General features: G+C 37.6%; 50 protein-coding genes and 1 pseudogene (2 of these 51 cut by a window edge). 34 read left to right on the top strand and 17 right to left on the bottom strand.

The features are described from left to right. The 4 genes from rimO to BW964_RS13965 all read left to right on the top strand — a co-directional run. Positions 1-285: the 3' portion of a 30S ribosomal protein S12 methylthiotransferase RimO gene (rimO, locus tag BW964_RS13980; RefSeq protein ID WP_076508103.1), read on the top strand. Its footprint begins 1017 nt before the window's first position; the window shows 285 of its 1302 coding nt (coding positions 1018-1302); its start codon lies beyond the left edge, outside the window; its stop codon occupies positions 283-285. Positions 286-640: 355 nt separating this feature from the next. Continuing rightward, on the top strand, positions 641-1291 hold the full coding sequence (locus BW964_RS13975) for a hypothetical protein (RefSeq protein ID WP_076508101.1): 651 nt from the start codon (positions 641-643) through the stop codon (positions 1289-1291). 17 nt (positions 1292-1308) lie between these two features. Next, the gene (locus BW964_RS13970) at positions 1309-2046 is read left to right on the top strand and encodes a hypothetical protein (protein ID WP_076508100.1); all 738 of its coding nucleotides are present in this window, start codon (positions 1309-1311) and stop codon (positions 2044-2046) included. 629 nt (positions 2047-2675) lie between these two features. Further along, positions 2676-3047, top strand: a complete 372-nt coding sequence (locus BW964_RS13965) for a septal ring lytic transglycosylase RlpA family protein (RefSeq protein WP_073336540.1) — start codon at positions 2676-2678, stop codon at positions 3045-3047. 71 nt (positions 3048-3118) lie between these two features. Here BW964_RS13965 and BW964_RS13960 read toward each other — a convergent pair whose 3' ends face one another. From BW964_RS13960 to BW964_RS13940, 5 genes are all read right to left on the bottom strand, one after another. Then, positions 3119-3883 (bottom strand): exodeoxyribonuclease III, encoded by a 765-nt coding sequence (locus BW964_RS13960; protein ID WP_076508098.1) that lies wholly within the window; start codon positions 3881-3883, stop codon positions 3119-3121. Then, positions 3880-4173, bottom strand: a complete 294-nt coding sequence (locus BW964_RS13955; protein WP_076508097.1) for a YciI family protein — start codon at positions 4171-4173, stop codon at positions 3880-3882. Before BW964_RS13955 ends, BW964_RS13960 begins: the two co-directional genes overlap by 4 nt. A gap of 120 nt (positions 4174-4293) precedes the next feature. Then, positions 4294-5838, bottom strand: coding sequence for a T9SS response regulator signal transducer PorX (porX, locus tag BW964_RS13950; protein WP_076508095.1), 1545 nt, complete (start codon positions 5836-5838; stop codon positions 4294-4296). Between the two features lie 133 nt (positions 5839-5971). Beyond that, positions 5972-7615, bottom strand: a complete 1644-nt coding sequence (locus BW964_RS13945; protein ID WP_076508093.1) for a S41 family peptidase — start codon at positions 7613-7615, stop codon at positions 5972-5974. Positions 7616-7759: 144 nt separating this feature from the next. After that, complete coding sequence (locus BW964_RS13940) at positions 7760-8533, bottom strand: NYN domain-containing protein (RefSeq protein ID WP_076508092.1); 774 nt, start codon at positions 8531-8533, stop codon at positions 7760-7762. A gap of 213 nt (positions 8534-8746) precedes the next feature. On the opposite strand from BW964_RS13940, the gene BW964_RS13935 reads away from it, so the two are divergent. The 8 genes from BW964_RS13935 to BW964_RS13900 all read left to right on the top strand — a co-directional run bounded on the left by BW964_RS13935 (position 8747) and on the right by BW964_RS13900 (position 16520). Further along, entirely contained in the window at positions 8747-9973 is a 1227-nt protein-coding gene (locus tag BW964_RS13935; RefSeq protein ID WP_076508090.1) for an HD domain-containing protein, read from the top strand. Positions 9974-10045: 72 nt separating this feature from the next. Next, positions 10046-11077 (top strand): UDP-3-O-(3-hydroxymyristoyl)glucosamine N-acyltransferase, encoded by a 1032-nt coding sequence (gene lpxD / locus BW964_RS13930; RefSeq protein WP_076508088.1) that lies wholly within the window; start codon positions 10046-10048, stop codon positions 11075-11077. Then, positions 11070-12467 carry a bifunctional UDP-3-O-[3-hydroxymyristoyl] N-acetylglucosamine deacetylase/3-hydroxyacyl-ACP dehydratase gene (locus tag BW964_RS13925; protein WP_076508087.1) on the top strand — a complete coding sequence of 466 codons (1398 nt, stop codon included), beginning with the start codon at positions 11070-11072 and terminating at the stop codon, positions 12465-12467. Before lpxD ends, BW964_RS13925 begins: the two co-directional genes overlap by 8 nt. Further along, complete coding sequence (gene lpxA, locus BW964_RS13920) at positions 12468-13262, top strand: acyl-ACP--UDP-N-acetylglucosamine O-acyltransferase (protein WP_076508085.1); 795 nt, start codon at positions 12468-12470, stop codon at positions 13260-13262. It abuts the gene before it with no gap. Between the two features lie 64 nt (positions 13263-13326). Then, positions 13327-13890 carry an elongation factor P gene (gene efp, locus BW964_RS13915; protein WP_034748009.1) on the top strand — a complete coding sequence of 188 codons (564 nt, stop codon included), beginning with the start codon at positions 13327-13329 and terminating at the stop codon, positions 13888-13890. A 72-nt stretch (positions 13891-13962) separates the two neighbouring features. Continuing rightward, the gene (locus BW964_RS13910) at positions 13963-14865 is read left to right on the top strand and encodes an LpxD N-terminal domain-containing protein (protein WP_076508084.1); all 903 of its coding nucleotides are present in this window, start codon (positions 13963-13965) and stop codon (positions 14863-14865) included. Between the two features lie 91 nt (positions 14866-14956). Further along, positions 14957-15829, top strand: a complete 873-nt coding sequence (gene sucD / locus BW964_RS13905; RefSeq protein WP_073336560.1) for a succinate--CoA ligase subunit alpha — start codon at positions 14957-14959, stop codon at positions 15827-15829. A gap of 22 nt (positions 15830-15851) precedes the next feature. Then, positions 15852-16520 (top strand): porin family protein, encoded by a 669-nt coding sequence (locus tag BW964_RS13900; protein ID WP_076508082.1) that lies wholly within the window; start codon positions 15852-15854, stop codon positions 16518-16520. A 305-nt stretch (positions 16521-16825) separates the two neighbouring features. Here the strand turns inward: BW964_RS13900 and BW964_RS13895 are convergent, their stop codons facing one another. From BW964_RS13895 to BW964_RS13885, 3 genes are all read right to left on the bottom strand, one after another. Beyond that, positions 16826-18136: an ABC transporter permease gene (locus tag BW964_RS13895; protein WP_076508081.1), complete on the bottom strand. Its 1311-nt coding sequence runs from the start codon at positions 18134-18136 to the stop codon at positions 16826-16828. Between the two features lie 4 nt (positions 18137-18140). After that, a complete protein-coding gene (locus tag BW964_RS13890; protein ID WP_076508079.1) occupies positions 18141-19052 on the bottom strand; it encodes an ABC transporter ATP-binding protein in 912 nt (303 codons plus the stop codon). Positions 19053-19157: 105 nt separating this feature from the next. Next, positions 19158-19508: a T9SS type A sorting domain-containing protein gene (locus BW964_RS13885; RefSeq protein ID WP_076508077.1), complete on the bottom strand. Its 351-nt coding sequence runs from the start codon at positions 19506-19508 to the stop codon at positions 19158-19160. A gap of 118 nt (positions 19509-19626) precedes the next feature. On the opposite strand from BW964_RS13885, the gene hemB reads away from it, so the two are divergent. Next, entirely contained in the window at positions 19627-20616 is a 990-nt protein-coding gene (gene hemB / locus BW964_RS13880) for a porphobilinogen synthase (protein WP_076508076.1), read from the top strand. Positions 20617-20723: 107 nt separating this feature from the next. Here the strand turns inward: hemB and BW964_RS13875 are convergent, their stop codons facing one another. Beyond that, positions 20724-21452, bottom strand: a complete 729-nt coding sequence (locus BW964_RS13875) for a hypothetical protein (protein WP_076508074.1) — start codon at positions 21450-21452, stop codon at positions 20724-20726. 56 nt (positions 21453-21508) lie between these two features. Beyond that, positions 21509-21802, bottom strand: a complete 294-nt coding sequence (locus BW964_RS13870; protein ID WP_076508073.1) for a TM2 domain-containing protein — start codon at positions 21800-21802, stop codon at positions 21509-21511. Between the two features lie 235 nt (positions 21803-22037). On the opposite strand from BW964_RS13870, the pseudogene lptB reads away from it, so the two are divergent. From lptB to BW964_RS13845, 5 genes and pseudogenes are all read left to right on the top strand, one after another. Continuing rightward, positions 22038-22763: pseudogene (gene lptB, locus BW964_RS13865) on the top strand (LPS export ABC transporter ATP-binding protein); the annotation flags it as partial. A 564-nt stretch (positions 22764-23327) separates the two neighbouring features. Further along, a complete protein-coding gene (locus tag BW964_RS13860) occupies positions 23328-24407 on the top strand; it encodes a baeRF3 domain-containing protein (protein WP_076508069.1) in 1080 nt (359 codons plus the stop codon). 167 nt (positions 24408-24574) lie between these two features. After that, the gene (locus BW964_RS13855) at positions 24575-26302 is read left to right on the top strand and encodes an ABC transporter ATP-binding protein (protein WP_076508950.1); all 1728 of its coding nucleotides are present in this window, start codon (positions 24575-24577) and stop codon (positions 26300-26302) included. Next, positions 26302-27252: a helix-turn-helix transcriptional regulator gene (locus BW964_RS13850; protein WP_076508068.1), complete on the top strand. Its 951-nt coding sequence runs from the start codon at positions 26302-26304 to the stop codon at positions 27250-27252. Before BW964_RS13855 ends, BW964_RS13850 begins: the two co-directional genes overlap by 1 nt. Positions 27253-27265: 13 nt before the next feature. Continuing rightward, the gene (locus tag BW964_RS13845) at positions 27266-28366 is read left to right on the top strand and encodes a linear amide C-N hydrolase (RefSeq protein ID WP_084175879.1); all 1101 of its coding nucleotides are present in this window, start codon (positions 27266-27268) and stop codon (positions 28364-28366) included. 221 nt (positions 28367-28587) lie between these two features. Here BW964_RS13845 and BW964_RS13840 read toward each other — a convergent pair whose 3' ends face one another. Beyond that, positions 28588-29079 carry a DinB family protein gene (locus tag BW964_RS13840; protein ID WP_076508064.1) on the bottom strand — a complete coding sequence of 164 codons (492 nt, stop codon included), beginning with the start codon at positions 29077-29079 and terminating at the stop codon, positions 28588-28590. A gap of 185 nt (positions 29080-29264) precedes the next feature. On the opposite strand from BW964_RS13840, the gene BW964_RS13835 reads away from it, so the two are divergent. The 6 genes from BW964_RS13835 to BW964_RS13810 all read left to right on the top strand — a co-directional run bounded on the left by BW964_RS13835 (position 29265) and on the right by BW964_RS13810 (position 36386). Next, positions 29265-29849, top strand: a complete 585-nt coding sequence (locus tag BW964_RS13835; protein WP_123911939.1) for a hypothetical protein — start codon at positions 29265-29267, stop codon at positions 29847-29849. Positions 29850-30185: 336 nt separating this feature from the next. Next, positions 30186-32606, top strand: coding sequence for a TonB-dependent receptor plug domain-containing protein (locus BW964_RS13830; RefSeq protein WP_076508061.1), 2421 nt, complete (start codon positions 30186-30188; stop codon positions 32604-32606). 196 nt (positions 32607-32802) lie between these two features. Then, positions 32803-33372, top strand: coding sequence for a cob(I)yrinic acid a,c-diamide adenosyltransferase (locus tag BW964_RS13825; protein WP_076508060.1), 570 nt, complete (start codon positions 32803-32805; stop codon positions 33370-33372). Continuing rightward, positions 33362-34009, top strand: a complete 648-nt coding sequence (locus BW964_RS13820) for a thiamine diphosphokinase (protein WP_076508058.1) — start codon at positions 33362-33364, stop codon at positions 34007-34009. Before BW964_RS13825 ends, BW964_RS13820 begins: the two co-directional genes overlap by 11 nt. Then, entirely contained in the window at positions 34006-34884 is an 879-nt protein-coding gene (locus BW964_RS13815) for a tyrosine-protein phosphatase (protein WP_076508057.1), read from the top strand. Before BW964_RS13820 ends, BW964_RS13815 begins: the two co-directional genes overlap by 4 nt. A gap of 107 nt (positions 34885-34991) precedes the next feature. After that, complete coding sequence (locus BW964_RS13810; RefSeq protein ID WP_034731926.1) at positions 34992-36386, top strand: type III PLP-dependent enzyme domain-containing protein; 1395 nt, start codon at positions 34992-34994, stop codon at positions 36384-36386. Between the two features lie 203 nt (positions 36387-36589). Here BW964_RS13810 and BW964_RS13805 read toward each other — a convergent pair whose 3' ends face one another. Then, the gene (locus tag BW964_RS13805) at positions 36590-37249 is read right to left on the bottom strand and encodes an HAD family hydrolase (RefSeq protein ID WP_076508055.1); all 660 of its coding nucleotides are present in this window, start codon (positions 37247-37249) and stop codon (positions 36590-36592) included. Positions 37250-37644: 395 nt separating this feature from the next. Between BW964_RS13805 and speB the strand changes: the two genes are divergently transcribed. The 3 genes from speB to BW964_RS13790 all read left to right on the top strand — a co-directional run bounded on the left by speB (position 37645) and on the right by BW964_RS13790 (position 40320). Further along, on the top strand, positions 37645-38502 hold the full coding sequence (speB, locus tag BW964_RS13800; RefSeq protein WP_034731916.1) for an agmatinase: 858 nt from the start codon (positions 37645-37647) through the stop codon (positions 38500-38502). A 69-nt stretch (positions 38503-38571) separates the two neighbouring features. Next, positions 38572-39432 carry a bifunctional helix-turn-helix domain-containing protein/methylated-DNA--[protein]-cysteine S-methyltransferase gene (locus BW964_RS13795; protein WP_076508054.1) on the top strand — a complete coding sequence of 287 codons (861 nt, stop codon included), beginning with the start codon at positions 38572-38574 and terminating at the stop codon, positions 39430-39432. A gap of 276 nt (positions 39433-39708) precedes the next feature. Further along, entirely contained in the window at positions 39709-40320 is a 612-nt protein-coding gene (locus tag BW964_RS13790) for an alpha-ketoglutarate-dependent dioxygenase AlkB family protein (RefSeq protein WP_076508052.1), read from the top strand. A gap of 129 nt (positions 40321-40449) precedes the next feature. On the opposite strand, the gene BW964_RS13785 is transcribed toward BW964_RS13790, so the two are convergent. The 4 genes from BW964_RS13785 to BW964_RS13770 all read right to left on the bottom strand — a co-directional run bounded on the left by BW964_RS13785 (position 40450) and on the right by BW964_RS13770 (position 46231). After that, entirely contained in the window at positions 40450-42309 is a 1860-nt protein-coding gene (locus BW964_RS13785) for a CocE/NonD family hydrolase (RefSeq protein ID WP_076508051.1), read from the bottom strand. A 178-nt stretch (positions 42310-42487) separates the two neighbouring features. After that, complete coding sequence (locus BW964_RS13780) at positions 42488-45223, bottom strand: TonB-dependent receptor (protein ID WP_076508049.1); 2736 nt, start codon at positions 45221-45223, stop codon at positions 42488-42490. A gap of 94 nt (positions 45224-45317) precedes the next feature. After that, positions 45318-45737 carry an SH3 domain-containing protein gene (locus tag BW964_RS13775; protein WP_076508048.1) on the bottom strand — a complete coding sequence of 140 codons (420 nt, stop codon included), beginning with the start codon at positions 45735-45737 and terminating at the stop codon, positions 45318-45320. Positions 45738-45745: 8 nt separating this feature from the next. Further along, positions 45746-46231 (bottom strand): BON domain-containing protein, encoded by a 486-nt coding sequence (locus tag BW964_RS13770; protein ID WP_076508046.1) that lies wholly within the window; start codon positions 46229-46231, stop codon positions 45746-45748. A gap of 221 nt (positions 46232-46452) precedes the next feature. On the opposite strand from BW964_RS13770, the gene BW964_RS13765 reads away from it, so the two are divergent. Together BW964_RS13765 and BW964_RS13760 are read left to right on the top strand one after the other, a co-directional pair. Then, positions 46453-47703: a dicarboxylate/amino acid:cation symporter gene (locus tag BW964_RS13765; protein WP_076508045.1), complete on the top strand. Its 1251-nt coding sequence runs from the start codon at positions 46453-46455 to the stop codon at positions 47701-47703. A gap of 7 nt (positions 47704-47710) precedes the next feature. Further along, positions 47711-48433, top strand: a complete 723-nt coding sequence (locus BW964_RS13760) for a phytanoyl-CoA dioxygenase family protein (protein ID WP_076508043.1) — start codon at positions 47711-47713, stop codon at positions 48431-48433. Positions 48434-48494: 61 nt separating this feature from the next. Here BW964_RS13760 and BW964_RS13755 read toward each other — a convergent pair whose 3' ends face one another. Then, on the bottom strand, positions 48495-51296 hold the full coding sequence (locus BW964_RS13755; protein ID WP_076508042.1) for a GH92 family glycosyl hydrolase: 2802 nt from the start codon (positions 51294-51296) through the stop codon (positions 48495-48497). Between the two features lie 102 nt (positions 51297-51398). Between BW964_RS13755 and BW964_RS13750 the strand changes: the two genes are divergently transcribed. The 5 genes from BW964_RS13750 to BW964_RS13730 all read left to right on the top strand — a co-directional run. Beyond that, positions 51399-53741 carry a TonB-dependent receptor domain-containing protein gene (locus BW964_RS13750; protein ID WP_084175876.1) on the top strand — a complete coding sequence of 781 codons (2343 nt, stop codon included), beginning with the start codon at positions 51399-51401 and terminating at the stop codon, positions 53739-53741. Positions 53742-53974: 233 nt separating this feature from the next. After that, a complete protein-coding gene (locus BW964_RS13745) occupies positions 53975-55084 on the top strand; it encodes an Mrp/NBP35 family ATP-binding protein (RefSeq protein WP_073336117.1) in 1110 nt (369 codons plus the stop codon). Between the two features lie 47 nt (positions 55085-55131). Next, the gene (locus BW964_RS13740) at positions 55132-55380 is read left to right on the top strand and encodes a NifU family protein (protein WP_076508040.1); all 249 of its coding nucleotides are present in this window, start codon (positions 55132-55134) and stop codon (positions 55378-55380) included. A gap of 220 nt (positions 55381-55600) precedes the next feature. Continuing rightward, positions 55601-56167, top strand: coding sequence for an NfeD family protein (locus tag BW964_RS13735; RefSeq protein ID WP_076508039.1), 567 nt, complete (start codon positions 55601-55603; stop codon positions 56165-56167). A 31-nt stretch (positions 56168-56198) separates the two neighbouring features. Continuing rightward, a protein-coding gene (locus BW964_RS13730; RefSeq protein ID WP_076508037.1) for a flotillin family protein crosses the window boundary here: on the top strand, positions 56199-57671 show its 5' portion. Its footprint extends 96 nt past the window's final position; 1473 of the gene's 1569 nt are visible here — the first part of the coding sequence; it begins with the start codon at positions 56199-56201; its stop codon lies beyond the right edge, outside the window.

Genomic DNA, 57671 nt, shown 5'->3' with positions numbered 1-57671 from the left:
GATGATGTTCCTCAGGAAGTGAAGGAAGCAAGAGTAGAAGAGATCATGGAGCTGCAATCGCAGATTTCCTGGGAGAAGAACCAAGCGAAGATCGGTAAAACATTTAAATGTGTATTTGACAGAAAAGAAGGCAATTATTTTATCGGAAGAACAGAGTATGATTCTCCGGATGTAGACAATACAGTTCTGGTTTCTGCTGAGGAAACTTACATCTCTATAGGAGAGTTTGCAGAAGTGAAAATAACCTCTGCTGAAGAGTTTGATTTGTATGGTGAACTTGTCTGATAATGTGTCTTTTATCTAATTGCATTATTTCCATGCTTTTAATGGATAATTAAAAAGATTAATAAAATTTAACACAATTGGTACAGTCGTTAAATTCTTGATAGATCTGGTTTACAGTGCGTTATTGTTTATATAGATAAAACTCTATTATTTTTTTTTCATAAAATGAATAAATTCAAAAATTATGTCTTAAATTTGCGCAATAAGCAATGTTTTAAAATCAAACACTTCAAGCAGTTGCCAATTTAAAAGACTTAAAATTTTCTTAGTCTTTAAGATAAGCACAAGTTGAGATGCGTTTTCTATTTTGGAAAATATTGATGGAAAATAATGTAATTTAAATCTTTAAAAACTTATGAAAAAATTTTTATTAACAGCGACAATGCTCGTTGGCCTTTCGGCAGTTTCCAAGGCTCAGCAGGGACGTGTGGGTATTAATACCATGACACCTTCCGCAACTTTAGACGTAGTAGCTAATACTGCCGATAATACAAGACCTGACGCCTTATTAGTCCCTCGTATGACAGAAGATCAGTTAGCAGCCAAAAACACTGCGTATGTAGCTGCTCAAAATGGTTCATTAGTATTCGTCACAGCAGTGGATGGATCTACCACAGCTAAAACTGTAAATGTAACAGCACCTGGTTTTTACTATTATGACGGTGCAGTAGACAATGTGTGGAAAACTTTAGGAGCTGGAGCAGTTGCTGCTATACCAACTTTTAGAAACGATGCTTCAGCAAACGTAGCTATTTTAGCTTCTGATGCCAATAACTTTGTTAGATTGACAGGTGGTGGTACTACAACTGCTGTTACTTTACCTGCACCAACTGCCGCAATGGTTGGAAAAGTTTTTACAGTCTTTGAAGTAACTGGAGCAGCAGCTCCTGCTATTCAAACAGCTGGAGGTGTTTATAGAGGAAATAACGTACCGAACGTAAACCCTTTTGGTGGTTATCAATTTATAACAGATGGTACTGATTGGTATAATACAGGTTCTAACTAATTATCAAAAACATTAAAATGAAAAATACATATTTTTTAATCCCATGTATTATTGCAACTTTGCTAGGAACAAAAGTTTCAGCACAGGTAAAGGGTAACCAGACCCTTGGGAACTCGTCAATTAACTTAAGTACAGCTTTCTTTGATGCATCAAGTTCTACACTATGGAACGGGGCAAGTCCTGCTGCAACAAACGTTGGTAAAGGATTTTTATTTCCTAGAGCCGACCTTAGAAGTTTAGTTTTAACGAATAGCGGTTCTTTTTTAGCATCGAATAACCCAAACAGATTTGATGGGATTATCGTTTATAATACCGCTTCAGGTACAACGCCTGCTACTGGATCTGGTATTGGAAATCAAACAGTAGCTCCTGGATTTTATTATTTTTCCAATCCTGGTTCACCAACAACTGTGGCAACAGGTCAATGGATACCATTAGGAGGAAGCCCTAAAGTAAACTTTACGAATTCTGAAGTAGCAACGAATACATTAGTAAACAATGCTCAGGTATATGCCATCAAAGGACAGTTTACTGCTACAGGTAGCTCTACAGCGGTTGATATTCCTTCTCCTACAGGGATGACTGCATTGTACGGTATTACTATTTATAAGGCTGGTACAAACACTGTTTACGACAGAAGTTTATATTCTTATACATTAGCAACCACTGCAGGAAATGCTATTACTGGTTCACCAAGCATGTCAGTAGTATATCCTTCAGGAACTTATGACTATGTGATAGAATACTTAAAATAAGATCAATACTTATTTATATAAATGAAACCAATGAGCAATCATTGGTTTTTTTATTTTAATAAGAATAGTCAACCGAATTCTAAAGTAAGAGCAGTTGTAAAATAGGATAATATTGAGGGGGTAAAAAAACAATTTGGTATTCAATTTGATTATAATGAAGAAGATAGGTTTTGAAATGTAGATCAATCTTGAGAGTTATAAGGAGGAATATTACGTATAATTCAGATTTGATGTTAAATATAGGTGTTAAAGTGAATACACTTCATACTAACAAACAGTCTTAAATAACTTCTATCAAGCCTGTTCTATAAATAAAGCCTCTTAAAAAAAATAGTTTTTTGAAATCATTTAACCTCATTTGGTGGATTTTTACGAATTACGTAAACTTTTGATTATCAGTTGTTTTTGTAATTATACTTTTGAATTTTTTCGTTAATAAGTTAATTATGTTAACTTTTAGCCTGTTTTTTTAACGTTTTTTAACAGTGTGGTTTAAAACCCCTGTTCATAGGAACTTACAGGGTTTGTTAACATATAATTTTGTTTTCGTTAACGGTTTTTAACATATGGAGTAGGGACTTTACAACATTCCTTATACTTTTGCTCCGTCAAAACCAATAAAATTCAAGATGATGAAAAGATTCATTCTCGTAATCATAATGATGATTTCAACCTTAGGTATCTATTCTTTTACAAATAATGCCTTAGATGCGAAGAAAACAAGTTATGCATCGTACTACCACGATAAATTTAACGGTAGAAAAACAGCAAGCGGAGAGATCTTTAGTAATTCAAAGTTTACCGCTGCAAACAGAACGCTTCCGTTTGGAACTAATATTAAAGTTACCAATCTGAACAATGGAAAACAGGTGATAGTGAAGATTAATGATAGAGGACCTTTCCATGCATCAAGAGCATTAGATATTTCTAAAGCTGCGTTCGATGAAATCGGAGATATCAATCATGGTACAATTCCGGTGGAATATGAAATTGTCGACTAAATTTATGATTTAAATTTAAAAAAGCCAGCTGAATCAGCTGGCTTTTTACTTTGTAGTCCTTTTCCTTTTATTTACACATTCAATTCCAGTAAGGCAGGACAATGGTCTGAATGCACAGCCTCTTTTAATATGACAGCCCGCGAAAGTTTGTCTTTTAAAGTATACGTTGCAAAGTTATAATCCAGTCTCCAGCCTTTATTCTTAGCTCTGGAATTCTGCCGGTAGCTCCACCAGGTATAATTATCCGGTTCACTGTTGAAAAACCGGAAACTGTCAATCAATTCGCATTCCTCGATAAAGCTGGTCATCCATTCTCTTTCCATCGGCAGGAAGCCGGAAACGTTCTTTAAACGGACCGGATCATGAATATCGATAGCCTGATGGCAAATATTGAAATCTCCCGAAATAATGAGATTAGGAATCGTTTTTCTGAGTTCCTTTATATAAACCAGGAAATCATGGCAAAACTGCATTTTAAATTCAAGCCTTTCAATATTACTTGCAGAGGGAACATAAACAGAAATTACTGAGTAGCCGTCAAAATCCGCACGGATGATCCTGCCTTCATTATCGTAACTTTCAATACCACATCCGTATTCAATATGATTCGGTTTGATTTTAGACGCGATTCCGACCCCGCTGTAGCCTTTTCTGACTGCAGAGTGCCAATAGCTGTGATAACCGATTTTTTCAAGGCTTTCTATGTCGATCTGGTCGTTTCCTGCTTTGCTTTCCTGAATGCAGACGATGTCAGGATCAGCAGTCTTCAGCCAGCCTAAAAAATCTTTTGTGAAAGCCGCCCTGATTCCGTTGACATTATAGGTGATTAACTTCATGAGTTTTTTATAAAAGATTTAAAATGTTCGTTATATTTTGATGGAATAAATTCAATGATTTCATAATCCGCTAGGTTATTGCTATAGAAAGGATCTTCTTTAATGATATCTTGAATTTCTTCTTTGGACTTTGCATCTGCAAGAATTATTCCTCCTGTTCTGGGTTCTTTTCTGCCCGAAGTGATCAGGTGTCCGGAACTGTAGTATTTTTCAAGAAAATCATGATGTTCCCGGATAAAGTGTTCCACATTTTCCAGGGAAGTTTTATAGGTAAGAGAAATGATAAACATTTTTTTTGCTAAGATATGAAGTCTTTGAGATTATTAAAAGAGACTGGAAAAAAGAAGCGGCAAAAATCAAATGATTTTTGCCGCCCCTGAACCCGAAATTTAAATAAACTATGAGAAAAACTACTTGGGTTCTAAAATACTGAAAGGAATGATGCACTCCTCTAGTGAGATTCCACCATGCTGGTAGGTTTCTTTATAGTAATTGACAAAGTGATTATAATTCTTGGGATAGGCCAGGAAAATATTATTCTTTGCAAAAATATATTTCGAACTTAAATTTCCTTTGGGAAGGAATAATTTTTCAGGATTTGTTATAGCCCACACATCACTGCTGTCGTAGGTTAAACTTTTTCCTGTTTTATACCGGATATTGGTTGAAGTCTCACGGTCACCCACTACCTTGCTGGGTTTTTTAACGTATACCGTTCCATGATCGGTAGTAATGACAAGTTTATAGCCGCTTTCTGCTGCGGCTTTGATGATCTTCAGTAATGACGAGTTTTCAAACCAGTTAAAAGTAAGGGATCTGAACGTCTTATCATCACGGATGAGCTGATCTACAATGTGATTGTCTGTTTTGGCATGTGAAAGGATATCAATGAAGTTATAGACAATGACCAGAAGATCATTGTTTTTATGCTGGTTAAAGTCATCATAGATCTTTTTTTCAAAATCTGCATTCAATACTTTTAGGTACTTCATAGATTTAGATCCTAGACCAATTCTCTTCATCTGATCTTCCAGAAAATCTCGCTCAAATTCATTTTTGTTTCCTTCTTCATTATCATTAAACCATTTATCAGGAAAACGTTTCTCGATTTCAGATGGCATCAGACCTGCGAAAAACGAGTTTCTTGCATACTGTGTAGCCGTAGGAAGAATACTGTAGTAATAATCTTCTGAAATCTTGTTGTAGTATTTTGTGAATAATGGCTCTATAACTTTCCACTGATCAAAACGAAGGTTATCCACCATCAGCAAAAGAACTTTTTCTTTCTCTACTTCAGGTTTTACTTTTTCTTTAAAAAGAGTATGACTCATCAAAGGTTTCTCAGAATCCGTCAACCAGCCCTCGTAATTTTTTTCAATGAATTTGGCAAACTGAATATTGGCTTCCTCTTTCTGCGACTGCAAAAGATCGGAAAACTCATTATCAGCTACCTTATCAAATTTTATTTCCCAGCTCAGGATTTTCTTGTAATATTCCGCCCATTCCTGATATGTTCTGATATAAGAAAGTTCCATAGACAGGTTTCTGAACTCTTGCTGGTACTGAAGAATTGTTTTCTGCTCTACAAGATTATCCTCCTGAAGATTCTTTTTTAACGACAATAAAATCTGGTTAGGATTTACAGGTTTAAGAATGTAGTCCGCGATCTGTGATCCGATGGCTTCTTCCATAATGTGTTCCTCCTCACTTTTTGTGACCATAACAATCTTCAGAGCATTATCTTTCTCTTTGATCATGGGAATGGCTTCCAATCCCGAAATGCCGGGCATATTTTCGTCAATAAGTGTCAACGCAAATTTCTCCGAATCCATTAGTTCCAGAGCCTCGTTCACATTATTGACAGGGGTTACGTGGTAACCTTTTTTTTCTAAAAATACGATATGGGGTTTGAGTAAATCTATTTCATCATCTATCCATAATATCTTTTCCGACATAATTTATTTTTTTACATGGTTATAGCATCAAAATGTTGACCAATTCCTTTTAAATTCTCACAAATTAGAGACAATAAAAGTTAAATATTAGTTAAATGAAAACTTGCTCTGTTACGGCTGATATTCAATTCATTTAAAAACCGGTCTTTATATATAGTAGAGCTCTTTCCAGAACTTCATCTTTTCCTTCACCGATCCCCTTTAATGTGGGCTTTATAATAATATCAGGTACAATTCCTATCCTTTGGGTTTCCCGTCCGTCCGGATAGTACGCTCCCAAACCCGTAAAGCAGGTGTCAAGGTCTGCAATTTTAAACCGGATGATATCACCGTTAGCTCCGGAAGTATTGCTTCCGATGACTTTTGCCTTAGGATGTTGCTTAAACATCATTGCTGTGGTTTCTGCCTGGCTTTGGGTATTCTCATCTACCAAAACTACTACATTCCCTTTATAATAGCCAGGATTCTTTCTGCCGATACTGTTTTTAGCGGTATAAAATTTACTCAAATAATCCGTCTCCGGGAAATTAAATTGATAATAAATTGATTTCTCCGGAAGAATCATTCTGCTTAAAGGAAAAATAGTCAGTTTAGGGTAATTTCTAAGGTCAAATATGATAGAGGTGGTATATTGAAAATCCCTGTACATATCATCAAGATCACCTTTTTCAATAATCCCCATATTGACATAACCTGTTTTTTTGTCGGCATTCAGAAACTTCCACTTTTGCTGAACAGCAGGCTTGTGTCCAATAATATCTTTAAGAAGATAAGTTTTAACTGTCAGGCTGAGATTTTCCCCATTACGCTCCACTTTTAAAGTAACAGAATTGTTATTGCTGAAAAGAAAAAGGTTTTTCACTTTGTTGATCTTCCCCCAGGAATTCGAAGCCGGGACATATTTCCCCAGGCTATTGACGATCTGAGGAATCGTTCTTCCATTGACATCGTAAATGATATCACCCGCTTGTAAGACGTTTTCTTCGTCCAACTGATTACCAATAACCTGAGTGATGATCAGCTTTCCCTCTGCATAAGCATATTCTACAGGAACTTTTCTTCTTCCATACTGATAGGCATTAATAATAGGAGAGTACAAAAAAGCATGGGAATCATCAACTTTAGTCACCAATTCCGCAAGGGCAAGATGATAGCTTTCATCACTTTTGATGCTGATGAACTTCGGAATCATCTCTCTTAAAACATCATTCCAGTTCTCATCCGTCTGATATTTGTATGGGAAAAAATATTCTACCAGATTCCAATACCTGAAAAGCTCCAGAAGACTAATCTGTTTTGATGTAAATTTAGAACCATAAGATTTTTCATTCCGGAAATACACTTTTTTTCCACCACTTCCAAAATAATGATTCCCTCCAAGATTTCTGTTGTTCTGAATGAAAAGAAGCTGGCGGCTTACTTTTTCATCGAAGAGATGATTGTCGCTGAGCCAGCTTAAGTCGAAGTTTTTCAAAAAATAAACCTTTTCTTTATCATGCTTGAGGCATGTGGGGCAGTCTTCAACTTTTCCAAGACTACTGATCCATCTAAAATACAATTCATTCAGCTGAGCTTTATCATGAATACGGTCAAGTTCATCAATTTTCTGAACAAGCTGCTCATCCCAATCGAAATCTCCTTTTGCCACGTGAGGATGGTAATATTTTAAAAATCCCCAAACCTTACCAAGTGATTCCAGCTTTTGGGTTTCAGATAAAGCTTGTGCAGAAAAGGGCATATTTAAAAATGACAGGATGAAAATGAATAGGATTCTCATTGAAGATATCAGTTGATTGAAGTGATCAAAGATAAATGTTAAACCCATAGCACACAAAATTTAAAGAGGCTAGGCTTGATAAATCATCCCGTAAATGCTCAATAAAAGACCTTTGTTAAAAGTCCTCACATATTGTAGTACGATCTATTTTCTTTTTAACAGAGGGTGGTTCGTTTCATTTCTCACCACCTCAAAATACGGCAGATCATCAAATAATTTGGATAAAGTAGAGTATCCATAGGTTCTTGAATCAAAACTGGGGTCGATTTTTCGGATATTGGTACCAAGTGTTGAAATAAAAGCCATGTCATTTTCGTTGGCGGAAATTTCAAATGCTTTTGAAATCGTTTCCTCATCTTTCCTGGATAAGAAGCTTTGAAACTCATGAACTTTAGGAGTGGCAGGCTCTTTTTTCACGGTATCTTCAACTTTATTTTCCTTTACTTTATGGCTTTCAGCTTTTGCTTCTTTTTTAACTTTAGGAGTGATGTTTTCAGTATAAGTAAAGATGTCGCAGGATTTTACAAAAGCTTCAGGCGTTTTTTTCTCTCCTATACCCATGACAAAAAGCCCCTCTTCACGAATTCTTTTGGCCAAACCCGTATAATCGCTGTCACTTGACACAATGCAGAAACCTTCCACACTCTTGCCGTGTAAAATATCCATTGCATCAATAATCATAGCGCCATCCGTTGAGTTTTTTCCGCTTGTATAAGAAAATTTTTGAATAGGACTGATGGAATACAGATTGACAAGGTCTTTCCATGAATTCATACCCTGAGAGGTCCAATCCCCGTAGATCCTTCTGATCGTAGCTTTTCCATATTTTGAAACCTCTTCAATCGTTTCCTTTAATAATTTAGCCTGCGCATTATCACCATCAATAAGAATAGCGATATTAAATTTTTTGTCACTCATAATTGACGTATTGGATGAAAAATAATAAGATTTATATCGATCAATTAATGACTCTGGTAATCGGTCAAAATTAATATCTCTAAAATTAGTGAAATGACCCGACTTATTCCGGAATTTTTTAATTTTCATTTAATTTTAAGATGATGATGAATGAAAATTAAAGAATGCTAAAATTTAAAATCCCTAACTTTGTTTGCTAATATCTACCTTTCAATGCAGAACAAGCTAAAAATCATCAACGACCCTGTTCATGGTTTCATCAGAATTCCACACGAAATTTTATTTGATGTTATTGAACATCCCTATTTTCAGAGACTTCGGAGAATCGGTCAGACTGGACTTTTGAATCTGATCTTTCCGGGCGCCACCCATACGAGATTTCATCATGCACTGGGAGCGATGCATCTGATGTTTACTGCATTGGAAACCCTGCGTCAGAAAGGAATTAAGATCACCGAAGAAGAAGAAAAAGGAGCTATGCTTGCGATTCTGATGCACGACATCGGCCATGGCCCGTTTTCTCATGCACTGGAAAATATGCTGATGGATGACTGGCACCACGAAAAGCTTTCGCTTCTGCTGATGCATAAATTAAATGAAGAATTTGCAGGACAGCTTTCATTAGCCATCGAAATGTTTCAGGGGAAATATCACAGAAAATTTTTCAATCAGCTTATTTCGTCCCAACTAGACGTGGACAGGCTTGATTATCTCAACCGAGACAGTTTTTTTACAGGAGTTTCCGAAGGAAATATTAATACCCAGAGAATTATTTCCATGATGAATGTCTGCGGTGAAGGTGAACTTGTCATTGATGCGAAAGGAGTTTATTCTATTGAAAACTTTCTTACTGCAAGAATGTTTATGTACTGGCAGGTGTATTATCATAAGACTTCGGCGCTGGCAGAATTTCTTTTGGTTAAAATTTTGGAAAGAGCTAAATATTTGGTTTCTCAGGGGATGGATCTGCCTGCAGGGGAAAATTTGAAGTATTTTCTGCACAGAGCCAAAAGTTCAGCTACCGATGAAGATATTTATCGATTTAACCAGCTTGATGATAATGATATAATTCATGCCATGAAATCCTGGCAGAATTCAGAAGACTTTATTCTTTCTTATTGGTGCCAGTGTGTGATTCAGAGAAATCTTCCAAAAACCGTCATTTCAACCCGTCCGTTTGATCCCGAATTTGTTGAAGAAAAGATAAAAAAAACCAATGAATTTTTCGGAATTGATAATGGAAAGGAGCTTGTACACGAGATTAAAAGAAAATTATTGCCCTATGACACCGAAAAGCAACCTATTTACCTGCTGCAGAAAGACGGTAAAAAGATCAGGCTGGAAGAGTCGCAGGACCAGCTGTTGTCCGGGCTTATGGTGCATAAGACAGCCCGGTATATTCTTACCTTTCCAAGAGATATTTCTCAGACAATTTCTTAAATATTATTAAAATTCACGTTCCGAAAACCAAAAAATGTTTGCGAATTATAGAATTTCTTATCTTTGCAGAATATGGAATTTACAGCTTCGCAAATTGCAAGTTTTATTGACGGACAAATAATAGGCGACGAAAGTACGGTTATTACAGGGGTTTCACCAATTGAGAATGGTGAATCAGGGCATCTTTCTTTTATAGCACAGGATCGATTTTCTCACTTTTTAGATACCTCTAAATGCTCCGTTATTATTGTTTCGGAAAAACTTATTGATAAAGATAAATACAATCCTACCTTAATTGTTGTAAAGGATGCATACCTTTCGTTTCAGGTCTTAATGAATCTGTATCAGGAAATGCAGGGAAGAAAAGAGGGAATCGAAACCGGTTCTTCTATTCATGATACCGCAGTGATCGGAGAAAAAGTCTATATAGGAGCATTTACTTATGTTTCAGAAAAGGCTAAGATTGGAGAAGGTGCGCAGATTTATCCCCACGTGTATATCGGTAAAGGCGTGAAAATTGGTAAAAACTGTAAAATAGACAGTGGAGCCAGAATCTATGACTATTGTATTATCGGTGACAACTGTGTGATCCACTCCAACACGGTGGTGGGTGGCGACGGATTTGGTTTTCAGCCAACGGCGGACGGATTCAAGAAGATTCCCCAGCTAGGAAATGTGATTATCGAAGACGACGTGGAAATCGGCTCAAATTGCAGTATAGACCGGGCAACAATCGGTTCCACCATTATTGGAAAAGGAACGAAAATCGATAATCTGATCCAGATTGCCCATAATGTAAAAATCGGGCAGAACAACGTAATTGCAGCTCAGGCCGGAATTGCAGGATCTACAACGATTGGAGATTGGAACCAGATCGGGGGTCAGGTGGGAGTGGTTGGCCATATCAAAATTGGCAACCAGGTTAAAATTCAGGCTCAAAGCGGTGTGAATTCCAGTGTCAACGATAGAGAGACACTGTATGGATCTCCGGCAATAAGTTATAATGACTATCTTAGAAACTATGTACATTTCAGAAATTTCACTGAAATTGTACGAAGAATAAATAATCTTGAGGATACCTCAAAAGATAAAACTAATGAGTGATATGCAAAAAACACTCCAGAAAGAAGTAACGCTTTCCGGAATTGGCCTTCATACAGGTAAAGAAGTAAAACTTACCATCAAACCTGCTAAAGAAAATACAGGTTTTGTGTTCGTAAGAACAGATCTAGAGGGAAGTCCTCAGGTAGAAGCTGATGTTAATTATGTAGTAGCAACAGAAAGAGGAACAACATTAGAAAAGCTGGGCGTGAAAATTACTACCTGTGAGCACCTTTTGGCTGCATTAGTGGGATGTGATGTAGATAACGCTGTTCTGGAAATGGATGCGTCAGAACCTCCAATTTTAGATGGATCATCAAAATTCTTTGTTGAGGCTATTGAAAGTGTAGGTATCGTAGAGCAGAATATTGCCAGAGAGTATCTGGTTATCAAAGAAGTTCTGAGCTACTCTGATCCTGCGTCAGGATCGGAAATTACGATTATTCCTTCAGATACTTACGAAGTGACTACGATGGTAGATTTTGGAACCAAAGTTTTGGGAACCCAAAATGCCACTCTTAAAAATATTTCAGAATTTAAAGACGAAATTTCTTCTGCAAGAACATTCAGTTTCCTACATGAACTTGAAATGTTGTTGGATCATGGATTAATCAGAGGAGGAGACATCTCTAATGCCATTGTATATGTGGATAAAGATCTTACCCCTGAGACCACAGAGAAATTAAAGAAAGCTTTCGGAAAAGATAATGTTTCTATCAGACCGAACGGTATTCTGGACAATCTTACATTAAACTATCCAAACGAAGCTGCAAGACATAAATTACTTGATGTAATAGGTGATCTGGCTTTAGCTGGTGTAAAAATAAAAGGTAAAGTCATTGCAAATAAGCCTGGGCATTATGTGAATACCCAGTTTGCGAAAAAACTGAACCGTCAGTGGAAACTTCAGAAAAAGAAAAACGTGCCAGATTTTGACCTTACCAAAGAACCTGTTTTTGATATCAACGGGATTATGCGTCTTATGCCTCATAGACCACCATTCCTACTGATCGATAAAATTCTTGAACTTTCAGATTCTCATGTGGTAGGCCTGAAAAATGTGACCATGAATGAGCCTTTCTTTGTTGGACATTTTCCCAAAGAGCCGGTGATGCCTGGAGTACTTCAGGTAGAAGCCTTGGCACAGACCGGAGGTATTCTTGTATTGGCAAGTGTTCCGGATCCGGAAAACTATTCTACTTATTTTATCAAAATTGATAAAGTGAAATTCAAGAAAAAAGTAGTTCCAGGAGATACTATTATTTTCAAAATTGAATTGATAGAACCAATCAGAAGAGGCATTGTACACATGCAGGGATATGGATATGTAGGAGGTACTGTGGTTGTAGAAGCAGAGTTAATGGCTCAAGTTGCAAAAAATAAAGTTGATTAAATGATTCATCAATTAGCCGCCGTAGATAAACGCGCAAAAATCAGCAAGAATGTTATTGTAGAACCTTTTACTACAATTGCAGGGGACGTGGAAATAGGAGAAGGAACCTGGATCGGACCAAATGTTACCATCATGGATGGAGCTAGAATAGGAAAAGATTGTAAAATCTTTCCGGGAACTGTAATTTCTGCCATCCCTCAGGATCTAAAATTTGACGGGGAAGATACACAGACCATTATTGGAGATAATACGACTCTGAGAGAATGTGTCACTGTCAACAGAGGAACCAAAGCGTTAGGATTTACCAAAGTCGGCAGCAATTGCCTTATTATGGCAACTTCTCACATTGCACATGACTGTATCATTGGGGATAATGTGATCATTGCTAATGGATGTGGTATTGCAGGACACGTAGAAATAGGTGATTTTACCGTTATGGGAGGATTATCTGCAGTACAGCAGTTTGGCAAAATCGGAAAACATACCATGATCTCCGGAGGATCTTTGATCAGAAAAGATATTCCACCGTATGTAAAAGTAGCAAGAGATCCTATTTCTTATGCCGGGATTAATTCTGTAGGACTGAGAAGAAGAGGATATTCCAACGAGAAAATCTTTGAAATTCAGAAGATATACAGAGCTATTTTCCAAATGAAAATGAACGTTTCGCAGGCTCTGGCATTCATTGAAAAAGAAATGCTTCCAACCGCTGAAAGAGACGAAATCCTTCAGTTTATCCAAAACTCTCCGAGAGGTATTGTAAAAGGGTACGGAACCAGCAAGGAAAGCAACTAAACGTAAAAAAAGGCAAATTAAATATTGCCCATCAAAACTAAAAATAAAAAGATAACATAAATTAATGGCAACAAGTAACGATATAAGAAAAGGACTTTGCATCGAATTTAGCAATGATATTTTCAAAGTAGTTGAATTTATGCACGTAAAGCCAGGAAAAGGACCTGCTTTCGTAAGAACAAAACTAAAATCAGTAACCAACGGAAAAGTACTTGATAATACTTTCTCTGCAGGACATAAAATTGATGAGGTTAAAGTGATCACAAGAAAGTTCCAGTATCTTTACGATGATGAGAATGGGTTCCACTTCATGAATAATGATGATTTCTCTCAGTTATACCTGGATAAAGAAATGATCGAAAACTCTCAGTTTATGAAAGCTGGTGAAGAAGTGACGATCATTCTGAAAGAAGTAGACGAAACTCCACTTTCTGCTGAGCTTCCTCAGTCTGTGTATCTGGAAGTAATCGAAGCTGATCCGGGGATTAAAGGAAATACAGCGACGAATGCTCTTAAGAACGCCATCGTTGAAACGGGAGCAAGAGTAAATGTTCCTTTGTTTATCGAGCCGGGAGACAAGATCAAAGTAAATACTGAAGACGGTAGCTATTTGGAAAGAGTAAAATAATAATTAAAATTTACATAAATTCGGTTTGCCTTGGCAGTCCGAATTTTGTTTTTATAAGAAAAATCAATTGTTATGAGATTCCATTCTCCACAAAAGCTCAAATCGATTGCCGATTTAATAGGCTCAGAATTTGTTGGTCCTGAAGACTTTGTAGTATTGGGAACCAATGAGATTCATAGGGTAAAACCCGGCGATATCGTTTTTGTCAACCATCCGAAATATTACGATAAAGCATTGAATTCTGCCGCGACCATCATTTTGATCGACAAAAAGGTAGATTGTCCGGAAGGAAAAGCTCTTTTGGTTTCTGATGATCCTTTCAGAGATTTTAATAAGATCAATACTCACTTTACCAGAATATATAATTTCACGGAAGAGCTCCATGATGTTGAAATAGGAGAAGGGACCAGGATTCACTCTTCGGCAGTCATTGGCAACAATGTAAAGATTGGAAAAAACAGCCTCATCTTTCCTAATGTTGTGATCGGTGACAGAACCGAAATAGGGGATAATGTGATCATTCAGTCAGGAACTGTTTTAGGAGGTGATGCTTTCTATTACAGGAAACTGAACGGAAATTTTGACCGTCTGATCTCTGTGGGAAATGTCGTTGTTCAAAACAATGTGGAAATTGGAAATAACTGTACCATCGACAGAGGAGTTACAGATTCTACTGTCATTGGGGAAGGTTCGGTTTTAGATAATCAGATTCAGATCGGACATGATACAGTGATCGGAAAAAAATGCCTCATTGCCTCTCAGGTGGGAATTGCAGGTTGCTGCATCATCGGAGACGAAGTGACTCTTTGGGGACAGGTGGGCATCGCTTCGGGGAACACAATTGAAGGCGGATCTGTTCTTCTGGGGAAAACAGGAGTCAACAGAGATCTTAAAAAAGGAACCTATATCGGGATGTTTGCAGAAGATTTTAAAGGCTATCTTAAAAAAGAAGTAAAGCTGAGAAATCTCAAATAAACTATTCTCTTGGTTTTGTCCAAAATCAAAGAAAAATAAGTAAATTTGTGAGCATTAATAAAATAGTTAAATAAATTAAAACATCAATAAAATGTCAATTTTAGTAAACAAAGATTCTAAAGTAATTGTACAAGGATTTACAGGGAACGAAGGTACTTTCCACGCTGGCCAGATGATTGAATACGGAACCAACGTAGTAGGAGGAGTAACTCCAGGAAAAGGAGGAACTGAGCACTTAGGAAAGCCTGTATTTAATACAGTAGCTGACGCTGTTGAAAAAGCTGGAGCGAACGTAAGTATCATTTTCGTACCACCTGCATTTGCTGCTGACGCGATCATGGAAGCTGCTGAAGCAGGAATCAAAGTGATCGTATGTATTACTGAAGGTATTCCTGTAGCGGATATGGTGAAAGTAAAATCTTACATCGCTGACAGAGACTGCAGACTGATCGGTCCAAACTGTCCGGGAATCATTACTTCTGAAGAAGCTAAAATTGGTATTATGCCAGGATTCGTTTTCAAAAAAGGTAAAGTAGGTATCGTTTCAAAATCAGGTACCCTTACTTATGAAGCTGCTGACCAGGTGGTAAAAGCCGGTTACGGTGTTTCTACAGCAATCGGTATCGGGGGTGACCCAATCATTGGAACAACAACAAGAGAAGCTCTTGAATTGTTCATCAACGACCCTGAAACTGAAGCGGTGGTAATGATCGGTGAAATCGGTGGTGGACTGGAAGCTGAAGCGGCAAGATGGTACAAAGCTAGTGGATCTACTAAACCAGTAGTAGGATTTATCGCCGGACAAACTGCTCCTAAAGGTAGAACAATGGGACACGCAGGTGCTATTGTAGGTGGTGATGAAGATACAGCTCAGGCAAAAATGGAGATCATGAGAGAAAACGGAATCAACGTGGTAGATTCTCCAGCTGATATCGGTGTTACTGTTGCAAAAGTTCTAGGATAATAGTTATTCAAAAACAAAACATATGAAAAAATTTTTATTAACCTCAGCATTGGCCCTTTCAACCCTGTCTTTCGCCCAGATCGACTTTAAAAACACAAGATTTGGTGTCACAGCAGGAGGTAACTATTCCAGAGTAAGAAATGCCCATAACCCTTCTGGTCCAAGATATGCCTTTCAGGGTGGAGCTTTAGCCCTTATCCCGGTAGGAAAAGCAAACCAGTTCTTTATACAACCCGAAATCGTGTATTACGGTGCAGGAGAAACCGGAAAAGATAAAGATTCTAAAGGAAAAAGCGGTTATGATGCAGTATATGGGAACGACTATCTGAGCGTACCGATCTATTTTAAAGGATATTTTTCTGAAGCTGAATCAGAATTCTTTGGAATGATAGGTCCAAGATTTAACTTTCTGATGAGTCAGAATGTTAAAAATGCACCGGCAGACAGAGCCTATTATGATCCGGATGTTACTGATCCTTTGTATCCTTCAGTAAGCGGAAAAGCAGCAAGCTTTAATTTCGCCCTGGGATTAGGAGTAGGTTATAGCTATAAGAGACAGCTTGAATTAGCGCTTAAATATGACTTAGGTCTTTCCAATACTTATCCTGATCTTTCCAAAGAAAAAGGAGGTACCACGAAAGCCAAGTCTGAGCAGGTAATCAGTCTAAGCTTAAGCTATATCTTCAAATAGAATAACAAGTTATTCAATAATAAAAAATCCCGGAAATTCAATTTCCGGGATTTTTGTTTTATATGACTAAAATTTGTCAGTAAATCTATCTATAGTGGCCTAGGAAGCTGTAGCATTAAAAAAAATAAATATTGATCCGTTAAAAAATTACCACTGTTTGAGTGCGGACAGAATATTGAGTGGAAGAAGCACCAGTAAATCCGCACGAGTTTTGGGAATTTTAGGAGCAAGTTTTAATTTTTAGCGGAAGATTCCTGCCTTGAACTTTTGGTTCATTTTGTTTCAAGACAAAAGAACTTTTAGACTTATCCTCTGATCCACTTCCAGATCTCTTTTAAAGTCGCTTTATTACCATACATTAAAATACCTACACGGTAGATCTTTCCGGCTAAGAAGATCATGAAAATGGTCGTCACAAGTAATAATACAATAGACAGAGCAATTTGCCAGGCAGGAACCCCAAAAGGTATCCTGGCAATCATCGCCACCGGAGAGGTAAATGGAATGATGGACAACCAAAAGCCCAAAGGGCCGTCAGGATTGTTCATTAATGAAAAGCTTCCATACATTCCTAAAGTAAGCGGTAAAATAGCAAATAAAGTGAACTGCTGAGTCTCTGTCTCATTATCTACGGCAGAACCAATGGCTGCGTATATTGAACTATAGAAAATATACCCCAAAAGGAAAAATACGATGAATACAAAGATAATCAGCGGAAAATTCAGCTCTAGTAAGCTGTGTGAGATCTGTGTTGCGATCTGCGCTACATCCAGCTTGCTGGCAAGCTCTTCATTACCGCCGGGAATATTTTTCTGAAGAGACATAAATCCTGTATTTAAAACCAATGCTCCGACAACTGACATCGAGATCCAGATCAGAAACTGAGTCAAAGCGACAAGAGTTACCCCTAATATTTTACCCATCATCAGTTCAAAAGGTTTAACGGAAGAAATAATGATTTCTACCACACGGTTATTTTTCTCTTCCAGAACACTTCTCATCACCCTTACTCCATAAATAATAATGAACATAAAAGTCACATACATTAAAAGAATACTCAAGCCGCTTTTCACTCCAAACGCAAGATCTGAGTCTTCCTTATTGTTATTGGAAACATTAATCGTTTTTAAAGTAAAGCTTTTATCAAGGCTGTTCAGCTGTGCTTCCTGGATTCCAAGTTGTTTAATTTTTTCTTTCTTGATGACATCGGTAATATCCGAAACAATCTTCTGCTTCGTATCAAAGCCCATCTTAGCATTAACAATCAGTCTGGTGCTGTTTTCCAGCTCGTTATAATCATGATCCTTAAGTTCCGGAAGGATCAGAATACCATCCAGTGACTCGTTGTCTTTCAGATTATTGATCTTTGCTTTCTCATCCGCAGCAGAAACAAATACATAATTCAGTTTGTCATTAGATTTCAGCTGGTCTTTAAAAAGCCCGCTCTTATCTACAACCTCAATGATGCTATGTGATTCGTTGGCTTTAAACATCAGCCCGATCACTGCTCCGAATCCAATCAGTAAAAGAGGAGCAAGCAGCGTTAATATAATGAAGGATTTTTTCTTCACCTGCGTAAGAAATTCCCTTTTTGTAATTAAAAAAATATTGTTCATAAAATTAAGAATGATTACTTACGGCATTAATAAACACTTCATTCATACTTGGAATTCTCTCGTCGAATGATCTCACTTTTCCTATGTTCACAAGATCCAGAAGGATCTCGTTTTGCCCGCTTTCATTTTTTAAGTCAAAAGAAATCAGATTATTTTCATTAGAGAAATTAAAAATATCATAACTGCTTTTGAAACGGTTAAACTGAGCTTCATCCACTTCAGAAAGAGTCACTCCGAAAATATTTTTCTTGAATTTCTCTCTTACGTCAAAAACCCTTCCGTCAATGATTTTTTTAGAATGGTTAATCAGCGCCACATAGTCACACATTTCTTCTACACTTTCCATTCTGTGCGTAGAAAGGATGATGGTGGTTCCGTTATTTTTAAGATCGATAATCTGGTCTTTAATTAAATTGGCATTTACAGGGTCAAAACCTGAAAAAGGCTCATCCAGAATCAGAAGATGCGGACGGTGAAGGACAGTAACGACAAACTGGATCTTTTGTGCCATCCCTTTTGAAAGCTCCGAAAGTTTCTTTTTCCACCATTGGTCGATGTTTAGCTTTTCAAACCATTTTTTGGCTTCCTGTAAAGCATCGTTTTTGGTCATCCCTTTCAGCTCCCCGAAATAAAGGATCTGATCGCCTACAGTCATATTTTTATACAGCCCTCTTTCTTCGGGCATATAACCAATATCTCTGATATGGCTGGGATTAAGCTTATCTCCATTGATGAATACATCTCCGGAATCGGCTTGGGTAATCTGGTTGATGATACGGATGAAAGAAGTTTTTCCGGCTCCGTTCGGGCCAAGAAGACCATAAATACTGCCTTGAGGTACATGGATGCTGAAATCATCCAATGCTACTTTATTTCCGGCACTATAGGTCTTTCTGATATGTTCAGCTTTAAGCATTAAATTGTTTTTACAATGAGTATAAAAAAGTCCTTAAAGTTACATAAATAATAGGGTAGAACCCATGTAAAAGAAAAAATCCTGATGATTATCAGGATTAAATTTTTATTGTTTTACAATTTGAGTCACCTTTTGGGTATTATCGCTTAAAATATAGCGAATCAGATATTTCCCGGGTTTTAATTTTTCAATATTAATCTCTCCGGAATTCATGTTGACAGAATAATTGGCTACCTGTGTTCCTAAAATAGAATAAAAGGTCACACTTTTGATCTTTAAAGCAGCATCTTTAGCCTTGATCAGAAGGAAATCCTTTGCAGGATTTGGATAAGCTACCAATACACCGTCATCAGACTTCTGTGTGATGGAACCCGGCTCTCTCAGCTGTGCTTGCATATTGTTGGAAAACCCAACGAAAGCGCCCGTAAATAGAAATAAAAGTAAAAATTTTTTCATCAAATTATAATTTCTCGAATGTATTAAAACAAAAATAGACAATTCTACAATTCTATACAATAGTTTTTTATATAAGTTGTAGTAAATTTGTGGAAACTTATTCAAAAAGTATTCCAAAATGATACATTCAAGAAATAGAAGGCTTAGAGTTAATGAATCTATCAGAAGTTTAGTAAGAGAAAATATCCTTACAACTGATGATTTTGTAATGCCGATCTTCGTAATGGAGGGCGAAAACCAGCAGGAAGCGATCCCGTCTATGCCGGGTATCTTCAGGAGGAGTATAGATCTGACGGTGAAGGAATGTAAAGAATTATTTTCTTTGGGAGTAAAATCTGTCAATCTGTACATGAAAGTGTCAGAACATTTGAAAGACAATACCGGGAAAGAAGCATGGAACAAAGACGGACTGATGCAGCAGACCATCAAAGCTATCAAGGATGCGGTTCCGGCAATGGTTGTAATGCCCGATGTAGCGTTAGACCCTTATTCCATTTACGGTCACGATGGAATCATCGAAAACGGAAAAATCCTGAACGATGCGACCAATGATGCCTTAGCAAGAATGTCGGTATCCCATGCTGAAGCAGGAGCAGACATTGTGGCACCCAGTGATATGATGGACGGAAGGGTATTGGCCATCCGTGAAGCTTTGGAAGAAAGCGGATTTTCAGATGTAGGAATTTTGAGCTATTCCGCAAAATATGCAAGTTCTTTCTATGGACCGTTCAGAAGTGCTCTGGACAGCGCACCGAAAGAGGACATGGAAATACCAAAAGATAAAAAAACTTATCAGATGGATTTCCACAATTCCCGTGAAGCTTTAAACGAAGTATATAAAGATATTGATGAAGGGGCTGATATTATTATGATCAAACCGGGACTTCCTTATCTGGATATCGTTTCCAAGGTACGTGAAGCGATCGATCTTCCGATAGCAGTTTACAACGTAAGCGGAGAATATGCAATGGTAAAAGCAGCGGCACAGAACGGTTGGCTGGACAATGATAAAACCATTATTGAAAGTCTTACCTGCTTCAAGAGAGCCGGAGCAGATCTGATCTTTACCTATTTTGCCAAAGAAGCAGCGATGATTTTAAACAGATAAACTGATAATCAGGTTATTAATTTTGAGTTATGAATTATGAGTTCCTTTACTGGCATACAATATTGTCAAGAGGAAACTCATAATTCATAATTTATCACTCAATAATTTTAAGAAATGTTGAAATCTTTTCCCTTCGTGAATTTTGCAGCAAAAGGAGCCTGATTTCCAGAATATTTTAATACAAAATGTTTCTTCGTATCCGTATCTATTTTGGCATCCACTTCCACATTGGTCGTTTGGAAACTGACATCCAGTCCTACACCTGACTCCTTTTCAAGAAAGATTTCCACACTTTCTGCATAAAACAGCGAAGTACTCAGATAATTGAACTTGATATTCTTTCGGTACGTTTTGGATTGGTCCTGAGTAAACTGAGAGTAGCTTCTCAGAATTTCGATTCCCGGAGAGTCAATGTTCGTCACCCGTGATTTTGTAACACCGTTGACCCTTACTGAAAAGCTTTTGGCATTCTTGATATTCCCATTCACTCCAATATTAAATAAAGAAGGAAGCGACAGGCCGTATTCCTCCATGCTGTCTTTTGTAAATTCAAAATCCGGGATGAGAGCAGGATGTTTTGGGGTATTGATCAGTTGCTCCTTTACGGTATTGAGAAGGTCCCCTGAAAACAGAAATCCGATGAGGTTGTTTTCCGTTGTTCTCCAGTTTCTTCCATTCCATTCAAAAATCTCACAGAGCAAGGTGTCTGCGGACGAGTGCGGGAGAAGATCCATATCCTGCCATTTGAAAACTTCCTTTGCATAAGGCCTTCTGTTCAAAATATTGACACCCAGATCCAGCGCAAGAAGATCGGTCAGGTCTTGATTATTTTCCATAATAACTTAATTCTTGATTTGATGGAATAAAAGTAGGAAATAAAATGCTAAATGGTTTACAGCCATCCTTTTTTCCCGTACACATAGGTATCATCAAACTGCTTGTCACTCATAAAAAGATATAAAATACCCTCAATAAAAGGAATAATAGAAGCGGCACCACAGGTAATAATATTCAGGCCCAGCTGAATAAGAGCTTCCTTTTTATACCCGAGATAAAATTTATTTAAAGCCAGCCAACCTACAAGAATTCCTAATAAAGCGGCCGGAATTTTCTTTTCGGAACGGTAAGGACCATTGTTTTGCTGATTCTGGTCATTCTCTGTTTTGGTGTACCCGTAATTTTCCATTGCTAATTTCTTTTTAATAAAATAATTGTATTGATAGGTCGTTAAAAATGAATTGGAGTTACAAAATTAGAGGCCTGAATTTTTATTTTTTCTATGAACACATGTAGATTTGTTTTGAACATTGCGAAGCCTATTTTATTCATCAACACAGAAAATAAAAATCATTCACTCAAAAAACGGAGGATAGAATACATAATCTAAAATTTGAATTCAAAAAAACTTTATCTTTGCTCCTATGATTTTACGAGGAGAAAACTTAATCAAAGAATACGGTCCTAAAAAAGTAGTAAAAGGAGTTTCTGTACAGGTTCAACAGGGAGAAATTGTTGGTTTGCTTGGTCCTAACGGAGCAGGAAAGACCACTTCGTTTTATATGATTGTGGGATTGGTTAAGCCTACTTCAGGAAAAATCTTTCTCGATAAACAGGAAATCACCACCGATGCGATGTACCGTCGTGCCCAAAAAGGAATCGGTTATCTGGCGCAGGAAGCTTCCATTTTCAGAAAGCTGTCGGTAGAAGAAAATATCATGGGTGTTTTACAGCTTACCAAACTTTCAAGACGTGAGCAGCAGATCAAATGTGATGAGCTGATCGAAGAATTTTCATTGCAGCACGTGCGTAAAAACCGTGGTGACCTTCTTTCCGGTGGGGAAAGACGTAGAACAGAAATTGCCCGCTGTCTGGCTACCAGTCCGAACTTTATCCTTCTCGATGAACCTTTCGCTGGAGTAGACCCGATCGCGGTAGAAGATATTCAGAAGATTGTAAGAAGTCTGGTAGACAAAAATATCGGGATTCTGATCACTGATCACAACGTACAGCAGACCTTAGCCATTACCAATAAAACCTACATCATGTTTGAAGGAAACATCCTGAAAGAAGGACTTCCGGAAGATCTTGCCAATGATCCGCAGGTAAGAGAGGCGTATCTTGGAGAAAACTTTGTCTATCAGAGTATTTTGGACAAACCGAAAAAGAAAAAATATATTTATAACATCTGGGCTGGTAATTTTGACTCAAAAGCCCAGCTTCAGGGATTTGTAGATGAAAACTTAGCACAGTTTGATGATCTGAGACTGATGTACGGTTTTGAAGATGCCAGTTTTGCATCACTTGCCAATTCTGAAATTGAACATATTTTCAATGAGGTGGTGGATAAAAATGCGAATAATTCTTTTGTTTTCCAAAGAAAAGAACTGACCTCTCAGTATACTCTGGAACAGGCTGAAGCTGAATCTAAAGCCGTCAGCAGGCCTGAACTGCATTATCTTACCACCTATTTTTACGAAGGATAATTAAAATTTTCAACGGATTATTTTTTTCTTGCTAAGCGATCTAAGGACAATTACTCGGTCCTGAAAGAATGTTGTTTTGTGTACCTGATATATCTCACCTTTTTAAGATATATGTTGAGATATTGTTGCAAGGGTTTAATTTTTGCAGTTACATTGTTAATTGATTTATTTCTTGTATTCTTTCATTAAGATGCTATAAATCATGTAATTATTAATTAAAAAAAACAAATGTCACTACAAGAAAAATTACAAAACCTAGCAAGCGAAAACACCGGTCTTGCCGTAAGTATTTCGCTAAACACCCACAGGACCTTTCCCGAAAATCAGCAGGACGAAATTGTTCTTAAAAACTTAATCAGGGAAGCTGAAAATCGTGTCATAGATGAATATGGAAAAAGACCCGCAGCAGGAGTATTAGAAAAGCTTGAAAAACTTGAAGGCAAAATAAATCATCAGTATAATTTAGATAGCCTGCATATATTCCTTTCTAATGAAACAGAAGAAATTATAAAATCTACCTGGAAATCAAGAGATAATTTGGTAGAAGTAGATGAGAAATTCTCTGTAAGACCACTGATCAAGGCTGTAGGGAGAGTTCAGGAATATCTTATCTTATTGCTGGCACAAAGCGGAACAAAACTTTACGAAGCAATGAATGACGCTATCATTACTGAAATTCATGAAGAAGGATTTCCCTTTCCGCAAAACCCTTTCTATATCACTAGTGCAGAGGTAAGAAGCGACGCAAAACAGGTCGACAACCAGATCAAAGAGTATTTCAATCGTATTGATAAAGCAGTCGTTGAAATCCATAAAAAAACAGGCATGGAGGTGATCGTTATAAGTACTTCAGATAATTACACCAAACTGTTGGAAGTGGCTGACCTTCCTGCAATATATATAGGTCACGATAATAAAAATTACTCAGAGGCAGAAGAGCATCATATTGTAGAGCAAGCCTATGAAATTATTAAAGAAAAGCAGAAGGAAGACCGTAAAGCAGCGATTGAAGAAGTAAAAGAAGCAGTTTCACAAGGAATGGTTCTTACAGATTTGCATGAGATCTATCAGGCTGCGCTGGATGGAAGAGGAGAGTTGTTGATCATCCATCAGGATTTTGAACAGCCAGTCAGATTAACGGATGACAGATCATTTGAGTATGCTGAAGACTCTAAAGAACCCGGAGTGGTAGATGATATTGTCTCTATTATTTCCTGGGAGGTTCTTTCTAAAAACGGAAAAGTTCATTTTACCACTCAGGAAGAATTGCTTGATCTGGGGAAAATTGTTTTAAAAACGAGATACTAACCTTTCTCAATATCAATAAAAGCTAACATTTGTTAGCTTTTTTTTATTTAAAAAAACTATTTTTACTAAGATCTTATCAAAAGCTCATGGCAAAACCTTTTAACAGAACAGTCACTTTATTTGGCATCTATAAACAACTTGTTCCCTTTATCAGACCTTACCGTTTAATGATCTACGGAACCTTGTTTCTTACTTTTTTGGGAGCTCTTGCAGCCCAGGTGAATCCCATTGTATTAAAGTACACGGTAGATGAGGTGACAAAATTAACCCAACTTCCGTATCCCATGTCTGAGGGGATTCATGTGTTGATCATTATTTCGATTATCTTATTAGGAAAAGAATTGCTTAACATTTTTATCAATTTTGGTCAAAAATTTTATGGCGAAAAAATAAGGATTAATGTAAGTTCTGTCCTTGCACAGTCAGCTATTGACAAAATTTTAACCTACAGAGTTGCCTATTTTAATGATGAAAATCACGAATCGGGAAAACTGCAAATAAGAATTGATCGGGGGATCGAAAGTTTAACGAAGCTTGTTCAGAATTTTTTTATTGATATTTTGCCCCTTTTCTCCAATGCTATCATTGCTTTGATTATTATGTACATGCAGAATGTATATGTAGGGATGGTTTCCACGATTATTGTTCCCATCTTTTTCTACATAAGTTCTTTGCAGGCCAAAAAACTTGGTGGAGTCCGCCGCCAGCTGAGAAATCAGCGGGAGAAGAAAACATCAGGCCTTTTAAACCTGATCAATTCCATCATGGTCATCAAAAGTTTTGTCCGTGAAAAATTTGAAGGCAAAAAGCAGTATGATCTGCAGATGCAGCTTATGGAAAGCCAGATGTTCACCAGGAAAACCAACTTTATCTACGATGGGTTAAAAACTTTTTTAGAACAGTTTGGGGTTGTTTTAATTATTCTCTTAACGGTTTATCTGGTGCTGGACCAGCAGATGACTATAGGGGCGATTATGCTTCATATTATGCTTTTTAATAATGTTTCGGCACCGATACGCCAGCTTCACAGGATTTATGATGATATGAACGATGCCATGATCTATGCAGAAGGATATTTTGATATTTTGGATGCCGATCAGGAAGTAGAAGAGAACGGAACTTTCGTTGAAAAGAAAATTATCGGGACCTTTGAACTGAAAAATGTTGATTTTACCTATCCCAATGGCACAAAGGCACTCCATGGCGTGTCTATGAAAATTGAAAACGGAAAAACAACCGCTCTGGTAGGATTAAGTGGTGCAGGAAAATCAACGATAATCAATCTGTTATGTAAGTTTTATTTACCTGATTCAGGAGACATTCTTTTAGATGGGGTTAATTTGAATGAATTCGACAATACTTTTCTTAGAAGAGATCTTGGCCTTGTATTGCAAAAAAATCATATTTTCCAGGGAAGTATAGAAGATAATATCCGCTATGGAAATATGAATGCCAGCTTTGAACAAATTGAGGAAGCTGCTAAAAAAGCTTATCTCCATGACCAGATTCTTGACCTGCCGGAAAAATATCAACATGATGCTACCCAACTTTCGGGAGGCCAGCAGCAAAGGATTGCCATTGCAAGGTTATTTTTGAAAGATCCACCAATTATTTTTCTGGATGAACCGACTGCCAGTTTGGATGCCATTGCTACTGAACAAATCAAAAACTCACTGGATGCAATAAAGGAGGGAAGGACTGTAGTGATCATTTCCCACTCCTTATCCCAAATTTTAGATTCTGATAAAATTTATGTGATGAAGAAAGGAATGGTTGTAGAAAGCGGAACTCATGATGATCTGTATGGGAAGGATGGCACTTACCGTGAAATTTTTGATGCCTCAGCGAGAAGTCTTAATTTAGACCGACTGGTAAAAACTTATAAGGAGGATTAATGAGTGACCATTATTTAAAAAAGATCGACAGGGTAACGGCGATACTTACTCAACTGCAGTCCAGGCCTGTAGTGAGAGCTCAGGATCTTGCAGAAAAATTTGATGTAAGTATCCGTACCATCTACCGTGACATTAAAACATTGGAGAATGCAGGGATTCCCATTATAGGAGAAGCAGGAAACGGTTATTCTCTGATGGATGGATACAAACTTCCGCCCGTCATGTTTACAAAAGAAGAAGTGTTAAGCTTTATTACTGCTGAAAAACTGATGCAGAAATTTTTGCACCAAAGTTTGGGAAATCATTACCAGACCGCAATGGAAAAGGTGCGCTCTGTATTAAAGTATTCAGATAAAGATTTAATTCAAAATATTGAAAAACAAATCGATGTTTTTAATGATCATCCCAAAACTGAAGACCATATCCGAAATATCATTCCCATGATCCTTGAAAGTATTGCAGAAAAAAAACAATTGAATGTGGAGTATAAGACGGTTGATGATAAAGTATCTGTCAGAACCATTGAAGTAGTGGGTGTTTTTTTCGAGTTCAACTATTGGTATGTGATGGCTTTTTGCACGTTGAGGAATGATTTCAGGCAGTTTCGGGTAGACCGGATCATGCAGATTTCTAAGACCTTGAATCCCTTTTTACAGGAATATGGTCAAATCAATGATTACAGACAGAGCTCAGGCGGAAATAAAACCAGGGTCAGACTTTTAGTCGATAAAAAAATTATCGGGCATCTTGTTAATTCTAAAAAATATTATGGATTAACACAAGAGGTTGAAACGGAAAAAGGAATTGAATTAACCTTTGAAACCGATTGGATCAAAGAAGGATTTCCACGGTGGTTAATTACCTTTGCAGATTACGCTGATGTTTTAGAACCGGAATCTTTAAAAGATAGTCTCAAAGACCTGATTACGGCCGTTTCAAGTAAATTGTAAAAATATTTTATCTATGATTTTTTTATTAGTACGTTGTTTATTATTTAGTGCAATCGTTTGCTCTACTGCTATTTCTGCCTGTTCCGTATTTTTATTAAAAGGAAAAGACCATTGTGTGGTGGGCTTCAATGAAAACTGGAAAACAATGCCCGGAATGATTGTGGTCAACAAGCGGAATGTTCAAAAGAGAAATATCAGCTGGGAAAACCTAACGACCGATCATGTCGATTATACCAAAGAATGGACTTCCCGATACGGATCGGTAACTTTTAATCTTCTGGGATATGATTTTCCGTGTTACGGAGTGAATGAGAAGGGACTTTTCCTTGTTGAATTGTACCTTGAAGAAACGACAAAAGTATTCAACCCAAAACAGCCGAGTATGTTCTGGGCTCAATGGATCCAGTATCAGCTTGACCATTATCAATCGGTACAGGAAGTCGTAAATCATCTGAATGAAGGGCCTAACATAGACTGGTGGCCGAATGCTGCCGGAAGTCATTTTTTTCTGAGTGATGCCCAAGGAAATACCGCTACCATCGCTCTGCTTGACGGAAAATATAAAGTCTTAACGGACAAAGACATGCCGATGCCTCTTTTATGCAACAATCAATATAAAAAAGATTTTGAGAATGCTGAAAAATTTGACTTTCTGGGCGGGCAGCAAAAGTTTGATTTTGCAGAACAGGGAAAATGGGAAGACCGCTACAACAGGGCTTATTATATGCTTAAAAGCTATCAGTATGACAGGAAACCGGTAGATTACGCCTGGAATATTCTGAATTCAATTCATGCAGGAGAATGGCAGACCGTGATTGATGTAAAGAATATGAATCTGTACTTCCGTTCTGATTTGAAAAAAGAAATCAAAACCATCGAGATCCGTAAGCTGGATTTCTCAAAAAATGCTTCAATAAAATTTTTAGACATCCATACCGAAAGTCTGGGGAAAGTCAATGATCAGTTTCAGGTTCTGACATTGAATAAAAATAATGAATATGTGGAGAAAGGATTTCCGATCGGATATGATAACAAAGAATTCGGGACCTCTGAAACCTTTGTAAAACTAAAAGACAACATCATCAGATTCTTTAAAAACATTTTACCTGAATAAAATATAAACTCCGGCTTCACGAAGGTGAAGCCGGAGTTTTAGAAATTGGTATCATTTGAATAAAAAAGTTCAACGCATTGACAAAAATAAAAACAATAAAATCTGGGAGTTTCTATTTAAACGAATGGAAAATGGAAATAATGGGGTCTGTCATTCTGTCGTTTCCGGTTTTTGTCTGAATTGAATCATCATTTTCAGTCTAAGCAAAGGCATTAATGATCCTAAAATCTCTCCCAAAAAAAAGGAGGTTCAATTCCTAAAGCTCTCAAATACGTATATCCCTGACCTCTGTGGTGAATTTCATTATCAACAAAATAAAGAATGTTCTGATACACCGGGAATTCGTACTGTCCGAATAGATTGAAAGTTTCCTGCATACGCTCTTCACTGATCTGGTTGAAATAATGGTTGATCACTTCAGTTTCTTCATCCCATTTTTTCAAAATATCTTCTTTTGTTTTCGGGCTGAAACCATCTTCGTTGTAAGCTTCCATATTCTTTTCAACAATTCCTTTTAAAGCGGGTCCTCCGATGCCGATCAGTTCTCCTGCCAGTTTTGCGAAAGGTCTCATTCCGCCTATAGAAAACTCAAATAATTCTTTTTCAGGGAAAGCTTCTATTACTCTTCTCGTCAGATTTCTGTGTCCTTGCCAATGCTCTAATAATTGGTCAGAAGTCATAAACTGTTTTGTGGCTGTAGCTGTAGTTGTCATAATGGTATTGTTTTAGTGTGTTATTGTTGATACAAAGGTAAGAGGGGGTGATGACAACAGTTTGTCAGTAGGATTTTTGATGATGAAAAAATATTTTTTTTCTTTACTAAAATATAAACCTATGTTTCTCCGTTTAAATGTAAATTGCATGAGTAAAAAGAATGCAACGCTATTAAAATCTCGAAATGAAGAAGTATATTTTGCCTGTTATTCCTGTTTTTCTACTAATGTCATGCAGTAAGATTGAAGAGAAAATAGATCAGACTGTTCAGAAAACCACAGAAACGGTGCAGCAGAAAGCTCAACAGGCAGTAGAAGAGACCGTGAAGAAAACGGTGAGTGAATCCCTTAATTCTCTGACGAATTCTCAAGACGTAAAATTTAATCAGGTATTTCCTGATGCCGGAAAGCCCGTGGTTTCAGAAGAAACCGGAAAGAAGTTTAAATTTCCGAACGGTTCCGAAGGATATCTCTTTAAATACAAATCAGATATCGCGCTATTGCTTCCTTTTCTGGAAAAGCAATCTACTTCCGATGAAAACAGATCCGATAAAACAGCCCGTAAAATAGACGGACAAAGCATCATTGACAAAATAAGTTTTGTCTCCAAATTTCTTCCTGAAAATACTTTTGATACCAATTTCCTGGAAGATATTGAAAATGATAAAAATATAGAATATTATAAACTGAAAAGGTTTCCCAACAACAGTACGATAATCTATAACCCTAAAAACCAGACCATCATACAGTACGTAGAGGTAAATAAATAATTTGTGAGTGGCCGGATTTATCCGGCCATTTTTTATACACAATCATTGAGAACCATTCGCGAAGCAGTCTCAATCTGTTGAAAAATACGTTTTAGAACAGATGAAATCATTTTATGCTACTGTCTGCTATTCACTTTGTCAGACAGAATAGGAAGTTATTACTATTTCTTTTCAGATTATTAATAAGCCACTTCATGTTTTGTACATCAAGTCTTATTTTTTATAGAATAATAATAATATTCATTGCATAAGTTGGGAAATAGATTATTATTATATCTTCATATTTTATATTTAATATTGATATTTTCACTAGATTTATTGCATTATTAACAATATATGAAAAGAAAAGCAATTAATGAAAAAATCTGTGTATTAGTATTAAGTGGAGCGGGTACTATGGTATATGCCCAGGAAGGTGTAAAAGAAAATAGTATAGATGAAGTCGTGGTTACTACAGGTAGAACTAAGCCTAGAACTATAATTACCTCTGCAATCCCTATTGATAATATTTCGGCTGTACAACTAAAATCTACGGGGCAGATTACTTTTGATAAAGCTTTGACGTATGCTGTACCCTCTTTTAATTCATCACAGCAAACTGTTTCTGATGCAACGGCTCACTTTGATCCGGCAGATTTAAGAGGATTAGGTCCTTCCAGAACATTAGTTTTGGTTAATGGTAAAAGAAAAAATCAAAGCGCTTTAATTTATGTAAATGATACGCCCGGAAAAGGTGAGGTAGGTACAGATCTGAAAAGTATTCCATCTGCTGCCTTACAGAATGTAGAGGTTTTACGAGATGGTGCATCTGCACAATATGGCTCTGATGCTATTGCAGGAGTGATCAATATTATTCTTAAGAACAGCGTTGGAAAAAGTACAGTCAATCTTTTTTCAGGTATTACTTCAAAAGGAGACGGCTTTAATATCGGAGCAGATTTTAATACAGGAATCAGAGTTGCAAAAAATGGAAGTTTGAATCTTACATTGGGATATTCTTCTCAAAATAAAACCAACCGCGCAGGTTCTGTTACAAAAGATGAACTTTTTGGTGTGGATAATGCCTGGACACAGGCTCATCCTGGTTTAGGAATGATTATAGGACAACCGGAGACGAGAGTTGCTAATATGTTTGTCAATTTTGAATTGCCAACAAGTGAAACAGGTAAGTTTTATGTTTTTGGTGGTACAACTTACAGGAATGGAACTAGTTATGGTTTGTATAGAACACCCTATTGGGTAAGTACAGATTTTGGTTTATTAACTCCAAAAGGACAACCTTACAATGGATTTCAACCGGAATTTAAAACAGATGTTTACGATTATAATTTAACCTCCGGGTGGAAAGGTATGTTTGGAAAATGGAGTTTTGATGGGAGTGCAACCTTTGGCTCTAATGCGGTAGATTATGTTGTAGGAAACACCATTAATACATCTTTGGGTGCAAATTCACCAACCCGTTTTAAAGCAGGTGGTCATCAGTTTAGTAATATTATAGGAAACATAGATATCAACCGAAATTTTGGTACGTTTGTTTTAGGAGCTGGTGTTGAAGTGCGCAATGAAAACTATCAGGCGAAGGCAGGAGAGGAAGCGTCTTATACAGGAAGTGGTGCAGAATCATTTCCAGGACTGCAGCCTCAAAATGAAATCAATAAAAATCGTCAGAATATTGGAGCTTATATTAATTCTGAATGGGATGTTACGAAAAACTTGTTACTTGGAGGAACTGTGAGGTATGAAAACTTTAGTGATTTTGGAAATAATGTTTCCTGGAAAGGAAATGCAAGATATAAATTGCTGGATGATAAATTAGTTTTCCGCGGGTCTGTTTCTACAGGATTTCGGGCACCTTCATTACACCAGATTTATTATTCCAATGTTCAGACCAAAATTACAGGGAATACTGTTGCTAATCAGGGTACTTTTAATAATGACTCTCAAATTGTAAGATCTGATCTTGGTGTAGCAAAATTAAATGCAGAAAAAGCTTTTAACATTACTGCGGGATTTGCCATAAAACCTTTTAAGAACCTGACTATTACAGCAGACTATTATAGAATAAAAATTAAAAACCGGGTGCTTTTCTCAGGAGATATTGGTTACAAGACTGGAGCTCCGGGTAGTCCGGATATAACAAACCCTGTGGAAGTAATATTAGACAATAATAAAATTACCTCTCTGAAGTTTTTCACGAATGCTGTAAATACAGTTACTGAAGGGGTAGATTTCGTAGCTAATTATTATACTTCGGCTATTGGCAAAGGAAGATTGGGAGTTATTGCTGCTTTCAATTATAACGAAACTAAAATAGTAGATAATATTGCAGTTCCGTCTATTTTGGCTGGAAATGGTTACTCAGAAAACTTTTTTGATAGAAAAGAGCAATCCAGAATTACCTCTGCAAGGCCAAAAACAAAAACTATTCTTAGTCTTTCGTATGACATTTCAAAGTTTAACTTTAATCTTAATAATACTTACTTTGGTTCTGTTACATGGCAGCACGCAACTGATCCTGCCAAAGATCAGACATTTTCCGGTAAAGTAATTACAGACATTGTTTTAACATATAAAATCACGAAAGACCTTAAAGTTTCCGGAGTCGTAAATAATTTATTTAATATTTATCCGGATGTAATAGACAGCAAAGGAGATGTAGTCACAGATCTTGGAGGAAGGTTCAGATATCCTTGGGAAGTAAATCAGTTCGGATTTAACGGAACAATTTTTCAGCTAAATGTTAATTATACTTTTTAATCTATAAAGAAAGGAATTGGCATTTGCTTTATCATACTTAACAAAAGGGAAGCAATCTAAAAAAATATAGAACCTATATATGAAAATATTAGCAGACATTAATTCCTGATGTCTGCTAATTGTTTTTTCAGGCAGAAGAGGCAGTTATTACTACTTTTTACATTGTACTTTATACAAAAAAAGGTATTTTAGTACGATGAAAATTTATACTAAAACAGGAGATAAAGGACAGACCGCTTTATATGGCGGTACAAGAGTTTCCAAAGCCAGTGCCAGAGTTGACAGCTACGGAAATATAGATGAGCTCAATTCATTCATTGGTATTTCTAAAAGTCATATTGAGAATGAAGACGTTTTAAAGCAGTTGAAGAAAATTCAGTTTGATCTGTTTACCGTAGGTTCAGAAGCGGCAACACCAGTTGATAAATTAATGCTGGCCAATGGAAAATCCCGTCTTCCATTGATTATTTCAGATACGGAGATTGAAGAATTGGAACAGTGGATGGACTCTTTTGAAGATAAATTGGAACCGCTTCAATACTTTATCCTTCCCGGTGGTGGAAAACCGGCAACATTTTTACATGCAGCAAGAACCATCTGCAGAAGAGCAGAACGTTCTCTAGTTTTCTTAAACGAATCTGAAGAAGTACGTCCCGAACTGATTAAATACTTGAACAGACTTTCTGACTATCTTTTTGTTTTAGCAAGATATATTTCAAAAATCAACAACGAACCTGAAGAATACTGGAATCCGAATGAGAGATAAAGTATTACTTTTCATCAATGGAGATCATCCAAAAACCCTTCCGGATCCCGGTCAATATGGTTTGATTGCCTGTACTGACGGTGCTTTTCATTATTTAAAGCAGTTAGGTTTTCCTCTAGAGAAACTGGACTTTATTTCCGGTGATTTTGATTCCCATTCGGGATCGGATGAAAGTGTGTATCAGGATAAATTTATCTTGACTTTGGATCAGGATAAAACAGACTTTCATAAAGCTCTGGAAATTATTCTGGAAAAAGGCTTTACAGAAGTTGATGTTTTCGGGGGAAGCGGAGGTGAACAAGATCATTTTTTAGGAAATCTAACGGTTGCTTATGCTTTTAAAGATAAAATGAACCTTAAATTCTACGACGAATTTTCAGAATATTATTTTGTTCCAAACAATTTTAAGCTAAAAGGCGTTAAAAATAAAATGATTTCATTGTATCCTTTTCCGTCCGTTGGAAATATAACGACAACAGGATTGAACTGGCCATTGACTCACGGAAGTTTAAGCATTACTTCGAGAATAGGAACCAGGAATTTTGCGGTTGAAGATGAGGTTTCCATTCAGTATGAATCCGGAGATCTGTTGTTTTTTGTAGGAATTAATGAAATAGAATATCCCTCAATATATTGAAACAATTCATAAAAATATCAGTCCTGTTCATCGCAATATTTTGTGTTTTCTCCTGTAAAACACAGGATTTTGCGAAACCTCAATATGGAAAAAATGAAACAGGAAATCCTATTGAAATCAAAAAAGTAAATAATTTTCGGACGGTAGGAAATATCAAAAATTCTGAGGGCCGGACCTTAAAAGAAGGGATATTCTACAGAAGCGGACATCTTCATCAACTCAAGAGAAAATCATTCAGGGAATTGGAAAATCTGGGAATAAAAGAGGTGATTGATCTTAGAAATTCAAAAGAAATATCTGATAAACCCGACCAGCTTCCCAATGCAATTGTTTATAAAAAATATTCGGCCTTTAAAGATGAAGGAGATCAGCTTACCAAGGCCAAAAAGCTGGTTTTAAAGGGAAAAGTAAACGGTTCTGATGCAGATAAAAGAATGATTGATTTCTACCGCGAATATGTGACGGAGAATCCTGAAGTGATCCGAAAAATAATTACTGAAATTCTGGACTCTGATCATCCCGTTCTTTATCACTGTACTGCCGGAAAAGACAGAACGGGAATCACAACGGCCTTAATTTTAACGATTTTAAAATTTGATAAGGCAACAATTTATAATGACTATCTTTTATCCAATAATTACAGAAGTAAATTGGTTCTTAAAAGGCTAAAACTGGCAGATCACCTCCATTTTCTCTATCCTCAAATGGACCTCAGCGTTCTGGAAAAACTAAGCTGGGTGGAGCCTGCTTACCTGGATGCGGCCTTTGGTGAAATCAATAAGAAATATGGCTCAATGGATGCTTATATTCAACAGGTTTTGGGTATTTCGCCAAATAAGAGGGTGGAATATGTTAAGAAGTTCACGAATCAATAATCGGTAGCGGTTTTTGCAGGATGTCATTTTTAAATTTATAATAAATTTAACGCTTAAAAATCAAACTTTTTTAGCAATTTTGCATTTCGTAATTCACTTGTCAAGAAATGAAAATAAAGTACTCGGAACTTATTGATCAGACATTGTATTTTCCTACAGAGGAATTTAATGTTTCTGAGAACAATTTGTTATTTCACGATGTTCCTTTAATGGAAGTCGTTGAAAAATTTGGCACCCCGCTAAAAATTAGCTACCTGCCGAGAATTTCTCAAAATATCCAAAAGGCGAAAAGCTGGTTTAGGGAAGCTTTTGAGAAAGCCGAATATAAAAAGAATTATACCTACTGCTACTGTACAAAATCCAGTCATTTCAATTTTGTGCTTGAAGAAGCTCTAAAGAATGATATTTCTATCGAAACCTCTTCAGCATACGACATGGATATTGTTAAATCTCTTTATGGGAAAGGTAAAGTAGATAAAAATATTGAGGTCATCTGTAATGGATTCAAGACTGACGATTATCTCGCGAAAATTTCCGAGATGATCAACAGCGGTTTTGAAAACATTACCCCGATCCTGGATAACTACCGTGAGCTGGATAAGCTTACAGAAAGTATTGATACCACATTCGATATCGGGATCAGAATTGCTTCAGAGGAAGAACCTAAATTTGAATTCTACACCTCAAGGTTAGGGATCGGATATAGAGATATCATTCCTTACTACAGCCAGAAGATCGCCGAGCACCCGAATGCAAGACTGAAAATGCTTCACTTCTTCATTAATACAGGGATCAAAGACACCGCTTATTACTGGAATGAATTGTACAAATGTCTTCGCGTATACGCACGTTTGAAGAAAATTGCTCCGGAAGTGGATTCACTGAACATTGGTGGAGGTTTCCCGATCAAAACTTCTTTAAACTTTGAGTACGACTATCAGTATATGGTAGAAGAAATCGTTTCTCAGATCAAAAAGTTCTGTGAAGAGGAAGGAGTGGAAGAACCTAATATTTATACGGAATTCGGAAGCTTTACCGTTGGAGAGAGCGGAGCAAACCTTTATAAGATTATTTCTCAGAAACGTCAGAACGACAGAGAAAAGTGGAATATGATTGATTCTTCATTCATGACTACACTTCCGGATACCTGGGCAATCTCCAGACACTTTATCATGCTTCCATTGAACAGATGGGAAGATACCTATGAAAGGGTATTCCTGGGTGGACTGACCTGTGATTCTGATGATTATTACAATTCTGAACAGCATACCAATGCCATTTATCTGCCTGTTTTCAGTGATACCAAACCTCTGTATATCGGATTCTTCCATACAGGAGCGTATCAGGAAACAATCGGAGGGTATGGAGGGGTTCACCACTGTTTAATGCCTCAGCCGAGACACGTCCTGATCCAGAAAGATGAAAATGGGGAGCTTCAGTACGAAGTTTTCCGTGAGAAACAGGAACCTGAAGATATTTTGAAAATCCTGGGTTACAAATAAAACGACTGTCATTGCGAGGAACGAAGTGACGAAGCAATCTCATCTTAATGATCTTAACAACTCAATTGTTTCTTAATGTTTTATTTTTTAACCATTAAGATTTTTATTAAGGATTAAGAACCGTTACGAATCTTCTCTTCTCTTCAGATGATAAGACCAATATAAAAATAAAAGCTCTCAAATTTTTGAGAGCTTTTTTCCATTTAAAAATATTTTGAGAGCTTATCCAGTTCCAGTTCTTCATAATCTGAAACCACGATATCCGCTAAAGTATAATCCTGATTTTTTGAATGTGGACTTCTGTAGGCGGCACAGAAAATTTCCGCTCTGCTTGCCGCGAGAATTCCGTTCGTAGAGTCTTCAATGACCATACAGTTTTCTGCCGGCTCTTCTGCCATTTCCGCAGCTAAAAGAAATACCTCCGGATGAGGTTTCGACTCTTTCAAAGCTGCTCCGCTTATTTTTCCACTGAAATACTGCTCAAGTCCGAACTTTTCAAAAACCATGTTGATGGTAACCATCGTAGCTGAAGAAGCCAGGATAAGTTTAATGCCATTCTCATGGTAATGCTTGATCAGCTCTCGCACTCCCGGAATAAGATCAAACTCCTCGTCATTATCGAAATAGTCTTTAAAATGAGCTCTTTTAATGCCCGCAATACCTTCGTAAGTATTAGTTAAATTATATTTTTGAATCAATGTTTCAGCGACTCTTTGAGTGGAAGCTCCGGTGAAAGAGGTGTAGAGTTCTTCGGAAACAGCAATTTCCAGTTCGTCAAACGTTTTAAAATAAGCTTTTCGGTGAAGGGGTTCGGTATCTACAATAACCCCGTCCATATCGAAAAGAACAGCTTTTAAAGGCATATTTTGTTTTTTACAAAAGTAGGATTAATATTTAAAGGGAGAAAGTTATGAGTTATGAATTATAAGTTATGAATTAAAAGAGGAAGGGTCAGGAAAGAGGAAACAAGGAAGGTTCAAAAGGTCAATAGTAAATTTTGCTTCGCAAGGGAATGGTAGATTTGAAAACCAAGAACCAAGACCGTAATCCTATTAACTTAATCGCTACGAACTAGCAACCAGCAACCGACAACCAGTTCCAAACTTCTTCACCCTTAAACCCTCATAGTCAAAAACTCTCAAACCTGAATCCTGCACCCCGAAAAAACGAATAACTCATAACTTATAACTCAAACAGTATTTCGTATCTTTGCCCCGAATATTTCAATCTTTAAATCATTTAAATTTTTAAATAAAACATGAGAACATACGCAGGAATTCCTGAAGAAAACGCAACGTTAGAAAATTCTAAAGTAATGCTGGTAACCGTTCCTTACGATGGAACTTCAACATGGGGAAAAGGAGCTGACAAAGGCCCGGAATTATTCCTTGATGCTTCTGAAAATATGGAGCTTTATGATATTGAAACAGGAACTGAGCCTTTCCTTGACGGAGTCTATCTGGCAGGCGAAATTTCTGAAAATTCAAGCCCTGAAGCGATGACGGAAGCGGTATACCAAAAAACAAAAGAGCTTTTGAACAATGAAGGGAAGGTATTTACCCTTTTCGGGGGGGAGCACTCTGTTTCTATCGGCTCTATCCGTGCGGTAGGAGAGAAGTTTGAAAATCTTACTGTTCTTCAACTGGATGCCCATACAGACTTACGTCCTGAATTCCATGGTTCTACTTCTAACCATGCATGTGCGGTTTTTGAAGCGAACCAGAAGCATAACTTAGTTCAGGTGGGAATCCGTTCTATGGATGCTGAAGAAGCTGAATATTTACCGGAAGGAAGAGTATTTTTTGCTCATGAAATTGCTGTAAATGATAACTGGATCAATGATGTTCTGGAAAAAGTTTCAGGAAACGTATATATTACGATTGACCTTGATGCATTCGACCCTTCTATTGCTCCTTCTACAGGAACGCCTGAGCCAGGAGGCCTTCAGTGGTATCCTACATTGGAATTATTGAGAAAAGTATTTGAAAAATGTAACGTTGTCGCCTTTGATATTGTAGAATTAATGGATTCTCCGATGGCGAAGCCAACTGCTTTCTTAGCGGCTAAGTTATATTACAAAATGCTTGCTTACAATCATATTTATAACAACAACTAAAATTCCGCAAGAATCAGATTTTTTCTGCCGTGTATTCTTTGGAAATTTGTGAGGTAAAAAAGAAATAATATGTCCGCACAAAGTCAGATCGATTATAACAGAATTGCCAAAGCGATAGCGTATATCCAGAGCAATTTCAGGCTTCAGCCAAGTTTGGAGGAAGTGGCAGAGAATATTCACTTAAGTCCGGCTCATTTTCAGAAGATATTTACGGAATGGGCAGGAACAAGTCCTAAGAAATTTTTACAGTTCATCAGTCTTGAACATGCTAAAAATTTATTGAAGGAAGAAAAAGCGACTTTATTTGATACCGCCTACGAAACAGGACTTTCCAGCACAAGCAGGCTTCACGACCTCTTTGTGAACATTGAAGGAATGTCTCCGGCGGAATATAAAAACGGCGGAAAAAGCCTGAATATCCATTACAGTTTTTCCAAAAGTCCTTTTGGTTACGTAATGGCAGCATCTACTGAAAAAGGGATATGCTCCATGGCTTTTGAAGACGATAAAGAAACAGCATTGGGAAATCTGAAACATGCATTTCCCAATGCTTCTTTTTTTGAAAGACAAGATGCTCTTCAGAAAAATGCACTGTCCATATTCGATAAAGACTGGACAAAACTCAACACGATTAAACTTCATTTAAAAGGAACAGATTTCCAGCTGAAAGTCTGGGAAAGCCTTCTTTCTATCCCAATGGGGAAACTTTCTACCTATGGCAGTCTGGCACAAAAGATTGGAAACCCGAAAGCGTCCCGGGCAGTCGGAACAGCGATTGGCAGCAATCCTGTGGCTTTTCTTATTCCCTGTCACCGGGTGATTCAGTCTACGGGGAATCTGGGGGGCTATCGATGGGGAACCGAAAGAAAGCAGATGATGGTAGGCTGGGAAAGCTCACATATATACTCTGAAAATTCTAGTGTACTGTAATATTTAAGTTTTGGCTAAAGCCGATTGAATGTTTTATTTATAAACAAACCAGCTAAAGCCCGTTCCTATTGATGGGAATACTCAAAAGACATCTATTGAGAAATAGTCTTAGCCAATAAAAATCTCCGATTTTTCAAAAACTTAAGTGCACTTTATTCAGCATTTTATTAATAACTTAAAAAACTTAAGTGTAAAAAACTTTTGCGACTTTTGTGGTTTAAAAACAATGTGAAAGTCATCAATACGTCTTACATTTTTTTCTAAAAATTCAAAATCATGAACAGCCTGTTTGAAGAAATATCAGAATATCCCTTGAATATTCTCCCGAATGACGGAACGGTCCATTATTACGGAAAAGTCTTTGACAAAGAAAGATCAGATTTCTTTTATGACTATCTGCTCCATCAAATTCCGTGGGAAAATGATGAGGCAGTAATTTTTGGGAAATTAATTTTAACAAAGAGAAAAGTAGCCTGGTTCGGAGAGAAAGCCTTTGAATATACCTATTCAAAACGCACAAAATATGCGAAATTCTGGACGCCTGAATTATTGGAATTAAAGAAAAAATGCGAAGAAGTTTCAGGAGAAATATACAATTCCTGCCTTCTCAATTTATACCATGACGGAAGCGAAGGAATGGCCTACCACAGCGACGGAGAAAAGGATCTTAAAAAACACGGAGCTATCGCATCCCTGACTTTCGGGGCAGAAAGAAAGTTTTTATTTAAACATAAAACCACCAAAGAAAAAGTGGAAATATTCCTGGAAAACGGAAGCCTGTTAATCATGAAGGGAACAACGCAGGACAACTGGCTGCACAGACTTCCGCCAACAACCAAAGTAAAAACTCCAAGAGTAAATCTGACTTTCAGAACGATTGAGGAATAAAAAAGGGGGCACTCGAAGTCACCATCACCTATAAAAAAAATCCGGTCGCTGATTTCTCGCAGCGACCGGATTTTACATTTTATCAACTGATAGCGGAGACAGAGATTTCCGAAGCCACTATCATTTTTTTTATTTCAATACTTCAGCTTCAATAGAACTGTCATTATACACTTTAATAAAAGCTTTTGTATAATCTGCCTTTGTAGCGAAATTCGGATTTTCCATAAATTTCTGTGGATTGATGGCGAAAAGCGGCCACCAGGTACTGCTGATCTGGATCTGAATTCTGTGTCCTTTTTTGAATGTATGCATCACATCCTGCAGTCTGAAATTCACGGCCGTTTTCTGGTTGGGAACCAATGCTTCCCCTTTTTCTCTTGAATTTCTGAATCTGGCAGGCATGATCTCACTTCTTACCATCTGGTGATAATTAGGATAGATCACTCCGTCTTTCTTTTCTTTTGGTTTAAAATCTTCAGGATAAACATCGATCAGTTTTACTGCAAAATCTGCATCAGTAGAAGAAGAAGCAATATTCAGTTTAGCCATGATCTCTCCCGCGAAACTCATGTCTTCTGTCAAAACATCTGTGGTAAACGTCAAAACATCAGGTCTGCCTACTGCAAATCTCTGATCCTCCGACATATAATTTTTAGGAGTGAATCCGTTAAAATCTTTCAGATTGTCAGAACTTAATACCGGATTGTTTGGGTCACTGTAGTATTCTGAAAAGCCTTGTCCTGAAGCGTTCTTCAATGTTACGTCAGCTAAATAGAAATTAATCTTTTGTGCATTTTTTGGAGGATAAGAAGCAAATTCTCTCCATTCTTTAGATCCTGTATCATACATCAAAGCTTCCGGAAGTCCGGCATCTTCTCTGATGTTTCCTTTTAAATAATGATTGAAAAACTTAGTTTCAATATTTTTCTGGTAATACGTTGCAATGCTGTCCCCGAAATAAATCTGGTTATGGAAATGTTTTCCCTGCTCCTGTGCCCATGCTCCGTGAGAGAAAGGTCCCATCACGATGGTGTTTTTTGCTTTCGGGCTTGTCTTTTCTATGGTTTTGTAAATAGTAAGCGGTCCGGAAAGATCTTCCGCATCAAACCAGCCTCCCACGGTCATTACTGCGTGGTTCACATTCTTTAAATGAGGGAGAAGGTTTCTTTTCTGCCAGAACTCATCATAGTTAGGATGATTCATGATCTCCGTCATGAAGAAATTGTTCTTGTAGTATTTTTCGTAGCCGTCCTTTAAAGTTCCCATATCTCTGTAAAACTTAAGACCGTCTTCCGAAGTCTGCTTTACGAAAGTATCCATATACCAGGCTTTGTTCTCTGGTTTTGTCTTCTGAATCCCAAAAACAGGGAACGTTCTGAAATAGCCCAGCATAAACCTGCCGTTGTGAAGAAAGTCATCATTCCAGAAATCAGAAATAGGTGCCTGAGGAGAGGAAGCTACCAATGCAGGGTGCTGAGCCAGTATTCCTACCGCAGTGTAAAATCCAGGGTATGAAGTTCCATATTGTCCCGCCTTACCGTTATTGTCATTAACATTCTTTAAAAGCCATTCTATCGTGTCATACGTATCCGTACTTTCATCTACATCTTTTTTGGTTTTGCGGTCTACCTGAGGCGTCATATTGGTGAAAGTTCCTTCGCTCATATATCTTCCGCGTACATCCTGGAATACAAAAATATACTTATCCTTCATCAGATACTGGTTAGGTCCCAGTTTGGATCTGTATTCATTTTCACCGTAAGGAGCAATGCTGTAGCAGGTTCTCTGCATCAGAAAAGGATATTTGTTTTTGTTTGAAATATCTTTCGGGACGTATATCGCCGTGAAAAGCTTTACTCCGTCACGCATGGGAATGTAAAATTCCTTTTTGGTGAAATTATCTTTTACGAACGTATCCTTCTGATCTGGAGTCTGCGAATGTCCAAGGATAAAAAAGAAAATAAATAAAATTGAAATATGGATCTTCATAAATAAAATTTGCAGCTAATTTAAAAATAAAATAGCTCCGGTATACTACCTATGTTCAATCTTTCAATGGAAAGTACAGAAGAATTCAAAAAAGCAGCTCTATTTTTCATCTGCTCAATCTTTCTGATTTGCGTGAGATTTTTTACGTTCGCTGATTTAGCAGATTAAAGAGATTTTCTTACTGCATTTTTTTACCTGCAAATTTATTCAGCTTCATACTCAGTGAGAACATAATATAGCGTTTCAGGATAAGATCTTCACGGTCTTCAATATAGGAATTGGAGATGGTTCTTCTGACGCTCTGGTTTTGGTTTAAAACATCATAGATCTTTATCTTGGCCGTAAACTGCTTTTTGTAGAATGAATAGCCCAAACTCGTATTCCAGAAATAGAAATCCTTTTTGAAACCGGGTGCAATATTGGAATTCGTATTGTATTCAAAATCATTTCCGAAAACCACCCTGCTGTTAAAAAGATACTGGGTGAGCTCCAACCTCAGGGTTTGGTTGGCTGTATGCACATGATCAATACTGTAATTGGTGTACTTTGAGAAATTATATCCAAGTCTGTACGAAGGTTTTATACTCAGTTTATCTTTAATTTCGTAGGTTATGTTCAAACCAGGATTTAGACTGTAAGACTCATTCGTGAAAAACTGGGCGTTAATAAATCCTTTGTTGTAGTTATACTGCATATTAAACCTTGGGTTTACGGTCAGTTTACTATCTTTCCACTTAAAGGTTTTACTGAAGCCGGCTCCAAGATTCATGTTCTTATTGCCACTCACGTTATCATAAGTCACAAGCTGTTTTCCTGAATCGTCATATCGTGAAAAATTGACGACATCATTATTTCTGTACATAAAACTAAAACTCAGGTAATAGTTTATATTTCTGATCAGATTGTAATTATTAAAAAATAAGGAACTGCTGTTGGTCCATGTATTTTTCAAATTAGGATTTCCGGTAGAGGTGACCAGCGGATTCGAAGTATCTTCGTAAGGCGTCAGCTGTTCAGCACCGGGGATGGTAAAATTGGAGTAATTGGAAAGACTAAGCATTTTACTTTCGGAAAACTGGTAGCGGAAATTAAAATTATACCCAGGTAGAGCAAAATCCTTCTTCAGGCTATACTGTTGCCCATTGTAGATGGAATTGACCTTCATATCCGAAATATTAACATTGACAGAAGTCCATATGCTGAATTTCTTTTTATTCAGATCAAAAGAAAGTTCAGGTGTAAGCTGGTTGAGGGTCTGCCTCAAACTATTAGACAAAGGAGAATTGTAATCAGAATACTGCCCTGAAACAACATTGAAATCATTAACATCCCTTGAGTCTCTGGAAATTTTTGAATTGTAAGCGACTTCAAAACTTACCGTTGCAGAATCTGAAACAGGTTCAGTATATCCGGTACTGAAATTATAGGTACTGTTCTGATTTTTGCTTTTTGACAGTTGATTCCTGTTGTCATTCTGCTCAGTACCCTGGTAAAATACAGTTTCCGATCTGTTGAGGTTATCCCTGTTGGATTCTGAAATAGTACTGTTCATTTTGGCATTTATGGAGCGTCTTTCCTTTCTGAATTGTTTTGAAAAATAGATATAAGGGTTAAATGAATTGCTTTCGGATTCACTGCTGGTGTAGGAATCATTTGCATTGAGCAGGGTGTTATTTTTTAATGTCGATGATTGTGAATTGCTAATGCTGGAGCTACGGCTATTGTTGAATCGTGGTGAAATGTAAATAGTACTTAAAGAATCCAGTTTGATTTTTACTGATGCATCTGCACTGTACTGAAGGGTTTCACTCTCTCCCTTACTCTCAGAACGTGTGGCAAGAGTATATTCAGGAAGAAGTGTTGTTCTTGAGGCCTTGGAAGCAGTTTCGGTGTCAGAATTAGAATAGCTTAAACTAAAATTGTCCAGATCGGCATCCTTCCCTAATTTGTCATTGTAGTTGATTCCTATTGTAGAAGATTTCTGAATTCCCTTACTTCCTCTGCCGGATGAAGGCATTCCACCTCCCATTGCCGAGGAGTTCCTGCCTTCTCCCATACTGTCAAACACATCATCATTGCTGAAGCCCTGGGAATTGATGTTGTTTGATGAAGCGATAAGACTTATTTGAGTGTCATTTTTAAAATAGCTAAGCAGTCCGCTCCCTTCATAGCGTTGGTCTGAACCGTATCCCAGCATAAGTCTGGACATAAGTCCTTTATTTTTTTTCTCATCAATATTGAAATTGATCGTTGCATTATTGGATTTAGGTTTCTTTCCGCTTAATTCCTCCTCTTTCGTCTTGGTGGTGGTAAACTGAATATTTTTAATGATATCTGCCGGAAGATTTTGAAGAGCAATTTTACCGTCCTTATCGAAGAAGGGTTTTCCGTTGATCATGATCTGATCTACTTCCTTTCCGTTGACTTTGATCTTTCTGTCGTTGTCGATTTCCACCCCCGGGATTTTTTTCAATAATTCTTCAATTTTACTGTCCGGACGGACTTTGATGGATGAAGCATTGAATTCTATAGTATCTTTTCTGATCTTCACCGGTGATACCGTGATTTTGATCTCATCAATATTTTTTATATTATTTTTTTCCAGTTCGATATCCCCCAAAGTAAGTGACTGAGTGAGTTTTTCAATCTTTTTAGAATAGGAAGAAAGCTTTTCAGTATTGATTTTTAAAATAGAAGGCTCATGCAGGGCATCGGTTTTCAGAGAAAACCTACCTTCCTTATTGGTAGCGGTGTAGTTGATGATGGATGAATCTTTTTCTTTTAGGAGATAAATAGTGGCATTTTCAACAGGTTTTTTGTCAAAATCAGACACTTTTCCGTTAATAGATAAATTTTGTGCATACAGGACCATACTATTGAATGCCAATAACAGCAGCCATAAGATTTTCTTCATTCAGTGCTTTCTTTACAGGCGTAAAAATATAAAAAAACATCCCCAATCGGGGATGTCTGTATTGATTTTTTCAAAAATTTTATATTTTCAAAAATTAGGCTTTCAAATATCTTGAATAAGCATAACCTTCCTGACCGTCGTCAGTTTTCACTTTCCACCAGTCATCAGAAGTCTGCTCGATTAAAGTTACCGATGAACCTTTAGCAGCTTTTCCTACAACAGCAGCTTCAGTAGAAGGCTCCTGTCTGATGTTAAGGTTAGAATCTTCCGTAGCTACTGTTAAAGCAGCACCTGAAGCTAATCCTGAAACCTGTACGTCAATATTAATGTCGGAAGCTGAATAAGTAGAGTCAATAGTTCCTAAAGCATTCCATACTGCATCTTTTGCGGCTGTATTGGAAGCACTTCCTGAAACATAAAGAATACCATCCTGCTCCTGAACCTGAAGGTTAGAAATTCCTGCAGACTGTGCCGCTGAAACTACGCTTGAATATTTATCTTGTAATGTACTCATCTCTAAAATTATTTTACAACTAGGTTATTGTTATACTTTCCGATTTTCAAGGCATCTACAGATTCTTTGATTTTTCTTGCCTGAAGGCCTGAAACATTTCCTGTAAGGGTAAGCTGCCCATTGACAACTTCTACTTTTACAGAAGGGAAATCTTTAACAGCATCCTGAACTTTTTTCTGAACTGCAGGATCTACAGCAGAGGTTGTTTCAACAGGTGCAGGTGCAGCAGGAGCTACAGTAGACATGTCCATTACTTCCTTTACACCGCTGATCGCTTTTAATTGGGTGATCATAGCATCCTTAGACTGCTGGTCAGCGAAAGTTCCGCTTAGATGAGCCACTCCTTCTTTTACCTCTACAGAAGCATTGGGATTAGAAGTTACGATGGTTGTAGCCTGAGTCTGAAGATCGGCATCAGAAACTTTCTTTTTACAAGAAACTGCTCCGAAAGATACAGCTACAGCTAAGGCAGCCATTGCGATAGTTTTTTTCATATTGTATATTTATTAATGTTGTTAATACAATCAAATGTAATAATAAAATTTGTACCAAAAGAATAAAAAATCAATAAATGTTTCTTAAATTTTTTGCAATATTTTATAAATCAGGGATTTAATTTTAATGTATTACAAACTTAATTTAAACTTAACCAGATTAGGCGAAAATCCAATACCAATTGAAAAACTGTTATATTTGTGGGAATTGAACAATATATATGAAAGGACAAAATAAACTTTTTATAGCCATTATCGTTGCGCTTATCCTGGGAGTAGTCATTGGAGGGATCGTACACCTACAGTATCCTGAAAGTGCCGAACCTTTTTCCAAAAACATCAAACTGCTGGGAACCGTCTTTATCAGACTGGTACAGATGATCATCGCACCACTGGTTTTTACCACACTTGTCGTGGGAATTGCCAAAATGAGCGATATCAAAATGATCGGAAGGGTAGGAACAAAAGCCATGTTGTGGTTTATTTCCGCGTCACTGGTTTCTCTCTTTATCGGATTGATGCTTGTCAACTGGCTTGAACCAGGGCATGTGACCAAACTGCCCATCCAGGATGCCGCTGCTGCAGAAGATCTTCTGAAAAGCAGTAAAGGATTTTCCCTGGAAGACTTTGTAAAACACATGATCCCTAAAAGTTTATTTGAAGCTTTTGCTACCAATGAGGTACTGCAGATCGTAGTTTTTTCCATTATGTTTGGGGTAGCGCTTGCTAATTTGGGTGAAGAATATTCAAAACCGGTGGTTAAACTTTTTGATATTATTGCCCATGCTATTCTGAAGATGGTCGCCTATATCATGTGGTTTGCTCCATTTGGGGTTTTGGGAGCCATTGCTGCTGTCGTGGCGATGAATGGATTCCAGATTTTTATCGTTTACGCAGTGTATTTGCGGGACTTTTTCTTTGCATTAGCCGTTCTTTGGCTCGTACTGCTATTGGTAGGTTACCTGATCCTGGGAAAACGCCTTTTCGAATTGCTTAAAAGAATCAAGGCACCGTTGCTGATCGCTTTTTCTACAACCAGTTCAGAAGCTGTTTTTCCTAAATTGGTTGAAGAGCTTGAAAAATTCGGATGCAATAACAGAGTTGTATCTTTTATCCTGCCATTAGGATATTCTTTTAATCTTGACGGAAGTATGATGTATATGACATTTGCCTCCATCTTTATTGCTCAGATCTACGGTATTGAAATGTCATTGGGTCAGCAGATCACGATGCTTTTAGTACTGATGCTTACCTCCAAAGGTATTGCCGGAGTTCCGAGAGCTTCACTGGTCATCATCGTAGCTACTTGCTCGATGTTTGGTATTCCACCGGAAGGGATCGCCTTGATCCTGCCTATTGATCACTTCTGTGATATGGGAAGAAGTATGACCAATGTATTAGGAAATGCCTTGGCCACTTCTGCTGTCTCCAAATGGGAAGGACAGCTTGAAAATACACCTCAGGAAGTTTAAAACGCACATGACAAAACAATATTTAGAGAACCATAAACAATATTTCCTTGAAAAAGGTCTTACCGTAATCAATTCGATCTTTTCAGATGATGAGATTGAAAAAATAACAAAGAGTATCGGAAAAGCTGATGCATCAAAAGAAAATTTCAGAAAGTCTGCTGACGTGTTTGCCGTAAGACAGTTCCTGAAAGAAATCCCTGAAATTCAAGATCTGATATTTAATGATACCATTAAAACCATTGTCAGAAAAATTTTCGGAGAAAAATATTTTGTTGTCAAAAGCATTTATTTTGACAAACCGGAAACCTCCAACTGGTACGCAGCCTATCATCAGGATCTTACCATTTCAGTAGATAAAAAACTGGACATCAAAGGTTTCGGGTCGTGGACAACCAAGCAAAATCAGTTTGCGGTTCAGCCGCCACTACCGTTTCTTGAAAATATCTGTACCATCAGGATCCATCTGGATGATACGGATGAGTATAATGGAGCACTGAAAGTCATTCCGGGATCTCACACCAAAGGAATCTACAGACCGGAAACCATAGACTTGAAAACGGAAACTGAAAAATTCTGCGATGTACAGAAGGGTGGTATCATGATCATGAAGCCCCTTACCCTGCACGCTTCCAACAGAACAACTGATGGCCGGAGAAGAAGAGTGATTCACATCGAGTTTTCTGATATGGAGCTGCCTGAAGAACTGCAATGGTCCGAGAGAATGAATTAAAAAACAAAATTCCCCTTTGAACTTTTCAAAGGGGAATTTTTATACTGTTGAGTTCAATAATTTACTTTACAGAAATCTCATCAATAAAGATGTACGCCTCGCCTCCGGCTCCCTGGTGCCATTCCGGAAGTTTTCCGAAGTAATAGGCTTTTACCTTAATGTACCGGGCTTCAGTGGGAAGGATTTCTGCCCCGAAATCTTTGATCTGTACTTTTTCATCTTTAGGATCGATGGTATTGTCTGTCGTTTTCAGAAGAACAAAGTCTTTCCCATTCATAGAAGCATAATATTCCACTTTCTTAGGCATCAGGATCCATGCTCTGCTGTCCTGAAGATAAGTAGACGATAATTGGGTGATTGACTGAGGTGATTTTAAATCAATCAGGGCTTCAAAATCTTGTCCCTGATAGCCATGCCATTCACCTTTTCTCCAGTTGACATCACCGTTGATTCCATCGATCAGGGCTAGTTTTCCATTAGCCGTATACTGTGGCGTTGCTTTTGAGTGGATGTCGATATCCCAATAATTGGGTCTTCTGTTGAAATTGGCTACCGTCACAGAACTCTTTTCCCCATTTCTTTCCGAATACGCGAGAACCTGAGTTGTTTTACTGATGGTAAAAGGGCCTTTGTAGGTGGTGAATGTTTTTCTCACATTCGCATCGTCTGAATTCATGGTCATATAATAAACTTTATCACCCGGATTCAGTGGAGTGATCTGTACTTTTGCCGAGAAATCGAAAATTCTGTCGGAAGCGATAACAGGTGATGCGGTGAGTGAGGTGTATTTGAAATCCTTCGTTGGTTTGCTGTTTTCAAAACCTAATTTTTGAAGTTCCGATTTACTGGTATTCTTGGTGATCACTTTTGTGGTGCCATCTTCCAGATGAATTTTAACCTCGTCAAAATAAGGAGTGGTGGTCTGCCACTCAGGAAGCCCGGGAGTAACTGCATAGATTCCCATCGAACTCAGGATATACCAGGCACTCATCTGGCCGCAGTCTTCATTTCCTATAAGTCCGTCCGGAGTATTTTTGTAGAAATTATCAAGGATATATTTGATCTTGGCCTCGGTCTTTTCCGGCTTGCCTACGTAGTTATATAAATAAGCAATGTGATGGCTCGGCTCATTGCCCTGAGCATACTGACCCATCAATCCTGTGATATCTACCTGTTCTCTGCCTGTCGTTTTATCGGGTGCCGCAAAAATAGCATCAAGGAATTGTTCAAATTTTTCTTTTCCTCCATGGGCAGCAATCAATCCGGGAATGTCCTGCTGAACGGAGTAAGAATAATGCCATGAATTTCCTTCTGTATAATTATTATTGACTTCTCTTGCGTCAAATGGTTCATACCAGTTTCCATTCTTTCTGGGCTGCATAAATCCACTGTCCGGATTGTATAGGTTTTTCCAGTTCTGAGAACGTTTCATGAAGTACTGATAATCTTCCTTTTTGCCTAAAATATTAGCCATTTGGGCAATACACCAGTCGTCATAGGCGTATTCAACCGTTTTGGAAACACTTTCATGTTCATCATCGATGCTGATATAATGGTTTTGCTTGTACGCATTTAAACCGAAAATATCCAGCATGGCAGAATTTTTAGAGGCCTGGAATGCTTTTTCATAGTCAAAACCCTTAATGCCTTTAGCCATCGCGTCTGCAATCACAGAAACAGAGTGGTAGCCGATCATACATTCTGTTTCATTGGAAGCCAGCTCCCAAACGGGAAGTTTTCCGCCCTGTTCATATTGTGCGATAAAAGTGTTGATAAAATCTGCTGTTCTCTTTCTATCGATCAGGGTCATCAGCGGATGAGCAGCTCTGAAGGTATCCCAAAGGGAAAAGACGGAGTAATACTCAAATCCATTGGTGGTGTGGAGCTTATTATCACGGCCTCTGTATTTTCCATCCACATCCATATTGATATTCGGTTGGATGAAAACATGGTAAAGGGCTGTATAAAAGACCGAAAGCTGATCTTTATTATCAGATTTAACTTCAATTTTTGAAAGTTCCTTATTCCAATCAGATTCCGCCTGTTTTTTTACTGTTTCAAAATCATTGGATGGTCCTTCTGCCAGCATGTTTTTTCTGGATCCCTCATAACCTGTTGGAGAAATGGCAACTTTTACGCTGACCTTTTCTCCTTTTTTGACATCGGACGAAAAGGCAAGAGCTAGTTTTGTTCCTGTGAAAAGTTGATCGTCCTGTTTTCCATTAACCTCTTTTTTGGAGATTTTCATTGGTTTTGAAAATTCAATTCTGGCGTAGATATACTGATTGGTAGCCCACGCTCCACTTCTCCTGAAAACTTCAATCGTTTTATCATCAATGATCTTTACTTCACCTTCCAGCAATTTGTCCCTGTGGTTAAGGTCCAGAATGATATTGGCCTTCCCTGAGTTATTGAATGTATACTCATGGTAACCGACTCTTTTCGTTGTGGTCAGGCGAACATCAATATTGTTTTTGTCTAATTTCACAGAATAAAATCCGGCCGTTGCTTTTTCATTTTTATGCGAAAACTTTGAAGAATAATCTTTGCTGTTTAAGCTTGCATTCCCCATCGTAGGCATCAGCATGATATCCCCATAATCTGAAACTCCGGTTCCGTTCAGGTGGGTATGCGAAAAACCATAGATCACCGCATCTGAATAATGATACCCGCTGCATCCGTCCCAGCTTCCGTCTATCCTGGTGTCGGGTGAAAGCTGTACCATTCCGAAAGGAACAATAGCTCCCGGAAAAGTGTGGCCGTGGCCTCCGGTACCGATAAAAGGATTTACATATTGAGCGTAATTCTGGGAATATATGATCTGGGCAATGCATAGTGAGAAAATGGCCAGTCTTTTTTTCATATCATTAATTTATGTCAGCGAATATATCGAAAAAACAGCAAAACGGGATGTAATAAAAGAAAGCCAGGAACTGTCTTATTAAAAACTATTACTACAATACCAATGAAGAAACTATTACTTTTTGTGATCATGCTGCTGCCAATTCTTGCTTTTTCTCAACGCATTACAGGAAAAATAAGACAAACCGGAAATTCAGTTTCATCTATTGAAATTATAGCGGTAAAAGATCAGGCAAGGCAGGCGGCTATTTCAGATGAAAAAGGGAATTATACCTTAAAACTTCCTGAAAATGGACGCTACACTGTAAAGCTGATTCAGGACGGGACAGAAATATCAACGGCGGAGGTTAACGTAAGCGGGGACATGAAGCAGGATTTTTTCCTTGAAAAAAAAGAGGAAAAGCAGATTGAAGGTGTTACCCTTACTGCCAGGAAAAAGCTCATTGAGAGAAAAGCGGACCGGCTAATTTTTAATGTATCCAACTCTGTTGCTTCTCAGGGAATGGATGGTGCCGAAGCATTGTCGACAACACCTTTGCTTAAAGTGGATGATCATACAGGAATTTCGATTGCAGGAAAAAGTGGAGTAGCCGTAATGATCAACGAAAGAATGCTGAATCTTTCCGGAGGTGAACTTGTTACTTATCTAAAGAGTCTGAGATCTGAAAATATTGAAAAGATTGAAGTGATTACCACGCCTCCTGCAAAATATGAAGCCCAGGGAAATAGCGGACTGATCAATATTGTTTTGAAAAAAAATCAAAATCTGGGCTGGAGTGGAAGCTTAACTACAAGCCTTCAGCAGCAAACCTACACCGGGTTTTCTAACAGCGCAACGATCAATTATCAGAATGAAAAACTGCGTTCATCATTGAAATTAAGACAATATGATACTCAAAAACATTCCTACGAAAACTATACAATAGAAGGAGCAGACGGTCTTAAAAGTTCGGACAACAGAAGAGATTTCGGTGATGGGCTTGGGGCTAATCTGAGTATTGACTATCAACTTAATGCCAAATCCAATGTAGGATTTATTTACGATTATGGATTCAGTCATTCCAATATGGATGTACAGAATACTTCCAATTATTTTCAGGATGGAATGTATACAAGTACCTTGTCTACTTATGCAGAACACCGTGCCAAAAACCAGCAGCAGACCATAAGTGCATACTACGATTATAAATTCGGAAAGCAGAATCACAAACTGAGCATTACAGGAAATTACTTCTCCAATAGTCCAAAGAGCATGATTGATTTTACCACGATGGAAAATTCGGGGAATAATTTTGTTGTGAGAACGCCTTCTTCAGTTGATTATAAAATTTATTCCGGGCAGGCTGATCTTACCCTTCCTTACCATTTTGCCAAGATGGAAACTGGAGTTAAGCTGACCAATTTTGAAAACAATTCAGATATTTCTTACCAGAATCTGACACATGGAAGTTTTATCACCGATCCTGTAAAAAGCAATGTCTTTGATTACAATGAAAAAAACTATGCAGCGTATCTCAGCTTTGAAAAGGAGTTTAATGAAAAATGGTCCGCGAAAGCAGGGATACGATATGAGTATTCTGCAATAAACGGGAATTCCCTGACTTCAGGACAGCAAACGGAAAATTCTTATGGAAAATTTTTTCCTACAGCTTATGTTACATATAAAAGCAATGAAAATAATACGTTCAATTTAAATTATTCGAAGAGGATCAACAGACCCGGATTCCGTGCCATCAACCCATACCGATGGTATATCAATATCAATTCTTATTTCACAGGAAATCCTCTTTTGACCCCTTCTATCAATCATAATTTTGAACTTTCCTATGTGTATAAAGGAAAACTGTCAACCACTGCTTACTTCCAGCGAACGGTGGACGCATTTGGTCAGTTGGTGAATCTTCAGGGGGAAAACAGGATCAGTACTTTTGCCAATTTTTACAACCAGAACAGTATGGGAGCCACGGTCAATTATTCTGATACTTTCTTTAAATTCTGGGAAGCTAATTATTCTGCCGATCTGTCTTACATGGAAACGAAAGTTTTTGATACTGATGCTGCCTCAAGAAAAGGAAATAGCTATAGTTTTGATTTTCAGAATAACCTGTCGCTTAACAAAAGCAAAACCGTACAGATGATCTTTAACTATTGGTTCCGGCTGCCTTCCAATTCTGGGAATTCCTATATGAATTACACAGGACTTGTTACTGCCGGGCTTAAATTAAGCCTTATGGAGAAGACTCTGCAGATGAATCTGTTGGTTTCAGATATCTTTAAACAAGGGAGAAGCCGTGGAGAAATCTATTATACAACGGGTACCCATTACTACAATAATTATTATGATGCCAGAAGGCTTTCATTGTCCGCAACGTACACGTTTGGGAATAAAAAGGTAAAGGGGACGAATCGGAATGTGAGATTTGATGAGAAAAACAGAGCGAACTAAATTTCGGAATTTTAAAAAAAATTATATTCTCTGATTTTAAATATGAAATTTGCCTAAAGCCTAAAGCCTAAAGCCTAAAGCCTAAAGCCTAAAGCCTAAAGCCTAAAGTCTAAAGCCTAAAGTCTAAATTAACTACCCCTTCATGTCATGTTATTTATCACATTGGGTTATAGATTTTATTGATTCTAAATTATCAAAAAAATCCGTAAATTTGTGAACAATTTATATTTAGTATGTTGACGAAAGAAAAGGTTCAAGATTTCCTTAAAGAGATAGAGGTAGATGATTTGGTGAATAACTTTCAGATCATGGGTAATGATGTTTATATTGACATGACTGCCCATTCTCCTGCCATGCACGAAAAGAAAAAGCTGGAAGCAGCGATGAAGCAGGCTTTTGCAAGTGAGTTTGGAGAAGATATTCATCTAAAGCTTAAAATTGTTTCTCCGGAACCCAGTGAGATTCAGCTAAGCCAGATCAAAGGTAAGCAGATCGCAGGAATTCAAAATATTATTGCTATTGCTTCCGGAAAAGGAGGAGTAGGAAAATCTACGGTTGCTGCAAATATGGCAGTTACTTTAGCAAAAATGGGTTTCAAAGTAGGATTGCTGGATGCTGATATTTACGGGCCATCAGTTCCTACCATGTTCGATACTGAAGGTGAAAAACCAATCTCTGTAGAAGTTAACGGAAAAAGTATGATGAAGCCTGTTGAAAATTACGGGGTAAAAATGCTTTCTATAGGATATTTCTCAGGTGCCAATCAGGCCGTTGTATGGAGAGGCCCAATGGCTTCAAAAGCACTGAACCAAATGATCAGAGATGCAGCCTGGGGAGAACTTGACTTTTTATTGATCGACCTTCCTCCGGGAACAGGAGATATTCACTTATCCATCATCCAGGAAGTCCCTGTAACAGGTGCTGTGATCGTAAGTACCCCTCAGCACGTAGCATTAGCAGATGTAAGAAAAGGAATTGCGATGTTCCAGATGGAAAGTATTAACATTCCGGTTCTTGGATTAATCGAAAATATGGCGTATTTTACACCGGAAGAATTACCGGATAACAAATACTATATCTTTGGACAGCAGGGAGCTCAGTATCTTGCTGAAGATCTGGGAATTCCGGTATTGGGAGAGATCCCTTTGATTCAAAGCATCAGAGAAGCTGGAGACGTCGGAAGACCTGCAGCCCTTCAGGAAGGTTCTAAAATTGCAGAAATCTACACCGAAACCGCAAGAAAAATGGTAGAAAGTCTTCTGGAAAGAAATAAAAATCTTCCCCCTACAGAAGCGGTAAAGATTTCGACCATGGCAGGATGCTCGCCTAAAGCTAAAAAATAATGATTTTCAATTAAGTTTGAAAAAAAACCGAATTGAACTAAAAAAATATGGAAACAAATATAACACACGAAGATACAGTAACGAGAGTATTGGAAGCTCTGGAAAGCATCAGGCCGTTCCTGAATAAGGATGGAGGTGATATCGAGCTTATTGACGTGAAGGATAACCAGGTTTTTGTAAAACTTTTGGGTAACTGTTCCGGATGTTCGCTGAATTTTTCAACCCTGAAACTAGGCGTGGAAAATACCATCAAACAACATGCTCCGGAGATTCAAAAAGTAATCAATGTAGAGTAAAAAATTACACGAAATATTTTTTAAAGACAGGTTTTTCAGCCTGTCTTTTTTTGTATTTTAGCATGAATAAGTCAGAAATTTCGCTTATTCGAAAGGCTTTTACAGCGTTTAGGATCAACATATTGGTTTTTCATTAAACGATACAATTTGCTGCTTTTAAAAGGTCTTTTATATTGGTTTTATTGAGCTTTTTTGATTATATTTGTTAAAAACGCATCTTATGTTTGAATTTCTTCAAAATTTAGAACCTCTTCAGCAAGGCTTCTGGTATACGGCTATAGCTGCCAGCTTTATTTTTTTAATTCAAACGGTTCTTACTTTTGTCGGAGGCAGTCATGGAGACGTGATGCATTCTGATTTTAGTGGAGACAGTCATGCTGACAGTCCTTTTCAGTTATTTTCCTTCAGAAACCTCATCAATTTCCTTTTAGGATTTGGATGGAGTGGAGTGGCATTTTACGGCTCAATAGAAAACAGATCATTGCTGATCTTTGTCGCAGTGCTTGTGGGAGCCGGATTTATATTCTTATTCTTTATTCTTATTCTTCAGATCATGAAACTTACGGAAGATAATACCTTTAAAATGGAAAATCTTATCGGCAGAGCAGGTGAAGTGTATCTTACCATTCCTCCGGATATGAGTGGTAAAGGAAAGATTACCATTTCTGTCAACGGAACCAGCCATGAACTTCCTGCCATGACGGAAGAAAAAGAAAAAATTTCGTCCGGTGATTCAGTGAGGGTTACCTACATTTATGACAAAATTCTTGTCGTTTCAAAAATTTAATTCATTATCAACCATTTTATAAAAACTATTTATGGCAATACCAGGAAGTCTTATTTTAACATTAGTTATTGTATTCGTACTATTCGTCACATTTTTGGCCTTGATTTCAAGGTACAAAAGATGTCCGTCGGATAAAATTTTAGTTATTTACGGAAAAACAGGAGGAAGCTCTGCAAAATGTATCCATGGAGGCGGTGCTTTTGTATGGCCTGTTATTCAGGATTTTGCTTATCTTGATTTAAAGCCGATCTCCATTGAGGCAAATCTTACCAATGCTTTATCAAGACAGAATATCCGTGTAGATGTACCGTGTAGATTTACCATAGCCATTTCTACAGAACCGGATTCTATGGGAAATGCTGCCGAAAGATTACTAGGATTGGCTCAGGAACAGATTCAGGAACTTTCTAAAGATATCCTTTTCGGGCAGCTTCGTTTGGTTATTGCCACGATGACGATTGAGGAAATCAACTCAGACAGAGATAAATTCTTAGACAACATTTCTAAAAACGTAGATACAGAGCTAAAGAAAATCGGTTTAAAGCTGATCAACGTGAACGTGACGGATATCAGAGATGAGTCCGGATATATTGAAGCTTTGGGTAAAGAAGCCGCTGCAAAAGCCATTAACGAAGCCATCATCAGCGTTGCAGAACAGACTAAGATCGGTGAAACTGGAAAAGCAATTGCCGACAGAGAAAAGGATACACAGATTGCCGAAACCCAAAGAGACAGGGATGTAAAAATTGCGATCACCCAAAAGGATAAAGAAATCAGTATTGCTTCAGCCATAAAAGATGAATCTATCGGTAAGGCAGAAGCCGCCAAAGAATCAAGAATTGCCACCTCATTAGCCAACTCTATCGCGGTAAAAGGGGAAAATGAAGCTAAGATCACCATTGCCAACTCTGATGCCGAAAGAAGAGAAAAAGAAGCAGAAGCTTTGAGAATTGCAACTGCCGCAGAACAAGTACAGGCTGCAAGATCTTTGGAAGAATCTTACCTTGCAGAACAGAAAGCAGAGGTGGCCAGAGGAGAAAGAGAACGTTCTACCCAACAGGCCAATATTGTAGTACATGCAGAAATTGCCAAACAGAAAGCCATCATTGACGCAGAAGCAGAAGCTGAGAAAATCAGATTGCAGGCGAAAGGAGAGGCAGATGCTATTTTCGCTAAAATGGAAGCTGAAGCAAAAGGGCTTTATGAAATCCTGACAAAACAGGCTCAGGGCTATGACAAAATCGTACAGGCTGCAGGGGGAGACACCAACAGTGCTTTCCAGTTACTTTTAATTGAAAAACTTCCTGAATTGGTTAAAACCCAGGTGGAAGCTGTTAAAAATATTAAAATCGATAAAATCACGGTTTGGGACAGCGGAAACGGACAGGATGGAAACGGCTCTACCGCTAATTTCGTTTCAGGAATGATGAAATCTGTCCCTCCATTGAATGATCTGTTTAATATGGCCGGACTTAATTTACCAGAGTATTTGAAAGGGAAACCG

This window comes from Chryseobacterium shigense (genome assembly GCF_900156575.1).
GTDB classification, from domain to species: domain Bacteria; phylum Bacteroidota; class Bacteroidia; order Flavobacteriales; family Weeksellaceae; genus Chryseobacterium; species Chryseobacterium shigense.
This window is presented reverse-complemented; position numbering and strand designations above follow the sequence as displayed.

What these genes read in the sequence shown, in the direction of transcription:
- BW964_RS13825 (WP_076508060.1), top strand. Translation starts at nt 32,803, where the DNA reads ATGAAAATTTATACTAAAACAGGAGATAAAGGACAGACCGCTTTATAT.
- BW964_RS13845 (WP_084175879.1), top strand. Translation starts at nt 27,266, where the DNA reads ATGATTTTTTTATTAGTACGTTGTTTATTATTTAGTGCAATCGTTTGC.
- BW964_RS13735 (WP_076508039.1), top strand. Translation starts at nt 55,601, where the DNA reads ATGTTTGAATTTCTTCAAAATTTAGAACCTCTTCAGCAAGGCTTCTGG.
- BW964_RS13755 (WP_076508042.1), bottom strand. Translation starts at nt 51,296, where the DNA reads ATGAAAAAAAGACTGGCCATTTTCTCACTATGCATTGCCCAGATCATA.
- BW964_RS13895 (WP_076508081.1), bottom strand. Translation starts at nt 18,136, where the DNA reads ATGAACAATATTTTTTTAATTACAAAAAGGGAATTTCTTACGCAGGTG.
- speB (WP_034731916.1), top strand. Translation starts at nt 37,645, where the DNA reads ATGAGAACATACGCAGGAATTCCTGAAGAAAACGCAACGTTAGAAAAT.
- BW964_RS13850 (WP_076508068.1), top strand. Translation starts at nt 26,302, where the DNA reads ATGAGTGACCATTATTTAAAAAAGATCGACAGGGTAACGGCGATACTT.
- BW964_RS13765 (WP_076508045.1), top strand. Translation starts at nt 46,453, where the DNA reads ATGAAAGGACAAAATAAACTTTTTATAGCCATTATCGTTGCGCTTATC.
- BW964_RS13940 (WP_076508092.1), bottom strand. Translation starts at nt 8,533, where the DNA reads ATGAGTGACAAAAAATTTAATATCGCTATTCTTATTGATGGTGATAAT.
- BW964_RS13810 (WP_034731926.1), top strand. Translation starts at nt 34,992, where the DNA reads ATGAAAATAAAGTACTCGGAACTTATTGATCAGACATTGTATTTTCCT.
- BW964_RS13925 (WP_076508087.1), top strand. Translation starts at nt 11,070, where the DNA reads ATGAGTGATATGCAAAAAACACTCCAGAAAGAAGTAACGCTTTCCGGA.
- BW964_RS13760 (WP_076508043.1), top strand. Translation starts at nt 47,711, where the DNA reads ATGACAAAACAATATTTAGAGAACCATAAACAATATTTCCTTGAAAAA.
- BW964_RS13820 (WP_076508058.1), top strand. Translation starts at nt 33,362, where the DNA reads ATGAGAGATAAAGTATTACTTTTCATCAATGGAGATCATCCAAAAACC.
- BW964_RS13935 (WP_076508090.1), top strand. Translation starts at nt 8,747, where the DNA reads ATGCAGAACAAGCTAAAAATCATCAACGACCCTGTTCATGGTTTCATC.
- sucD (WP_073336560.1), top strand. Translation starts at nt 14,957, where the DNA reads ATGTCAATTTTAGTAAACAAAGATTCTAAAGTAATTGTACAAGGATTT.
- BW964_RS13740 (WP_076508040.1), top strand. Translation starts at nt 55,132, where the DNA reads ATGGAAACAAATATAACACACGAAGATACAGTAACGAGAGTATTGGAA.
- BW964_RS13790 (WP_076508052.1), top strand. Translation starts at nt 39,709, where the DNA reads ATGAACAGCCTGTTTGAAGAAATATCAGAATATCCCTTGAATATTCTC.
- BW964_RS13745 (WP_073336117.1), top strand. Translation starts at nt 53,975, where the DNA reads ATGTTGACGAAAGAAAAGGTTCAAGATTTCCTTAAAGAGATAGAGGTA.
- BW964_RS13955 (WP_076508097.1), bottom strand. Translation starts at nt 4,173, where the DNA reads ATGTTTATCATTTCTCTTACCTATAAAACTTCCCTGGAAAATGTGGAA.
- BW964_RS13840 (WP_076508064.1), bottom strand. Translation starts at nt 29,079, where the DNA reads ATGACAACTACAGCTACAGCCACAAAACAGTTTATGACTTCTGACCAA.
- BW964_RS13975 (WP_076508101.1), top strand. Translation starts at nt 641, where the DNA reads ATGAAAAAATTTTTATTAACAGCGACAATGCTCGTTGGCCTTTCGGCA.
- BW964_RS13830 (WP_076508061.1), top strand. Translation starts at nt 30,186, where the DNA reads ATGAAAAGAAAAGCAATTAATGAAAAAATCTGTGTATTAGTATTAAGT.
- lpxA (WP_076508085.1), top strand. Translation starts at nt 12,468, where the DNA reads ATGATTCATCAATTAGCCGCCGTAGATAAACGCGCAAAAATCAGCAAG.
- BW964_RS13900 (WP_076508082.1), top strand. Translation starts at nt 15,852, where the DNA reads ATGAAAAAATTTTTATTAACCTCAGCATTGGCCCTTTCAACCCTGTCT.
- BW964_RS13885 (WP_076508077.1), bottom strand. Translation starts at nt 19,508, where the DNA reads ATGAAAAAATTTTTACTTTTATTTCTATTTACGGGCGCTTTCGTTGGG.
- BW964_RS13970 (WP_076508100.1), top strand. Translation starts at nt 1,309, where the DNA reads ATGAAAAATACATATTTTTTAATCCCATGTATTATTGCAACTTTGCTA.
- efp (WP_034748009.1), top strand. Translation starts at nt 13,327, where the DNA reads ATGGCAACAAGTAACGATATAAGAAAAGGACTTTGCATCGAATTTAGC.
- BW964_RS13785 (WP_076508051.1), bottom strand. Translation starts at nt 42,309, where the DNA reads ATGAAGATCCATATTTCAATTTTATTTATTTTCTTTTTTATCCTTGGA.
- BW964_RS13890 (WP_076508079.1), bottom strand. Translation starts at nt 19,052, where the DNA reads ATGCTTAAAGCTGAACATATCAGAAAGACCTATAGTGCCGGAAATAAA.
- BW964_RS13855 (WP_076508950.1), top strand. Translation starts at nt 24,575, where the DNA reads ATGATCTACGGAACCTTGTTTCTTACTTTTTTGGGAGCTCTTGCAGCC.
- lpxD (WP_076508088.1), top strand. Translation starts at nt 10,046, where the DNA reads ATGGAATTTACAGCTTCGCAAATTGCAAGTTTTATTGACGGACAAATA.
- BW964_RS13775 (WP_076508048.1), bottom strand. Translation starts at nt 45,737, where the DNA reads ATGAGTACATTACAAGATAAATATTCAAGCGTAGTTTCAGCGGCACAG.
- BW964_RS13770 (WP_076508046.1), bottom strand. Translation starts at nt 46,231, where the DNA reads ATGAAAAAAACTATCGCAATGGCTGCCTTAGCTGTAGCTGTATCTTTC.
- porX (WP_076508095.1), bottom strand. Translation starts at nt 5,838, where the DNA reads ATGTCGGAAAAGATATTATGGATAGATGATGAAATAGATTTACTCAAA.
- BW964_RS13860 (WP_076508069.1), top strand. Translation starts at nt 23,328, where the DNA reads ATGTCACTACAAGAAAAATTACAAAACCTAGCAAGCGAAAACACCGGT.
- BW964_RS13780 (WP_076508049.1), bottom strand. Translation starts at nt 45,223, where the DNA reads ATGAAGAAAATCTTATGGCTGCTGTTATTGGCATTCAATAGTATGGTC.
- BW964_RS13945 (WP_076508093.1), bottom strand. Translation starts at nt 7,615, where the DNA reads ATGAGAATCCTATTCATTTTCATCCTGTCATTTTTAAATATGCCCTTT.
- BW964_RS13960 (WP_076508098.1), bottom strand. Translation starts at nt 3,883, where the DNA reads ATGAAGTTAATCACCTATAATGTCAACGGAATCAGGGCGGCTTTCACA.
- BW964_RS13750 (WP_084175876.1), top strand. Translation starts at nt 51,399, where the DNA reads ATGAAGAAACTATTACTTTTTGTGATCATGCTGCTGCCAATTCTTGCT.
- BW964_RS13805 (WP_076508055.1), bottom strand. Translation starts at nt 37,249, where the DNA reads ATGCCTTTAAAAGCTGTTCTTTTCGATATGGACGGGGTTATTGTAGAT.
- BW964_RS13835 (WP_123911939.1), top strand. Translation starts at nt 29,265, where the DNA reads ATGAAGAAGTATATTTTGCCTGTTATTCCTGTTTTTCTACTAATGTCA.
- BW964_RS13965 (WP_073336540.1), top strand. Translation starts at nt 2,676, where the DNA reads ATGATGAAAAGATTCATTCTCGTAATCATAATGATGATTTCAACCTTA.
- BW964_RS13875 (WP_076508074.1), bottom strand. Translation starts at nt 21,452, where the DNA reads ATGGAAAATAATCAAGACCTGACCGATCTTCTTGCGCTGGATCTGGGT.
- BW964_RS13870 (WP_076508073.1), bottom strand. Translation starts at nt 21,802, where the DNA reads ATGGAAAATTACGGGTACACCAAAACAGAGAATGACCAGAATCAGCAA.
- BW964_RS13910 (WP_076508084.1), top strand. Translation starts at nt 13,963, where the DNA reads ATGAGATTCCATTCTCCACAAAAGCTCAAATCGATTGCCGATTTAATA.
- BW964_RS13795 (WP_076508054.1), top strand. Translation starts at nt 38,572, where the DNA reads ATGTCCGCACAAAGTCAGATCGATTATAACAGAATTGCCAAAGCGATA.
- hemB (WP_076508076.1), top strand. Translation starts at nt 19,627, where the DNA reads ATGATACATTCAAGAAATAGAAGGCTTAGAGTTAATGAATCTATCAGA.